The organism is Magnetospirillum sp. LM-5, assembly GCF_902729445.1.
Taxonomy (GTDB): Bacteria; Pseudomonadota; Alphaproteobacteria; order Rhodospirillales; family Magnetospirillaceae; genus Magnetospirillum.
Genome location: NZ_CACVCE010000010.1, coordinates 1 through 57,671, shown reverse-complemented (window position 1 = coordinate 57,671; position 57,671 = coordinate 1). Strand labels below are relative to the sequence as shown.

At 65.7% G+C, this 57,671-nt stretch carries 51 protein-coding genes (1 of these 51 running past the window's edge); 23 read left to right on the top strand and 28 right to left on the bottom strand.

Features of this window, described 5'->3' with window-relative positions; translation table 11 throughout:
- Positions 1-568, bottom strand: the 5' portion of a protein-coding gene (locus MTBLM5_RS05850) for a DUF2189 domain-containing protein (protein WP_173974838.1). It extends 209 nt beyond the left edge of the window; 568 of the gene's 777 nt are visible here — the first part of the coding sequence; it begins with the start codon at positions 566-568; its stop codon lies beyond the left edge, outside the window.
- A gap of 74 nt (positions 569-642) precedes the next feature.
- Entirely contained in the window at positions 643-924 is a 282-nt protein-coding gene (locus MTBLM5_RS05845; protein WP_173974837.1) for a hypothetical protein, read from the bottom strand.
- Between the two features lie 102 nt (positions 925-1,026).
- On the opposite strand from MTBLM5_RS05845, the gene MTBLM5_RS05840 reads away from it, so the two are divergent.
- Positions 1,027-1,677: an HAD family phosphatase gene (locus MTBLM5_RS05840; protein WP_173974836.1), complete on the top strand. Its 651-nt coding sequence runs from the start codon at positions 1,027-1,029 to the stop codon at positions 1,675-1,677.
- A gap of 45 nt (positions 1,678-1,722) precedes the next feature.
- Positions 1,723-2,796 carry a pseudaminic acid synthase gene (gene pseI / locus MTBLM5_RS05835; RefSeq protein ID WP_173974835.1) on the top strand — a complete coding sequence of 358 codons (1,074 nt, stop codon included), beginning with the start codon at positions 1,723-1,725 and terminating at the stop codon, positions 2,794-2,796.
- Here pseI and MTBLM5_RS05830 read toward each other — a convergent pair whose 3' ends face one another.
- A complete protein-coding gene (locus tag MTBLM5_RS05830) occupies positions 2,797-3,486 on the bottom strand; it encodes a hypothetical protein (RefSeq protein WP_173974834.1) in 690 nt (229 codons plus the stop codon).
- Positions 3,487-3,739: 253 nt separating this feature from the next.
- Here MTBLM5_RS05830 and MTBLM5_RS05825 point away from each other — a divergent pair, with 253 nt between their 5' ends.
- The 5 genes from MTBLM5_RS05825 to MTBLM5_RS05805 all read left to right on the top strand — a co-directional run bounded on the left by MTBLM5_RS05825 (position 3,740) and on the right by MTBLM5_RS05805 (position 10,317).
- Positions 3,740-4,738 (top strand): hypothetical protein, encoded by a 999-nt coding sequence (locus MTBLM5_RS05825; protein ID WP_173974833.1) that lies wholly within the window; start codon positions 3,740-3,742, stop codon positions 4,736-4,738.
- A 344-nt stretch (positions 4,739-5,082) separates the two neighbouring features.
- Positions 5,083-6,114 (top strand): UDP-N-acetylglucosamine 4,6-dehydratase (inverting), encoded by a 1,032-nt coding sequence (gene pseB, locus MTBLM5_RS05820; RefSeq protein ID WP_254430925.1) that lies wholly within the window; start codon positions 5,083-5,085, stop codon positions 6,112-6,114.
- Positions 6,111-7,322 (top strand): UDP-4-amino-4,6-dideoxy-N-acetyl-beta-L-altrosamine transaminase, encoded by a 1,212-nt coding sequence (pseC, locus tag MTBLM5_RS05815; protein WP_173974832.1) that lies wholly within the window; start codon positions 6,111-6,113, stop codon positions 7,320-7,322. Before pseB ends, pseC begins: the two co-directional genes overlap by 4 nt.
- On the top strand, positions 7,319-8,275 hold the full coding sequence (locus MTBLM5_RS05810) for a Gfo/Idh/MocA family protein (RefSeq protein ID WP_173974831.1): 957 nt from the start codon (positions 7,319-7,321) through the stop codon (positions 8,273-8,275). The genes pseC and MTBLM5_RS05810 overlap by 4 nt, the downstream gene beginning before the upstream one ends.
- Positions 8,272-10,317 (top strand): aminotransferase class III-fold pyridoxal phosphate-dependent enzyme, encoded by a 2,046-nt coding sequence (locus tag MTBLM5_RS05805; RefSeq protein WP_173974830.1) that lies wholly within the window; start codon positions 8,272-8,274, stop codon positions 10,315-10,317. Before MTBLM5_RS05810 ends, MTBLM5_RS05805 begins: the two co-directional genes overlap by 4 nt.
- Positions 10,318-10,344: 27 nt before the next feature.
- On the opposite strand, the gene MTBLM5_RS05800 is transcribed toward MTBLM5_RS05805, so the two are convergent.
- The 6 genes from MTBLM5_RS05800 to MTBLM5_RS05775 all read right to left on the bottom strand — a co-directional run bounded on the left by MTBLM5_RS05800 (position 10,345) and on the right by MTBLM5_RS05775 (position 18,698).
- Positions 10,345-12,342, bottom strand: a complete 1,998-nt coding sequence (locus MTBLM5_RS05800) for a motility associated factor glycosyltransferase family protein (RefSeq protein WP_173974829.1) — start codon at positions 12,340-12,342, stop codon at positions 10,345-10,347.
- A 21-nt stretch (positions 12,343-12,363) separates the two neighbouring features.
- On the bottom strand, positions 12,364-14,217 hold the full coding sequence (locus MTBLM5_RS05795; protein ID WP_173974828.1) for a hypothetical protein: 1,854 nt from the start codon (positions 14,215-14,217) through the stop codon (positions 12,364-12,366).
- A 27-nt stretch (positions 14,218-14,244) separates the two neighbouring features.
- The gene (locus MTBLM5_RS05790) at positions 14,245-14,676 is read right to left on the bottom strand and encodes a flagellar biosynthesis regulator FlaF (RefSeq protein ID WP_173974827.1); all 432 of its coding nucleotides are present in this window, start codon (positions 14,674-14,676) and stop codon (positions 14,245-14,247) included.
- A 163-nt stretch (positions 14,677-14,839) separates the two neighbouring features.
- Entirely contained in the window at positions 14,840-15,709 is an 870-nt protein-coding gene (locus MTBLM5_RS05785; protein ID WP_173974826.1) for a flagellin, read from the bottom strand.
- Positions 15,710-16,033: 324 nt separating this feature from the next.
- The gene (locus MTBLM5_RS05780) at positions 16,034-17,779 is read right to left on the bottom strand and encodes a tetratricopeptide repeat protein (RefSeq protein ID WP_173974825.1); all 1,746 of its coding nucleotides are present in this window, start codon (positions 17,777-17,779) and stop codon (positions 16,034-16,036) included.
- Between the two features lie 22 nt (positions 17,780-17,801).
- Positions 17,802-18,698, bottom strand: coding sequence for a hypothetical protein (locus MTBLM5_RS05775; RefSeq protein ID WP_173974824.1), 897 nt, complete (start codon positions 18,696-18,698; stop codon positions 17,802-17,804).
- Positions 18,699-18,807: 109 nt separating this feature from the next.
- Between MTBLM5_RS05775 and MTBLM5_RS05770 the strand changes: the two genes are divergently transcribed.
- The 6 genes from MTBLM5_RS05770 (at position 18,808) to MTBLM5_RS05745 (ending at position 24,946) form a co-directional block, all read left to right on the top strand.
- On the top strand, positions 18,808-19,968 hold the full coding sequence (locus MTBLM5_RS05770; RefSeq protein ID WP_173974823.1) for a lipopolysaccharide assembly protein LapB: 1,161 nt from the start codon (positions 18,808-18,810) through the stop codon (positions 19,966-19,968).
- 85 nt (positions 19,969-20,053) lie between these two features.
- Positions 20,054-21,610, top strand: a complete 1,557-nt coding sequence (locus tag MTBLM5_RS05765) for a PfkB family carbohydrate kinase (protein ID WP_173974822.1) — start codon at positions 20,054-20,056, stop codon at positions 21,608-21,610.
- An 88-nt stretch (positions 21,611-21,698) separates the two neighbouring features.
- Entirely contained in the window at positions 21,699-22,259 is a 561-nt protein-coding gene (locus tag MTBLM5_RS05760) for a hypothetical protein (RefSeq protein ID WP_173974821.1), read from the top strand.
- The gene (locus MTBLM5_RS05755; RefSeq protein WP_173974820.1) at positions 22,256-23,227 is read left to right on the top strand and encodes a phosphotransferase family protein; all 972 of its coding nucleotides are present in this window, start codon (positions 22,256-22,258) and stop codon (positions 23,225-23,227) included. The genes MTBLM5_RS05760 and MTBLM5_RS05755 overlap by 4 nt, the downstream gene beginning before the upstream one ends.
- Entirely contained in the window at positions 23,208-24,023 is an 816-nt protein-coding gene (locus MTBLM5_RS05750; RefSeq protein ID WP_173974819.1) for a transketolase, read from the top strand. The genes MTBLM5_RS05755 and MTBLM5_RS05750 overlap by 20 nt, the downstream gene beginning before the upstream one ends.
- Complete coding sequence (locus MTBLM5_RS05745; protein ID WP_173974818.1) at positions 24,023-24,946, top strand: transketolase family protein; 924 nt, start codon at positions 24,023-24,025, stop codon at positions 24,944-24,946. Before MTBLM5_RS05750 ends, MTBLM5_RS05745 begins: the two co-directional genes overlap by 1 nt.
- On the opposite strand, the gene MTBLM5_RS05740 is transcribed toward MTBLM5_RS05745, so the two are convergent.
- The 5 genes from MTBLM5_RS05740 to MTBLM5_RS05720 form a co-directional block, all read right to left on the bottom strand.
- A complete protein-coding gene (locus MTBLM5_RS05740; RefSeq protein WP_173974817.1) occupies positions 24,930-25,595 on the bottom strand; it encodes a class I SAM-dependent methyltransferase in 666 nt (221 codons plus the stop codon). The two genes, MTBLM5_RS05745 and MTBLM5_RS05740, sit on opposite strands and share 17 nt — an antisense overlap.
- Complete coding sequence (locus MTBLM5_RS05735) at positions 25,595-26,656, bottom strand: radical SAM protein (protein ID WP_173974816.1); 1,062 nt, start codon at positions 26,654-26,656, stop codon at positions 25,595-25,597. The genes MTBLM5_RS05740 and MTBLM5_RS05735 overlap by 1 nt, the downstream gene beginning before the upstream one ends.
- A gap of 31 nt (positions 26,657-26,687) precedes the next feature.
- The gene (locus MTBLM5_RS05730; protein WP_173974815.1) at positions 26,688-27,509 is read right to left on the bottom strand and encodes a sugar nucleotide-binding protein; all 822 of its coding nucleotides are present in this window, start codon (positions 27,507-27,509) and stop codon (positions 26,688-26,690) included.
- The gene (locus MTBLM5_RS05725) at positions 27,506-28,777 is read right to left on the bottom strand and encodes a class I SAM-dependent methyltransferase (RefSeq protein ID WP_173974814.1); all 1,272 of its coding nucleotides are present in this window, start codon (positions 28,775-28,777) and stop codon (positions 27,506-27,508) included. Before MTBLM5_RS05725 ends, MTBLM5_RS05730 begins: the two co-directional genes overlap by 4 nt.
- 136 nt (positions 28,778-28,913) lie before the next feature.
- A complete protein-coding gene (locus MTBLM5_RS05720) occupies positions 28,914-30,443 on the bottom strand; it encodes a hypothetical protein (protein WP_173974813.1) in 1,530 nt (509 codons plus the stop codon).
- 337 nt (positions 30,444-30,780) lie between these two features.
- On the opposite strand from MTBLM5_RS05720, the gene MTBLM5_RS05715 reads away from it, so the two are divergent.
- The 8 genes from MTBLM5_RS05715 (at position 30,781) to MTBLM5_RS05680 (ending at position 40,083) form a co-directional block, all read left to right on the top strand.
- Complete coding sequence (locus tag MTBLM5_RS05715; RefSeq protein ID WP_173974812.1) at positions 30,781-31,812, top strand: radical SAM/SPASM domain-containing protein; 1,032 nt, start codon at positions 30,781-30,783, stop codon at positions 31,810-31,812.
- Positions 31,813-31,816: 4 nt separating this feature from the next.
- The gene (locus tag MTBLM5_RS05710; protein WP_173974811.1) at positions 31,817-32,902 is read left to right on the top strand and encodes a DegT/DnrJ/EryC1/StrS aminotransferase family protein; all 1,086 of its coding nucleotides are present in this window, start codon (positions 31,817-31,819) and stop codon (positions 32,900-32,902) included.
- A complete protein-coding gene (locus MTBLM5_RS05705; RefSeq protein WP_173974810.1) occupies positions 32,899-33,870 on the top strand; it encodes a radical SAM/SPASM domain-containing protein in 972 nt (323 codons plus the stop codon). Before MTBLM5_RS05710 ends, MTBLM5_RS05705 begins: the two co-directional genes overlap by 4 nt.
- 224 nt (positions 33,871-34,094) lie before the next feature.
- Positions 34,095-36,104, top strand: a complete 2,010-nt coding sequence (locus tag MTBLM5_RS05700) for a B12-binding domain-containing radical SAM protein (protein WP_173974809.1) — start codon at positions 34,095-34,097, stop codon at positions 36,102-36,104.
- Positions 36,105-36,130: 26 nt separating this feature from the next.
- A complete protein-coding gene (gene rfbF / locus MTBLM5_RS05695) occupies positions 36,131-36,901 on the top strand; it encodes a glucose-1-phosphate cytidylyltransferase (RefSeq protein ID WP_173974808.1) in 771 nt (256 codons plus the stop codon).
- 34 nt (positions 36,902-36,935) lie between these two features.
- On the top strand, positions 36,936-38,111 hold the full coding sequence (locus MTBLM5_RS05690; protein ID WP_173974807.1) for a CDP-glycerol glycerophosphotransferase family protein: 1,176 nt from the start codon (positions 36,936-36,938) through the stop codon (positions 38,109-38,111).
- A complete protein-coding gene (locus tag MTBLM5_RS05685; RefSeq protein ID WP_173974806.1) occupies positions 38,112-38,927 on the top strand; it encodes an NAD-dependent epimerase/dehydratase family protein in 816 nt (271 codons plus the stop codon). It begins immediately after the preceding gene.
- A gap of 52 nt (positions 38,928-38,979) precedes the next feature.
- Entirely contained in the window at positions 38,980-40,083 is a 1,104-nt protein-coding gene (locus tag MTBLM5_RS05680; protein ID WP_173974805.1) for a hypothetical protein, read from the top strand.
- Here MTBLM5_RS05680 and MTBLM5_RS05675 read toward each other — a convergent pair.
- The 14 genes from MTBLM5_RS05675 to MTBLM5_RS05610 form a co-directional block, all read right to left on the bottom strand.
- A complete protein-coding gene (locus MTBLM5_RS05675; protein ID WP_068504173.1) occupies positions 40,052-41,695 on the bottom strand; it encodes a B12-binding domain-containing radical SAM protein in 1,644 nt (547 codons plus the stop codon). The genes MTBLM5_RS05680 and MTBLM5_RS05675 overlap by 32 nt on opposite strands.
- Before the next feature lie 6 nt (positions 41,696-41,701).
- Positions 41,702-42,421, bottom strand: coding sequence for a class I SAM-dependent methyltransferase (locus MTBLM5_RS05670; protein ID WP_173974804.1), 720 nt, complete (start codon positions 42,419-42,421; stop codon positions 41,702-41,704).
- Positions 42,418-43,479: a glycosyltransferase family 2 protein gene (locus MTBLM5_RS05665; RefSeq protein ID WP_068504169.1), complete on the bottom strand. Its 1,062-nt coding sequence runs from the start codon at positions 43,477-43,479 to the stop codon at positions 42,418-42,420. The genes MTBLM5_RS05670 and MTBLM5_RS05665 overlap by 4 nt, the downstream gene beginning before the upstream one ends.
- Positions 43,476-44,540, bottom strand: a complete 1,065-nt coding sequence (rfbG, locus tag MTBLM5_RS05660; protein ID WP_173974803.1) for a CDP-glucose 4,6-dehydratase — start codon at positions 44,538-44,540, stop codon at positions 43,476-43,478. The genes MTBLM5_RS05665 and rfbG overlap by 4 nt, the downstream gene beginning before the upstream one ends.
- 136 nt (positions 44,541-44,676) lie before the next feature.
- On the bottom strand, positions 44,677-46,146 hold the full coding sequence (locus MTBLM5_RS05655; protein WP_173974802.1) for a hypothetical protein: 1,470 nt from the start codon (positions 46,144-46,146) through the stop codon (positions 44,677-44,679).
- A 180-nt stretch (positions 46,147-46,326) separates the two neighbouring features.
- The gene (locus MTBLM5_RS05650) at positions 46,327-46,797 is read right to left on the bottom strand and encodes a hypothetical protein (protein WP_173974801.1); all 471 of its coding nucleotides are present in this window, start codon (positions 46,795-46,797) and stop codon (positions 46,327-46,329) included.
- 27 nt (positions 46,798-46,824) lie between these two features.
- Positions 46,825-47,571 carry a sporadic carbohydrate cluster 2OG-Fe(II) oxygenase gene (locus MTBLM5_RS05645; protein ID WP_256367160.1) on the bottom strand — a complete coding sequence of 249 codons (747 nt, stop codon included), beginning with the start codon at positions 47,569-47,571 and terminating at the stop codon, positions 46,825-46,827.
- Between the two features lie 115 nt (positions 47,572-47,686).
- Positions 47,687-49,372: a TIGR04372 family glycosyltransferase gene (locus MTBLM5_RS05640; RefSeq protein WP_173974799.1), complete on the bottom strand. Its 1,686-nt coding sequence runs from the start codon at positions 49,370-49,372 to the stop codon at positions 47,687-47,689.
- 82 nt (positions 49,373-49,454) lie between these two features.
- Positions 49,455-50,540 (bottom strand): biotin/lipoyl-containing protein, encoded by a 1,086-nt coding sequence (locus MTBLM5_RS05635; protein WP_173974798.1) that lies wholly within the window; start codon positions 50,538-50,540, stop codon positions 49,455-49,457.
- Positions 50,530-52,482, bottom strand: coding sequence for an alpha-ketoacid dehydrogenase subunit alpha/beta (locus tag MTBLM5_RS05630; RefSeq protein ID WP_173974797.1), 1,953 nt, complete (start codon positions 52,480-52,482; stop codon positions 50,530-50,532). Before MTBLM5_RS05630 ends, MTBLM5_RS05635 begins: the two co-directional genes overlap by 11 nt.
- Entirely contained in the window at positions 52,479-53,585 is a 1,107-nt protein-coding gene (locus MTBLM5_RS05625) for a DegT/DnrJ/EryC1/StrS aminotransferase family protein (protein WP_173974796.1), read from the bottom strand. The genes MTBLM5_RS05630 and MTBLM5_RS05625 overlap by 4 nt, the downstream gene beginning before the upstream one ends.
- Positions 53,585-54,697: a DegT/DnrJ/EryC1/StrS aminotransferase family protein gene (locus MTBLM5_RS05620; protein WP_217424978.1), complete on the bottom strand. Its 1,113-nt coding sequence runs from the start codon at positions 54,695-54,697 to the stop codon at positions 53,585-53,587. The genes MTBLM5_RS05625 and MTBLM5_RS05620 overlap by 1 nt, the downstream gene beginning before the upstream one ends.
- Positions 54,698-54,923: 226 nt before the next feature.
- Entirely contained in the window at positions 54,924-55,322 is a 399-nt protein-coding gene (locus MTBLM5_RS05615; RefSeq protein WP_173974794.1) for a HEPN domain-containing protein, read from the bottom strand.
- The gene (locus tag MTBLM5_RS05610; protein ID WP_096701179.1) at positions 55,312-55,647 is read right to left on the bottom strand and encodes a nucleotidyltransferase domain-containing protein; all 336 of its coding nucleotides are present in this window, start codon (positions 55,645-55,647) and stop codon (positions 55,312-55,314) included. The genes MTBLM5_RS05615 and MTBLM5_RS05610 overlap by 11 nt, the downstream gene beginning before the upstream one ends.
- 168 nt (positions 55,648-55,815) lie before the next feature.
- Between MTBLM5_RS05610 and MTBLM5_RS05605 the strand changes: the two genes are divergently transcribed.
- Positions 55,816-56,544 (top strand): Crp/Fnr family transcriptional regulator, encoded by a 729-nt coding sequence (locus MTBLM5_RS05605; RefSeq protein ID WP_173974793.1) that lies wholly within the window; start codon positions 55,816-55,818, stop codon positions 56,542-56,544.
- 112 nt (positions 56,545-56,656) lie between these two features.
- Positions 56,657-57,355 carry an antibiotic acetyltransferase gene (locus tag MTBLM5_RS05600; RefSeq protein WP_173974792.1) on the top strand — a complete coding sequence of 233 codons (699 nt, stop codon included), beginning with the start codon at positions 56,657-56,659 and terminating at the stop codon, positions 57,353-57,355.
- Positions 57,356-57,671 lie beyond the last annotated feature (316 nt).

Sequence of the window (57,671 nt, the reverse complement as noted above, 5' to 3'; positions counted from 1 at the left end):
GCATGGGGATGGCGATGGCGGTCATGGCGAACACCGCCAAGGCCAGCGCGCCGCCGGTCACGGTGCCGACCACCAGGAACGGAACGCTTTGCGGCGACAGCATGATGGCATCGACCAGATGGTCCAGCGAGGGCGGGGCCGAGCCGAAGAACAGCATGAATTCCAGCATCGCCAGCCGCACCCAGGCCAGGAAGGCGATCAGCAGGAACATGCCGACCAGGGCGATCTGACTGCCGTTGCGCCGCAAGGCGCCAATGGCGTCGCCCAGACTGACATTCTGCCCCACCGTCAGGCGGCGGCTGACCTCGTACAGACCGACGGCCGCCACCGGGCCGACCAGGGCGAAGCCGAAGGCCAGCGGCAGGATCAGATAGGCCATCTCGATCTGATCCAGGAAGAACAGCAGCAGGAAGCCGATGGCGGTGAAGACACCGCCGTAAAGATAGCTGACCCCCGGCACGGTGCACATATCCAGCCAGCCGGCGGACAGCCACCGCCATGGATGGTCAAGCGTCACCGCTTTCAGATGAATGCCGTCGGTCGAATGGGTATCGCTGGCGCTGATCATGGCACGTCCTCCCTGCGGGATTTCCCCTTTGCAGAAGAGTTGGGAAGCGCACAGCCGGGATTAAAGGGGTGGCCCTACTTTCCGCAGGTGCACCCGCCGCCGCAATCCTCGTCCTTGTCCTCGGCTTCGGCCTCGGGCTGGTCGTCGGGGCGGAAGATGGCGCCCTGGTAGATGCGGGCGACCCGCTCGTCCAAGGTGGCGGCGATGTAGTTGCGGCCCTGGTCGTCGGCCAGCATCTCCATGCCCAGGCGGCCCTGCTCGATGGCGGTGACCACGTCGATCTCGCTGGTGTCGAACGCCTTGGCGATGGCGCCGATCAGGGCGTTGATCTCGTCGAACATCTCGCGGTTTTCCATCGGAACCTCCTTGGCGGGTGCCGCCTTATAACCGACAGCGCGGGCGAAAGTCACGCGCGGGAAGCGCTTGCGCCCGATTGCCCCGGCTGGTTCAATCGCGACATGAATCACACCCCGCCCCGCGCCCTGCTTCTCGACATGGACGGCACCCTGGCCGACAGTCTGGGCATCATGCGCTTGGTGTTCGCCCGTCTGATGGCCGAACTGGGCCTGCCCGACACCGACCAGGCCTTCGACAGCCTGAACGGTCCGCCCTTGTGGCAATGCGCCAAGATCCTGGTGGCCCGCCACGGGCTGGGGCTCGAGGCCGCCGCCATCCATCGCCGCTGGCTGGACATCCTGGACGAGGAATATCCCAACGTGCGGGCCATGGACGGCGCCCGCGAATTGCTGGACGAGGCCCACGCCCGTCACTGGCGCTGCTGCCTGGTCACCTCGGCCGGGCGCGCCATGGCCCGGGAATGGCTGGCCCGCTCGGGCCTGGCGCCCCTGGTGCCGCTGGTGGTGGGCGGCGACGACGTCGCCCGCGGCAAGCCCCATCCCGACCCCTATCTGGCCGGCCTGGCCCTGACCGGCGCGGCCGCCGGGGACTCGCTGGCGGTCGAGGATTCGCCCGCCGGCGCCATGGCCGCCCTGGCCGCTTCCATCCCCACCTGCCTGGTCGGCAGCCACCAGCCGCTGCCCGATGGGGCGCGGCGCCTGGCCTCGCTGGCCGAGGTGCGGGATTTGCTGGTCAGCCGGTCGCAGCCATGACGATAATCATCCGCGCCGAACGCCCGCCCGCCTGAAAGGAGCCGCATGCTGCCCCATGTTCCCGAGGCCATTGCCATCGCCGGCCGCCTGATCGGCGCGACCCATCCGCCCTATGTCATCGCCGAACTGTCGGCCAACCACATGGGCGACATCAACCGCGCCTTCAAAATGATGGAGGAGGCCAAGGCGGCGGGCGCCGACGCGGTCAAGCTTCAAACCTATACCGCAGACACCATCACCATCGCCCATGACGATCCCAGCTTCGTCATCCAGGGCGGCCTGTGGGACGGGCGCACGCTGCACGACCTTTACCAGGAAGCCCAGACCCCATGGGACTGGCACCCGGCCCTGTTCGCCAAGGGGGCCGAGTTGGGGCTTGCCGTCTTTTCCACGCCCTTCGACCCCACCGCCATCGACCTGTTGGAAAGCCTGAACACCCCGGCCTACAAGGTGGCGTCGTTCGAGCTGGTCGATCTGCCGCTGATCGCCCGCATGGCCGCCACCGGCAAGCCGATGATCATGTCCACCGGCATGGCCGGCCTGGGCGAGATCGAGGAAGCGGTCGCCACCGCCCGCAACAACGGCTGCTACGACCTGATCTTGCTGCATTGCGTGTCGGGATACCCGACGCCGCCGGCCGACGCCAACCTGCGCACCCTGCCCCACCTGGCCGCCGCCTTCGGGGTCCAGGCCGGCCTGTCCGACCACACCATGGGCGTCGCCGTGTCGGTGGCCGCCGTGGCGCTGGGGGCTACCGTGATCGAAAAGCACGTCACCCTGGCCCGCGCCGATGGCGGCCCCGACGCCGCCTTCTCGCTGGAACCGGCCGAACTGGCCGAACTGGTGCGCGGCACGCGGGCCGCCTGGGAAGCGCTGGGCCGCGTCACCTATGACGTCGAGGCGTCGGAAACCGGCCTGCGCCAGTTCCGCCGCTCGCTTTACGCCGTCGCCGACATCGCCGCCGGCGAGGTGCTGACCGAGGCCAAGGTCCGCTCGATCCGGCCGGGCTTCGGCCTCAAGCCCAAATACCTGCCCGACATCCTGGGCCGCACCGCCCGGCGCGCCATCAAGCGCGGCGAGCCGATGGATTGGGACATGGTCAGTTCGAAGGCGGGATGATCAGGCGCGGATGTCCAGCGACGCCCCGGTCTTCAGATAAGTACCGGTGGCCGACCTGGACAATTCGTTGAGCGAGCTGGCCAGCCGGGCGGTGAAGCGCTGGCTGTTGCCCAGTTCGTCGGACACCGCCGCCAGCAGCTCGCGCCGCGAGGTCGCCGTCGTCAGCGCCGCCTGGACCGTCGACAAGGCCGCCTCGATTCCGGACTCGGTGGTCAGATCCAGCTGCGACACCCCCAGTTCGCGGGCGGTCAGCGGCTGCACCGTCACCGCGATGGTGCCGTTGGGCGAACTGATGCGGACATTGGTGGTGGGGGTGCCGATCAGGTTGGTGCCGCCCGCCGACGACAAATCCACCGCCTGATCGATATTGGCGGCCGTCTGGTCGGCCTCGGCCTGCAGGGCGAAAACATTGGTGTCGCCGCGATAGCTGGGCACCGACAGGCCCCGGGCCTTCTCGACGGTGTCCTTCAGGTTGGTCAGTTCGGTAATGACGGTGTCGGCGCCACCGACGGCGGCCGACAAGGCCAGCCGCCCCTCGCCCAGATTAAGCCCGACAGGGGCCTGGGACGAGGTGCCGGACAGGCCGCTGACGCCCTGGTTGAACCGGCGCAGCCCAGCGCTCGCCGCGGCGTCCAACACGCCGACCGGCCGACTGACGAGCCCCTGTCCGTATCCAATCCCGCTGATCATGAGCGTTTCAGCCATGGGGAGGCCGGAATTCTACCGACCCGATGAAGAAAATATTAACACAATCAGGGACCTAGACACAAGGCCACCCCCAAGATTCCCCTGGCGATCGCCCTGCCCCCGTGCTAGGCTTTGGATAGGAGCAATCTTCGACAGAATTGTCGATCTCGTCACCCGCTGCGGGACGAGGAGGTGCAGAATGGCTGGGAACTCGGTACAATTCTCTCTCTACCAGAGCATGGCTGATCGCGCGCGCTTGAATCTCAAGCTCGGCTCGGCGCTGCGTATGGAAGAGGAAATACGCCGCATCAACGAGAAGTACGACGGCTCGAAGGAAAGCGACATCGAGCGGCAAGTCGAGAAGTTGAGCGAAAAGGCGATCAACGTCTCGGACTATCTGTCGCGCGCTCAGACCGCGCTGAAGAAGGTCGACGACATCCGCGACGAATTGATCTACATGCGGACCAACGCCGATTCCGCGGCCTACGAGGCATTCGACCACAATTTCAGCACCCTCAACCAATATGCCGGCGTGCGCTATCACCAGCCCGACAGCCTGATCGCCAATCCGACCAACGGATTGGGGCAATGGTCCGATCGGGTCGATCAGGTCGATGGCGGCCACGGCACGGTGATCTCGGTCGATCGCAAGTTCATCGGCAACGATTACTCGATCGAACTGTCCGACGGCAAACGGCTCAATCCCAGCATCAAGACCTATGCGATGGAAGCCGATGACGGGACCAGCCTGGAATTCTCGAAATTGTCGGTGACCTCGCTCGACACCGGGACCGGGGCCATCACCTTCCATTATGACGATGGCGGAGCCGGCGTCGATTATACCGGCACGCTGACGCGCGGCGGCGGAACCGTGCTGAACGCCTGGCTTTACAACAATTTCGCCACCCAGGCCGACAAGGACCGGGCCGCCACCGACATCTCGGCCGCCCATCTGGTGGTCTCTCGGGCCGAGCGCGCATTCCTGAACGACGAGGCCGGCCTGTCCGCCGCCCGCACCACCATGAAGGCCGAGGTCGATGAACTGAACAAGCAGTTCGCCGCCGTCGCCGAAGAGAACCTTGATGCCAAGCAGGCGGAAATCAAGGCCGCCAAGGCGCGCTTTGGCTTCCTCAACAATTCGCTGGCCCTGACCCAGGGCACCGCCTCGACCTTGATCCAGCAGTTGTTGATGACCGACTGGGGCGTCAAGAAGCAGTCCATGACCGACATCATGTATCAGGCCTATGGCTATTGACGGCCTGGACGCAGGGAAATCTTAATGCTTTGACAGCCAGGATTCGCGGGCGGGAGGATGCGCAGGACGCACCACCGCCCGTTTTCCATGACCCGTAGGGGGAGTCACTCGTGAAAAAGTCCTTCGCTTCGCTCAGTGTACTTTTGCACGTTGATTCAAAAGGAGAAAAATAGGCTTGGGGCGGCCCTGCGCCTATTTTTCATGTTTGACGGCCGCCTAAAGGCGGGAAAAGACCAAAACCCGCGCGGAGAGCTTGCTTGAGCACGGGTTTACCCAACAAAATCGGGGAAAAGTACACCGAGGCGAAGCCGAGGGACTTTTTCACGAACAACAGGGGATGACCGGTGCCGATTCTCAATACCTTCCGCCGTGACCTCGGCGACAAGCTCAAGGGCAAGTCCATCCTGGTGACCGGCGGCACCGGCTCGTTCGGCCACCAATTCGCCCGCACCGTCCTGGAACGCTATGACGTCCGCCGCCTGATCATCTTCTCGCGCGATGAGTTGAAGCAATACGAGATGGCGCGCGAATTCCCGGAAAGCCGCTATCCCGCCATCCGCTATTTCATCGGCGACGTCCGCGACCGCGAACGGCTGATGATGGCGCTGCGCGGCGTCGATATCGTCATCCACGCGGCGGCGCTGAAGCATGTGCCGGTGGCCGAGTACAACCCCACCGAATGCCTGCACACCAATGTCTGGGGCGCCGAGAATTTGGTGTGGGCCGCGCTCAACAACGACATCGAGGCGGTGATCGCGCTGTCCACCGACAAGGCGGTCAACCCGGTCAACCTGTACGGCGCCAGCAAGCTGGCCGCCGAGAAGGTCTTCGTTGCCGCCAACAATCTGCGTGGCACCTCGCGCACCCGCTTCTCGGTGGTGCGCTACGGCAACGTGGTCGGCTCGCGCGGGTCGGTGGTGCCGCTTTATCAAAGCCTGATCAAGCAGGGCACCGACCATCTGCCGATCACCGACGACCGCATGACCCGTTTCTGGATCACCCTGCAGCAGGGCGTCGATTTCGTGCTGTCGTCCTATGATCTGATGACCGGCGGTGAAATCTTCATCCCCAAGATCCCGTCGATGCGCATCACCGACCTGGCCAAGTGCCTGGGTCCGAACCTGCCGCACCGGGTGATCGGCATCCGCCCGGGCGAAAAGCTGCACGAAGTGATGATCGCCGAGGAAGAATCCCGCACCGCCTTCGAATATGACGACCATTTCGTGATCCAGCCGATCATGCGGTTCGTCGAGACCGACGCCCCGGCCGCCGGCGGCAAGCCGGTCGCTGAAGGCTTCCGCTATGCCAGCGATTCCAACGATTGGTGGCTGAGTGAGGGCGAGCTGCTGGGAATGATCAGCCGCATGATGGTATGAGCCCGCCATTCCTGCCCTATGGGCGGCAGCTGATCGAGGATGACGATCTGGCCGCCGTCGCCAGAGTGCTGCAGGGTGATTTCCTGACCACCGGCCCCGAGGTCGCCGCCTTCGAGGCCGATCTGGCGGCCCGCTGCGACGCCCCCCACGCGGTAGCCTGCGCCAACGGCACCGCTGCCCTGCATCTGGCCGCGCTGGCCATGGGGCTGGGGCCGGGCGACGCCGCCATCGTACCCAGCCTGACCTTCCTGGCCACCGCCAATTGCGCCCGCTATGTCGGGGCCGAGGTGGTGTTCGCCGATGTCGATCCCGTCACCGGATTGATGGGGCCGGACCACCTGGAACAGGCCTTGTCGCGGGTGGGCTCGCTGACCCCCCGCGCCGTGCTGCCGGTGCATCTGAACGGACAGTGCGTCGATCTGGAAGCGATGGCGCCCTTGGTCGCACGTCACAATCTGGCGGTGATCGAGGATGGCTGCCACGCCCTGGGCGCCCGTCAGCGCCGCGGCACCGATTGGGATGCGGCGGGCAGCTGCCGGCAATCGACCATGGCGGTGTTTTCGTTCCACCCGGTCAAGACCGTGGCGATGGGCGAAGGCGGCGCCGTCACCACCCGCGACGAGCCATTGGCGGCCCGGCTTAAGCTCTTGCGCAGCCACGGCATGAGCAAGGATGCCGGCGCCTTCCTGTGCCCCGACCAGGCCTTCGATTCCGACGGCCAGGCCAATCCCTGGTATTACGAAATGGCTGCGCCCGGGTTCAATTACCGGGCCAGCGACATCAATTGCGCCCTGGGCCGCAGCCAGTTGGCCAAGTTGGACCGTTTCACGGCCGAACGCGCCCGCCTGCACGGGCTGTACCAGCAGCGCTTGGCCGGCCTCGCCCCACTGGTTCGTTTGCTGCCCGAGGTGCCATGGTCGAAGCCGTCCTGGCACATCCAGGTGGTCCATATCGATTTCGCCGCCGCCGGCACCAGCCGGGCCCAGGTGATGCGGGCCCTGGCCGCCGACGGCATCGGCACCCAGGTCCATTACCTGCCGGTCCACCGCCAGCCCTATTACCGCCAGCGCACCGGCCTGCTGTCCCTGCCCGGGGCCGATGCCTATTATTCCGGCTGCCTGACCCTGCCGCTGTTCGTCGGCATGACCGACGACGACGTCGCGCGGGTGGTTTCGTCGCTGGCGCGCATCCTGGGGGGTACGTCGTGATCGCCGTCCTGGGCCTGGGCTCGATCGGGCTGCGCCATGCCCGCAACCTGCTGTCGCTGGGCGTCCGGGTGATCGGCTATGACCCGTCCGAGGAACGCCGTTCGATGCTGGCGGCCGAAGGCGGCCTGCCGGCGGTTCATCGCGACGAGGCGCTGGCCGCCGCCACCGCCGCGGTGATCGCCTCGCCGTCGGGGCGCCATTTCGAGGACATGCGAGCCGGCCTGGATGCCGGTTGCCATCTGTTCGTCGAAAAACCGCTGGCCCACACCACCGAAGGCCTGGCCGCCCTGCTGGACCAGGCCGAGGAATCCGGCAAGGTGGTCGCCGTCGGCTTCAATTTGCGCCACCATCCGGCGGTGCTGCAGGCCCACCGCGCCATCCGCGAGGGCCATCTGGGCCGACCGCTGTGGGCCAGGCTGGAACTGGCCGACTATTTGCCCCATTGGCGGCCCGGCACCGATTTCCGCCAGGGCTATGCCAACGACCCCAGGACCGGCGGCGTCATCTTCGACATCGTCCACGAATTCGACCTGGCCGCCTTCCTGCTGGGGGTGCCCGAGGTCAAGGCCTGTGTCGCCGCCCATACCGGCACCCTGGGACTGGAATCCGAGGACCTGGCCGACATGGTGCTGGTCCATCCCGGCGGCGCCCAATCGCTGGTCCATGTGGATTTCGTCAGCCGGCCGCGGCGCCGCCACACCCTGGTCTATGGCACCGAGGCGGCGATGCATCTGGACCTTGATGCCCGCAAGATGAGCATCGTCCGTGGCGACGGCGTCGCCCTGGCCGAGCACCAATTCCCCGGCGCCTATGCCGACGATTACCTGGACGAAATGACATCGTTCCTGGCCTGCTGCCGGGGCGAGGCCCAGCCCTCGTGCCCCGGCCGCGAGGCGCTGGACGTCCTTGACCGCTTGATCACCGCCCGCCGCATCGCAGGATTGCCGTCATGAAGACCATCGCCATCATCCAGGCCCGCCAATCCTCGACCCGTCTGCCCGGCAAGGCCCTGATGGACCTGGCCGGCAAGCCGGTCATCGCCCATGTGGTCGCCGCCGCCCAGGCCATCCCCGGCATCGACCGGGCAGTGGTCGCCACCACCGACCAGCCGGCCGACGATGCGCTGGCCGCCTGGTGTACCGCCCATGGCGTGCCCTGCCATCGCGGCTCGGAAGAGGACGTGCTGGACCGCTTCCTGCTGGCCGCCCGCGCCGAGCAGGCCGACATCATCATCCGCCTGACCGGCGATTGCCCGCTGCTCGACCCGTGGGTGGCGGGCTCGGTGGTGGCGCTGCGCGCAGCCCGCAAACTCGATTATGCCAGCAATATCGCGCCCGCCACCTGGCCCGATGGCCTGGATTGCGAAGTGTTCACCCGGGCCGCGCTGGAAGCGGCCGCCGCCGAAGCCAATCGCCCGATGGAGCGCGAACACGTCACGCCGTTCCTGCGCGATAACCGCCACCGTTTCCGCCAGGAATGCGTCATCGCGCCGCTGCCCGGCCTGCAGGCCGAGCGCTGGACCCTGGACGAGGATAAGGATTTCGAGTTCCTTTCCGCCGTCCTGGCCCGCCTGCCGGCCAAGGCCACCCCGCCTTCATGGATGGAGGTGTGGGCGGTGTTGGAAGCCAACCCGGACCTACGCGATATCAACCGCAAGATCGTCCGCAATGCCGGCTTCGCCAAGACGCTGCGGGCCGAGAAGGCTCCGGCCTGGCGGGGCGCCAAGGTCTCGGGCGAGTTGCTGAAGCGGGCGGAAAAGGTCATCCCGCTGGGCAGCCAGACCTTTTCCAAGAGCCACATCCAGTATCCGGCCGGCGCCCCGATGTTCCTGACCCACGGCCAGGGCGGCCGGGTGTGGGACGTGGACGGCAATTGCTATGTCGATCTGGTGTCCGGGCTTTTGCCGGTGGTGCTGGGTTATCAGGACCCCGACGTCGATCAGGCCATCCGCAGCCAATTGAACAACGGCATTTCCTTAAGTCTGGCCACCGAACTGGAAACCGAACTGGCCGAGCGCCTGGTCGAGATCATCCCCTGCGCCGAAGCGGTGCGGTTCGGCAAGAACGGCACCGACGCCACCAGCGCCGCCATCCGCCTGGCCCGCGCCTTCACCGGCCGCGACCGGGTGATCGCCTGCGGCTATCACGGCTGGCAGGATTGGTATATCGGCGCCACCGTCCGCAACAAGGGCGTGCCCGGCGCCGTACGCGAACTGACCCACATGGCGCCCTATGGCGACCTGGACGCCCTGCAGGCCCTGTTCAAGGCCCATCCCGGCGAAATCGCCGCCCTGATCATGGAGCCGATGAACGCGGTCGAGCCCGCGCCTGGCTATCTGCAACAGGTCAAGGACATCGTCCACGCCCACGGCGCGCTGTTGGTCTTCGACGAGGTGATCACGGGCTTCCGCTATGCCCTGGGCGGCGCCCAGGCCTTGTTCGGCGTCACCCCCGACCTTGCCTCGTTCGGCAAGGCCATGGGCAACGGCATGCCCATCTCGGCGGTGGTCGGCCGCGCCGACATTCTGCACGAGATGGAGAACATCTTCTTCTCGGGCACTTTCGGCGGCGAGACCTTGTCGCTGGCCGCGTCGATCGCGGTGATCGACAAGATGAAATCCCAGCCGGTGATCGAGCGTCTGTGGCAGATGGGCGACCTTCTGGCCACCGAGACCGAAGCGCTGGCCGCCAAGCACGGCCTGTCGGACGTGGTGTCGATGGTCGGCAAGGCGCCGTGGAAGATTTTCGCCTTCAAGCCGCATCCCCAGGCGCGGGTCGAGGCCATGAAGACCTTGTTCTCGTACCATGTGATGCAGAACGGCGTGCTGCTGCTGGCCAGCCACAATCTGTGCTTTGCCCACACCGAGGACGATCTGGGCGTGGTGCTGCGCGCCTATGACACGGCCTTCGGCCGCCTCGCCGAGGAATTGGCCACCGGCAAGCTGGAAGAGCGCCTGCCCTGCAAGGCGGTCGAGCCGATCTTCAAGGTGCGGTGACGGCGGGGCTCGTCGCGCTTTCACGCGTCAATAGGTCGTGCCCTCGACGGTCTGCAGGCCCTTGGTCCATTCCGGCTCGGGGCCGCCTTCGACCATGATGCGGGCTTCGTCCATCACCTGACGGCCATCGACCAGCATCTCTTCGTGCAGGGCCTTGAAATCGTCGTAGAATTGCAGCGTGACGGCTTCGCGGGTCGCCGGGTCCTCGACCCGGTTGAGGAAGAAGCAGGCCAGCTTCATCATCGCCATGGTCGAACAGGCGAACATCGAGCCGATACGCCGGTAATCCGGGCTTTTGTGCAGGTCGCGCACCAACGGCCACACCAATCCATGGAAGTCCATGAAGCTCAGCTTCTCGGCCTTGGCGCGGTCGATCAGCGCCAGGATCGCCTCGCTGAACGCGTCCACCTCGGCCACGAAATCGGCCATGTCGAAGCGCTCAAGGAACTCGCCGGCCTTGAAAAGGCGGGAATTGTCCCGAATCGAGGCCAAGATCGCCGCACGATCGAGAACCGGCCCCTTGAGCACCAGCCCCTCGGGCACCAGCGGCAGAGCGCCTTCGATCAGGGCCCCGTCCGAGCAATTGAACGCCTTGATCGAGAAGCCCCTAAGCTTCTGCTCGATCATGTCGCGGCTCCAATCCAGGGTGGTGTCGGTTTCCACCTCGCCGCCGAAATTGCCCGGCACCGTGATGGTGGCCTTCGCTTCCTCGACCTTGTGCTTTTCGGCGGTGTAATAGGCGGTGTCCTTGGAATGGTGCGTCTTGGAATCGCGCCAGCCGCAGTCGAAGCCGAAGAAATACATCTCGCCGAAGCCCAGTCGCGCCGCCACCGCGACCGCGGTGTTCGACACGTTGGGACCCACCGCCGACATGATCGGGATGCCCTCGGCCAGACATTTGGTCGAGACCGAGCTGTCGCGGAAAAAGAAATAAGCCTCGTCGAAAAAGGCCATCACCCGGGGATTGACGGTCACCGAGGCGATCAGCTTGATGCCGTCGAACTTGTCGCCGGGAAACAGGTGCCGGTTCTTTTCCAGGATGTGATCCAGGAAGTCCTTCACCGCAACCACGTTTTCCAGCTCGACATGGTAATCGGGGATGATGCCGTGCTTCAGGCAGATCTGCAGCGACGAGCCGCACGAGAACACCACCGCATGGTCGCGCCATTCCTTGACGGTGGCGATGGCCTCGTCCACCGACGGGCCCGAGGCGATGATGAAGGCCGGAACGTCGGTGCGGGGGCGGAACGAGCCCTCGACCAGGTAATAGTCGCATTTGTGCAGGTTGGTGATGGCGTTGCGGATCATCTTGCGTTCGTCTTCGTAATATCCGCGCGCCATGATGTGGCGGGGAAATTCGTTGACGGTGCGGCGATAGGCTTCGTCCAGCGCCCATAGCGGGTAATGGCGGAAGCAATAGACGCCATCCAGCAAGACGGTTCCGACTTCGGTGATCAGCGCGCCGATCTCGCCGGCCAGACGCCCGGGCTGCTCGGCGACGAATATATGAAGCTTGGTCTTGCGCGCTTCACACAATTGATGAATTTCCTGCCAGTCGATGGCGTGGCAGGACATATCAAGGAACTCGCCGACCACTTCGGCGATGACCACATGCTCGACATCGACCGCCTCGATCAGCGACTTGAGGTGGTAGCCCAGCCCGATGCCGAAGATCAGCATGAAGCCGGTACGGACCACCGGCGCCGCCGGGATGACGTCGAGATTGTGCATGGCCATGGCGCGACGCAAATTGATATAGGACGCGCGCGACACCAGGCTGTCGGAACTGAAGGAATTGGCGTCGTAGCCGACGCGGGCGGGCTTGGCCAGGAAGGACTGGACCTGGGTGACCACGATGTCGCGGGCATCGCCATTATAAAGGCGCTGATCGACGATCTGGATGTCGGTGGGAACGCCATCGGTCAGGATCGGCCGGATCGGCCCGGTGTCTCCGGTCAGCCGGCGGGCGAGATCCGGATAGGTCTCGCCCAGAAAAGCGACATTGGCGGCGTAACGATCACCCACCGGCATTCCTGCCCCCCCCCTTTAGCCGACAGGCTGCTCGGCGAACAGCCCGTCGAGATGGGCCTCGAGACCGCTCACGAAAGCATCGACGTTGAACGGCGCCGAGGCGTCGATGGCCGCCGCCCCGGTGCGGCGATGGTTGGCCAGACGGTCAAGGTCCGACGCCCAGCGGCCCGCCAGGTCCACATACTGGTTGACGTCGCCGGCCACCATGGTTTCGCCATGGCCGGTGGCACGCACCGACGCGGCGAAGCTGGCGGCTCGACCGGTATTCATGATCACCACCGGAATGCCGGCGCCCAGGGCCTCGCCATAGGTGAAGACCGGAAGCGACGGGAACGGCGCCAGGGCGACATCGACCTGGCTCCAGAACTCGGCCGTGCTGGACGAAATGATGTCGATGCGGTGGGCGACACCGAAATTGCCGAACAGTTCGACCAGGTTCGCCGTGTGCTTGGGCTGCGAGAAATGTCCGTCGTCACGCAACGCCAGAAGCGCGTTGGGGTGGGCTTGCAGCACCAGGCTCCAGGCCAAGGCGACGTCGGGATTGAAGTCGGCCAGCGACACGTCGGCGCCGAAGGTCATGGTGCCCTCGTTGGCGGCGGCAGGCAGGCCGGCGGTGATGGCCCGCTCGGCGTTCAGCAGATAAGGCCCCATGGGCAGGCCGGAACCGGCCAGCGTCCCATGCGCTCCGGGCAGCATCGCGCCGGTCGGCATGTTCAGCCACGACAATTGGGCGCGGGCGGCGTTACGAACGTAAAGTCCGTGATGGGCCGGCGCGGCCAAGCCATCGCAATCGATCAGGATATCGACACCTTCGCCGCGCACCAGCGCGGCCAGGGTCAATTCGTCCAACTGGCTGATCTCGCGCCAGCGCAGGAACGAATTGCGGAAGGCCAGGTTGGCATTGTCGGCCAAATCGCCGGACCCGAACCCGATGACGTTGAAACGAGCCCGGTCATGGCGCGCGGCGATCCGTCCGATCATGAAGCGAACCGCTTCGTCGGAGACGTTCGAACACAAATAACCGACGGTCCGCCGCCCGCCGGCGGCCAACGGCGGCAAGGGTCGCACCACCTTGGGGATCTTGGCCATCACCAATTTGCGCCAGGATTCCAGGCAGGCCTGGTGACGGCGGCCTTCGGCATGGGGATGGTGCTCCCACGCTTCCAGCGCGGCCGCGTGAATGGCGATCGATGACGGAGCCCGCGCCATCGCCAAATCGTGACACGCCAGGGCGGCGTCGCGGTCGCCGGTGGCCATCAGGCTGCGCGCCAGTCGCGACAGCAAGGTGGCCGATTGGCCGCCCAGAGTCTGCACGCTCCGCAGGACGCCGATGGCTTCCTCGTGGGCGCCGTCTTCCTCGAGCAGGGCCGACAGGAAATCCAGAGCATCGATGTCGTTGTTGGTGAGCGACAGGTGCTGTTCGACCAGGTTGCGGGCGGCCGGACGCATGCCGTTGCGCAGCGCCAGCTTGGCGCGGCGCAGCAACGGGCGTTCGCCGATATTGGCGAAGGCGTCGGCGAATTTGGGGAATTCCGGACCGAACAGACGCTCGAGAACGTTGCCGACCTTGCGGGTCGAGGCGACCTTGGCATGGAACAAGGCGTCGGTCAGGCGACCGACCAGGCAATTGAGAACCGCCAGCACTTCGTCGATGTCGCTCGGCACATTCGGCTGCTCGGCCACCCGCTCGAGCAGCAGCAGCGAGCGGGCCCAATCATCCTGGCGATAGGCGACGGCGGCCATGACGCAAACCGCGTCCACCTGATGCTCCGGATTTTGCAGATTGCGCTCGGCGATGTTGAGCGCCTCTTCGAGATCAGAATGGTCAAGCGCGGCGCTGGCCTGCGCCAGGATGTCGTGGGCAACCATTAAACTCTCCACTGTCTGGAAGAACGATCAGGCGCTGAAATCGGCGCTTCCCGGAGGCGCGGCGGGCGGTGTCTCGCTCGACGCACCCTGGTCCGAGGGCGTGGTGAACAAGCCGGCGGCGATGTTCCGGTTGATGGTGATCAGGATTTCGGCCTTGGCCGGCACCGGCTCGGCGATGATATCGACGGTGGTCTTATCGACGAAATTGCACAAGGACAGCATGTTCAGGCGCAATTCCATCGGGACCTCGGTGTTGGGCGAGGTCAGTTCGGCCTGAAAAATGGTCCACAGCCGCCAATTCAGACGAATCGCCGCCAGAAAGGCCCCCGGCTCGGCGTCGGGCCGCTGAGAGTCGGCGATCCGGCGCGCCGCTTCGGTCAAAGCCCATGCCTCGGTCAGGCGGGGATTCCCCGGCGCCGGAATATTGGAATAGCGGCCTTGGTTTGGCGGATAGCTCATCATTCCTCCTTGGCGCACGTGCCCAGCGCGTCTTCTGGAATCCGTGATACCACCAATGAATTAACGGTTTGTGAAAGCGCAATAGCGCCAAAAAAGGAAAAGGCGGAAGAAGACAACATGCCTTCTTCCGCCAATCCTAGAACTGACGACTACTTCGGTTAGATTAGCCGAAGAGCCTCAGGATACCTTGGTCCTGCTGACCGGCGAAGGACAGCGCCTGGATGCCGAGCTGCTGACGAGTCTGCAGCGACACCAGGTTGGCACCTTCTTCGTTCAGGTCGGCCAGGGTCAGCTTGTCCGCGCCTTCCTTCAGGGTATTCACATACGCCTTGGTGAAGTCCAGACGGGTCTGGAGCAGGGCGACGTTGGTACCCAGGGTCTTGCCGTTCGAACGCACGGTGGTCACCGCGCTGTCCATCTTTTCGATGATGTTGTCGAACAGCGACACGCTCGCGGAAATCGCCGACCAACCAGAGGTCAGACCGGTCACCGCGGTAGCGATCACCGTGGCACCGGCGGCGGTGAAGCCGACCATCGCCGAGAAGCGGTTGTCGGTACCACCAACGTCCAGAATGGCCGAGGTCTTTTCCGAGAACTGCACCTTCAGGTTGGCGCCGGTCGCGTTGATCAGGTTCAGGCCCTGGAACGAGGTATCGTTCGACAACGCGGTCAGCTGGGTCGCCAGGGTGTTGAACTGCGAGGCCAGATCGACGCGCTCGGCGGCGGTCGAGGACTTCGCGCTGAGCAGCACACCCTTCATCTGCACCAGCAGCTTTTCAACCGCTTCGAGACCGCCGATGGCGGACTTGAGGCTGCTGATGCCCTGGTCGATGCCTTCCTTGCGGGACGTCAAGTCGGCCGCGCGGTCGGACAGGGACTTGGCCTGGAAGTAGTTGACGGCGTCATCAACGGCCGAGCCAACGCGCAGGCCGGTGGACAGACGGCTGTTGGTCCTGTTGACCAGATCACCGGTCTTTTGCAGGGTCAGCAGGTTGGTACGGATGGAGCCGGAGAGTGTTACGTTTTCAGCCATGGCACAATCCTTTCTGGATTAGCTATTTGCCTTGAGAGCTCGGGCCCAGCTTTGCCGGGTCACTCGAGCAGAGAACCGCAGCAGGTCTCTGCTCGGTTACTTAAAACTATACCCCAACGCCCTTCCGTCCGCAATGGGTTTTCGACAGAATTTCAAGCAGCCCGCGAAGCCCCGCCAAGGCGCAAAAACCTTAACAATTCATAAACCACCCTGCAGCATGGCCACGGACAGTGTTTTGCCACAAACATATCCAGCCTGGACCCACGGTTACTGCTGAGCCCGCTAAAAACCCCAAGTCATCGGGACGACCCATGCGGAGATATACTATGGATTCATCGACATGATCTCTTTGCCGACCTGCGATATCAGTTCCGACCAATCGCCGCTTTGCGTTTGACGGAACAGACGAGCCGACGGATACCAGGGGGAATCACTCCGCTCCTGCATCCACAGAAAGCCGTTACTGGGCTTCGACAGCAGGACCCACACCGGCTTGGCCATGGCGCCGGCCAGGTGCACGACGCCGGTATCGACCGAAATCACCAGATCCAGCGCGGCGATGGCGGCGGCGGTATCGGCAAAATCGGCCAGCCGCGGGGAAAGGTCGGTGACGGCGTCTCCCAGTTGGGCGACCTGCCCCGACTGGGGTCCGACTTGCAGCGAAAACAGGCGACATCCGGCGATGGCGGCCAACGGCGCCATGTCGACCGCCCGGCACGAGCGGACCCGGTTATCGCGCCGGCTTTCGCCGCCGGCCCAGACGATGCCGACCTTCAGCCCAGCCTGACCGGCGACGTCGGAGAAATCGGCGGCACCGGCCGGGGCCGACAGATAGGGGCCGGCCCGGCCCACCTGATCGATCGAGAGCCCCAGGGCATGCACCAGGCTCATCATCGGAAGAGCGTAATCGGTCTGCGGCAGGGGATGGCCCAGGGCCACCACCTCGATCCGGGAATCCAGGGTCGACATCAGACGGGTCAGCCCGGCCCGGCATTCGAACACCACCCGGGCGCCGCGATCGGCCAGAAGGGGCAGGAAACGACAGAACTCGATGGCGTCGCCGAAGCCTTGCTCGGCATGCACCAGGATCGAGCGGCCGGCCAGATCCTCGCCTTGCCACACCGGGCGGCCCAGATCGCGCACGAACGGCGCGAAGGTCGGCATCTTCCAGCGCCACTCATATTCCCGCCAGCCGTCGGCCCATTGGCCGGCCTGCAGCGACACCAGCGCCAGGTTCCAATGCAGGTCGGGCGCGTCGGGGGCGCGGACCTGATATTCGCGCAAGATCGCAGCGGCCTCGTCCAGGCGCTCAAGATCCTTGTAGGCGCTGGACAGGTTGACGGCAGCGGCGACGAAGCCGGGATCAAGCTCCAGCACGGTGCGGAAGGCCTCGACCGCCTCGGCCGGCCGGCCGGCCGCCAGCAATGCGTTGCCGAGATTGTAATATTTTACCGGGGCCGGGCTGAGCTCGATGGCCCGCCGGTAAAGCTTGACCGCCTCGTCCAGCTCGCCGGCGGCCATCTGGGCGTTGGCCAGATTGTACCAGGCGTCGGAATAGTCGGGCTTGAGGGCGATGGCCTTGAAATAGGCCTCGGCCGCCTCGGACGGGCTGCCCAGCGCGGCCAGGGCGTTGCCGAAATTGTTGTGCGCCTCGGCCATGGCGCCGTCGATGACGATGGCGTTGACCGCCGCGTCGGCGGCCTGGTCGGCACGCCCCAGCGCGCACAGGCAACTGGACAGGTTGCTGTAGGCTTCGGCGCTTTGCGGATGCAGGGTCACGGCCGCCTGAAAACAGGCGGCGGCTTCTTCCAGCCGGCCCTGGGCCTGAAGCGCGTTGCCCAGGCCGACATGGGGCGCGAACCAATCGGGCGCCGCCGCGATGGCCTGGCGGGCCAGGCTTTCGGCAAAGGCCGCCTCGCCGCCCATCAGGGACAGCACCCCCATCAGGTGCAGAGCGTCGGCATTGTTGGAATCGGCCTCGAGCACCCGGCGATAGCACCGTGCGGCATCGCCCAGCCGCCCCTCGGAATGGGCTAATATCCCGGCCTGCAGTTCCGCTTCCAAATTCATCGCCCGCCATCCGTCCGTTCGGTTACGCCGGTATCGTCGGCAGCAACGCTTCAAGGTTGGCCCGCATCGAGGTCTCCGCCTTGAAGCGAGCGAAAAGTTCGTCTGTCCGCGTCCGCCGGGCCGAATCGTCGGCCATCAGGGCAAGGCACGTCGCCGCCAGGTCGCCATAATCGGCGGGAACCACGTAGCGGTAAAGGCTGGACAATGGGCTGACGTCGAAGGTCTCCGCCACCACCAGGGTCCGGCACTGCAAGGCGGCGCAGATGCGCGACGGCGACATGTAGCGCACGACGTCGCCCCTGCGCATGTCCAGCACCATCTTCGACCGTCCCAGCATATTGCGGCGGATGAATTCCGGCATGTCGCCGAAGGTCGCCTGCACCCGGGCACCCGCCTCCAGCAGGGTCTGCACCACCGGCGCCCGCCAGCCGTTCAGCTTGCCGTACAGCATGACGTCGATGCCCTGGTGCAGGACGGGCCTTAGCTCCAGCGACGGGCAATGGCCGAAGGGCAGGAAATGGGCGGGCCGGCAATCGGGGAACAGCCGGGCGTAATCATCGACCGGCACGATCGACCAGATGAAGTCGAACACCCCCATGACCCGACGCATGTTGTCCAGCCGGCGCTGATCACCCTTGGCGCCCATCGAGATGGTGTCGGACAGGTCCTCGGTGCCGATCAGGCCGACGATCAGGTCGCGACCATACTCGGCGCGCGCCGCCGCCAGTTCGTCGATCAGGCCGGTATCGGGAAAATACTCGAACATCACGTTGACCCACGGCCGGGGCAGCAGCTGCGTGTATTCGAACTGCACCTGATGACCGCCCTCGACCAGGCCGGCGGAAATCGGCCCGATGATGTCTTCCAGGCTGGCCAGCCCGGTGACGTGGTGATTCTTCAGGTAGAAATTGAACTGCATCCCGGCGCCATCCCATGGTGACGGGCTCGATTGTGGCGCCCCTTCCTTAACAACTTGTCTACCAATTGCCATCTACCCTTGCCTCCCGCGCTGGGAGAGACTTCCGCCGATGCCCACCGACACGCAGCCCCTGTTCGAGTCCGCGCTGGCCGCCTGGAAGGACGGCCGCCCGGCCGAGGCGCGGGCGTTGCTGGCGGAACTGGCCGACGAGAGCCCTGATTCTCCCGATGTCTGGCTGGCTCTGGGCCGGGTGTGCCTGCACCTGGGCGACGGCATGGCGGCCTTCGCGGCACTGTCCGAAGCCGCCATGCTTGATCCCGCCAGCCCATCCATCGCGCTGGCCCTGGCCGAGGCGCGATGGCGGACCGGCGACGCCCCGGGCGCGCTGAGCGCTCTGGCCGGCCTGCCGCCCACCGACGAGGTCGCCGCCGCCGCCGCCGCGGTGCTGATCGGCCATGACATCGCCACGCCCGAACTGGCCGACCTGCTGCGGCTGGCGGCCGACCTGCTGGCCCGCCGGCAGGATTGGACCAACGCCGCCACCGTCTTTCGCCGATTGACCGAAGCGACCCCCGACGATTCCGCCGCCCATTGCGACCTGCTGGCGGCCGAGCTGACCGCGTCGGGCCTGGTCTTGGCCGAGGTGGCGGTGATGTCGCCGTCGCAATTGGTCAGGCTGCGCCGCGCCATCGCCGCCTTTCGGGCCAGTTGCCGGCTCGCCCCCGAGCGGCCGGCGCTGTGGAACAATATCGGCACCATGCTGGCGCACCTGGAATCGCGCAGCCTGGGCTTGATCGGCGCCAAGGCGGCGGCGGCCCATTGCCTGACCCGCTGGCTGGCGCTGGAACCGGACAACCGCACGGCCCGGGCGGCGGTCGCCGATATCTTCTATTCCCGGCGCCGCATGGATCAGGCCGCCGCCGTTCATTTCGGCCGCCTGATCCCGTCGGGCCCCGGCTGGGAGGAACAGCCGCTGGACGACTTCCTGGAACGGCTCGACGCCACGCTGGCCGACATCGAGCGTCATCTGGCGGCGCCCCCCAGCGCCCAGGCGATTTCGGCCATCGGTCACGCCCTGGCCGGACTGGGATTGTCGAAGGAAGCGTCGGCGATGTTCCATCGCGCCCACCAGGCCGAGCCCCTTGATCCCGGCCACCGCGTCGCCCTGGCCGACATGCTGGTCCGCCACCGCCTGCTCAACGACGCCGCCGCCTTTTATGCCGGCCGGCCGGCGGTGGCCTATCCGCCATTGGTCGCGTCGGCGCCATAAGCGAAGCCTTAACCATTGTGCGGGAATCCTGATTGGCAGAAAGCGGCGCCAGGCCGCACCCAAGAAAGGGATAAGAACGCGCGCCATGACTGAAACCGTCACCCCCTCGCACCGTCACCCCGACGGCGGCAAGATTCACAGCCTGGCCCAGTTGGCGACCGTCGCCGAGCAGCTGCGCCGCGACGGTCGTACGGTGGTGTTGTGCCACGGCGTGTTCGACCTTTTGCATCTGGGCCATGTCCGCCACCTGGAAGCGGCCCGACGCGAGGGCGACGTGCTGATGGTCACCATCACCGCCGATGCCTTCGTCAACAAGGGCCCCGGCCGGCCGGTGTTCGGCGAGCACCAGCGCGCCGAGATGCTGGCGGCACTGGCCCATGTCGATTATGTCGGCATCAATGACGCCGCCTCGGCCGAGACGGTGATCCACGCCATCAAGCCCGGCGTCTACGTCAAGGGCTCGGACTACAAGGATTCCGAGACCGACGTCACCGGCAAGATCGTCTCGGAACGCCGGGCGGTCGAGGATCATGGCGGCCGGGTGGTGTTCACCAACGAGCTGGTGTTCTCGTCCTCGTCGCTGATCAACAATTACCTGGATGTCTATGACCCGGCGCTCAAGGATTACCTGGCGGGGCTGCGCCAGCGCGACGGCCTGGCCCAGGTCCGTCAGATGCTGGACCGCGCCCAAGGCTTGAAGGTCCTGGTGGTCGGCGACGCCATCATCGACGATTACCAATATGTCAACGCCCTGGGCAAGTCGCCCAAGGAAAACATGATCGCCACGCTTCACCGCGACAGCGAGCAATTCGCCGGCGGCTCGATCGCGGCGGCCAACCATGTCGCCAATTTCTGCGCCGAGGTCGAGGTGGTCACCGTGCTGGGCCGCGCCGACAGCCACGAACAACTGATCCGCGATTCGCTGCTGCCCAACGTCACCCTGACCGCCCTTCATCGCGACGGCGCGCCGACCACCCGCAAATGCCGATTCATCGACAACGGCATGCGCAAGCTGTTCGAGGTCTATTACATGGACGACACCCCGTCGTCCGGGCGCCAGGAAGCCGAGTTGGTGCGAGTCATCGCCAACCGCGCGCCCAAATACGATCTGGTCATCGTCACCGATTTCGGCCACGGCATGATCACCGCTCCGGTCATCAAGGCCCTGGTGGACAATGCCCGCTTCCTGGCGGTCAATACCCAGACCAACAGCGCCAATACCGGCTTCAATCTGGTCACCCGCTATCCCAAGGCCAATTACGTCTGCATCGACGCCCCCGAGGCCAAGCTGGCCACCGGCGACCGGTACAGCGATATCGCCACCATCCTCAGCAAGCACCTGCCGGCCCGCATCGATTGCAACCGCATCACCGTGACCATGGGTCACGAAGGCGCCGCCACCTGGGCCAAGGGCAAGAAGATCAACCGCGTCCCCGCCTTCACCAAGCGCGCCCTGGACACCGTGGGCGCCGGCGATGCCTTCCTGGCGGTGACCTCGCCGCTGGTGGCGGTGGGCGGGCCGATGGAACTGGTCGGCTTCGTCGGCAATGCCGTCGGCGCCATCAAGGTCGGCATCGTCGGCCACCGCCGCTCGGTCGGCCGCATCGAATTGATCAAGTTCGTCGAACGTCTGTTGAAGTAAGGAAGCAATCAATGGCACGTCCGCGACATGGCCTGGTCACCGGCGGCGCCAGCTCTGTCGGCAGCGCGCTGGCCTAGAAGGAAAGACGGTGCTGATCGGCCTGGACCTCGACAACACCCTGATCGGCTACGACCACGCCTTCCTGGCCGTCGCGGCCGAAATGGGGCTGGTCGGGGCCGATTTCACCGGGACCAAGGCGGACATCCGCGCCGCCCTGCGCGCCAGACCGGGCGGCGAGACCGACTGGCAGCGCCTGCAGGGCCAGGTCTACGGCCCACGCATCGACCTGGCCGAAGCGATGCCGGGGTCTTGCGATTTCATCATCCGCGCGCGCGCCCTGGGCCACGATCTGGTGATCGTCAGCCACAAGACCCGCACCGGCCATTTCGACCCGACCGGCACCGATCTGCGCCAGGCGGCACTGGGTTGGCTGGAGCGGCAGGGCTATTTCTCGCGGCTGGGCTTCGTCCGTGACGACATCCATTTCGAGAATGACCGCGCCGCCAAGCTGGCGCGCATCCGCGCACTCGCCCCGGCGATCTTCGTCGATGACCTGGCCGAACTGCTGGAGGATCCCGACTTCCCCGCCGCCACCCGCGCCATCTTGCTGGACGATTGGGCCAGCGTCAGCGCACGGGTGCTGGCATGAACGTTACCCAAGCGCGGGACCTGGCGGCTGGCCTGCTGGGCCGGCCGGTCGATGCGGCTCAAGCGGTGGGCCGCGGCGGCAACAACCGCATCTTCGCCATCGATGCCGGGACCGAACGGCTGGCGCTCAAATCCTATCCCCCCCAGGCCGAGGACCCGCGCGACCGCCTGGGCCAGGAATGGCAGGCGCTTTCCTTCCTGGCCGGCCACGGCTTGCCGGTGCCCCAGCCGGTCGCGGCCGATCCGGCCCGTCATGCGGCCCTGTACACCTGGATCGACGGCCGCCCGCTGGAACCGGCCGACGATGCCGTGGCCGCCATGGGCGCCTTCTTCGCCCGCCTGCAGGCCTTGCGGGGCGCGGCGGCGGACATGCGCGAGGGCTCGACCCCGGTCTTCGCCGCCGAACAGGCCGAACGACAATTCGCCGAGCGGCTGGCCCCGCTGGCCGGCACCCCCGCGCTGGCCGCCCATCTGGCCGACATCCGGGGAAGTGCCGAGCGCGCCTTTGCCCGCGCCAGGGCATGGCTGGGCGCGGGCTTCGCCACACCGTCGGCCCGCGTGCTCAGCCCGTCGGATTTCGGCCGGCACAATATGCTGGCTGCGCCATCGGGCCTGGCCTTCCTGGATTTCGAATATTTCGGCTGGGACGGCCCGGAAAAAGCCATCGCCGACGCCATGCTGCATCCCGGATCGGCCTTTTCGGCACCCGAGCGCGACCGCCTGAAGGTCCTGATGCTGGCGGCCTTGCCCGACGATCCCGGCCTGGCCCCGCGACTGGAGGCGATGATTCCGCTGTTCGGGCTGATCTGGTGCCTGATCTTGTTGAACGAGTTCCGCCCCGATCGCCGCGCCCGCCGTGGCCTGGTCGAAGGCTCGGCCGAGGCCCGCCTGGCCGAAAGCCGGCAATTGGAAAAGTCCCGATCCCTGCTCTCATGGTTGGAAGATGCCCATGACCTCGCCCCCGCTTGACGACCGCTCGCGCCATCTGCGCCGCCTGGCCATCAGCGCCATCAAATCGGCCGGCATCCATTTCGGCGCCACCATGTCGCTGATCGAGATCCTGCGCGTGCTGTATGACGACATCCTGCGCATCGACCCGAAACATCCCTCGGACCCCGACCGCGACCGCTGCATCCTGTCCAAGGGCCACGGCGTGCTGGCCCTGTACGCCATCCTGGCCGACAAGGGATTCTTCCCCCCGTCCGAGATCGCCACCTTCTGCGCCGTCGATTCCCGCCTGCCCGGCCATCCCGAACATGGCCGCCTGCCGGGCATCGAGGCCTCGACCGGGGCCTTGGGCCACGGTCTGTCGATCGGCCTGGGCATGGCGCTGGCGGCGCGCATCCAAAAGCGGCCCAGCCGGGTCTTCGTGGTGATGGGCGACGGCGAGACCAACGAGGGGTCGGTATGGGAAGCGGCGATGAGTGCCGCCAAGCACGGCCTGGACAATCTGGTGGCCATCATCGACTACAACAAGCTGCAATCCTATGGCCCGGTCGAGCAGGTGCAGCCGCTGGAACCCCTGGCCGACAAATGGCGGGCGTTCGGCTTCTCGGTCACCGAGGCCGATGGCCACGACCCCGCCGACCTGAAGCGGGTGCTGGGCGCCCTGCCGGTGGCGGCGGGCAAGCCCAGCCTGGTGATCGCCCACACCGTCAAGGGCAAGGGCCTGAGTCTGGCCGAAGGCGTGGCCGACTGGCACCACAAGCGCAAGCTGACCGAGGCCGAGACCGCCGCCATTATCGCCGAGCTGGGAGGAATGTGATGCGCAAGACCTGTCTGGACATGATCCACCGGCTGGCGCTGACCGATTCCCGGGTGGTCTATATCGGCTCGGACCCGTCGGCCGGCACCTTGAAGCAGATGGCCAAGGACGTGCCCGACCGCTTCATCATCGAAGGCATCGCCGAGGCCAACCTGATCGGCATGGCCGCCGGCATGGCGATGGACGGGCTGATGCCCTTCGTCCACACCATCGCCACCTTCCTGACCCGGCGGTGCCTGGAACAGGTGTCGATCGACGTCTGCCTGCACGATCTTCCGGTGCGGCTGGTCGGCAATGGCGGCGGGCTGGTCTATGCGCCGCTGGGGCCGACCCACACCGCCATCGACGATCTGGCGCTGATGTCCGCCCTGCCCGGCATGGCGGTGGTGGCGTGCGCCGATGCCGACGAGATGACCCGCCTGATGCAGGCCAGCCTGTCGTGGCCCGGCCCCCTTTACATCCGCCTGGGCAAGGGCGGCGACCCGGTGATCTCGAAGCCAGGGAACGGCTTCGAGATCGGTCGCGCCATCCCCATGCGCGAGGGTTCGGATGTGTTGCTGGTCTCGACCGGGGTGATGACCGGGCGCGCCCTGGCGGCGGCCGAGATGCTGGCGGCCGACGGCATCGGCTGCGCCGTGCTGCACGCCCACACCGTCAAACCGTTCGACGCGGCCCAGACGGTGGCGCTGGCCCAGGGCAAGCGATTGGTGGCGAGCGTCGAGGAACATTCCCGCATCGGCGGGCTAGGCGCAATGGTGCTGGATGCGCTGGCCCAGGCCGGCCCGGTGCCGCCGACCTTGCGCCTGGCCCTGCCCGATTCCTTCGTCCACCAATACGGCTCGCAGGACGCACTGCTGGAACGGTTCGGGCTGCAGCCGGCGGGCATCGCCGCCAGCATCGCCCAGGCTATTCGAAAAAGATGAAGCCCCAATCGCCGCGATAGCCGGCCTGGCCGAACAGCCAGGCCCATGATTGCGGGTCGTGGAACGACCGGCAGGTCAGCTGCCAGTACAGCAGATTGGCCTTCTCGCGCTCGTCGCGGAAGGATTCGACCATGACGTATTTGGCGGTTCCCGGGCACACCCGCTGCAATTCGCCCACAGCCCGCCACAGATCGGGCAGGTTCAGATTGTGCAGGCAGCCCAGCGAGACCACCGCGTCGAATTCACCGTCGCCGTAAGGCAGGCTGGCCGCGTCGCCGACGGTCAGGAACGGCTTGATCTCCGGCTTGGCGTTGTCGATGGCATAGGCGCTGATATCCAGCCCGGCAACCACCAGCCCCGGCACGACCTGGGTGAATTCGTACAACAAAAAGCCCTTGCCGCAGCCGACATCCAACAACCGCATGCCCGGCTTCAGGTTCAGATGGCGGGCCAGTTCCTCGGCCACCGGGCGCCAGCGTCCGTCATAGCGATAGCCGCCATAGCCGAAGCGGCGCTCGCCATCCCAGTAATCCTGGCCCCATTGCTGTGCCTTCGCCGCGCATTCGGCCTTGTCGGCCTCGACCACCCGGGCGACGTAATCGCGCTTGGTGCTGCTGTGCAGCGTCTGGATGAAGTTGAATTCGGCCATCAGACGAACACCGTGTGACCCAGGTCCTGCGACATGTAATCGACCAGCGCCAAATTCTTGCCGTGGGCGACGCAATGATGGCGGCAATGGACCGACGGATCGACGGCCTCCAGCGCCCGCTTATTGTCGTCCGAGAACCAGAAATCCTTGAAGCTGCGGTCCTTGATGGACCCCAGCTTGCCCGACTGGGTATAGGCCTTGTCCTGGCACAGATAGACCGTCTGGTCGGCGCCGATCACCGTCAGGAAACGGGCGAACGGGCAGGAATGATAGGGCTTGTCGAAGCTTTCGGCCATGCGGTGGACATGGTTCAGCACCTGGAAGCGATCGTCGGCCAGTTGCTGCGCCAGGGCGATCTGGCGGGCGGTCTCGGCGGCGAAGCGTTCGTGATAGGCATTATGTTCGGCAGCGTCGTTGGCGGTGACGGCCCCGGCCAGCTTGACGTGGTCGGCGCCCAATTCCTTGAAGCGGGCCGCCAGTTCGGCGACATGGGTGTGGTTGACCTGATCGATGATCAGGCTGACGCCCAGCACGCATTCGGTGCCCGAGGCCTTGAAGGCCCGCATATTGTCCATCACCCGGTCGAAATCGCCCGGCCGGGCCGAGCGCGAGGCGGTATAGGATTCGTTGTCCCAGGCATCGATGGACACCCGGACCCAGGTGGCGTGGCGGGCCAGCGCCTCGGCCACCCGTCCCTTCAGGTTGACCCCGTTGGTCAAGGTCGCCACCGACACCCCGCCTTGGGCCAGACGGTCGATGGTCTCGGGCAGGGCCTTGTGCAAAAGCGGCTCGCCGCCGCCCGAGAAGGTCACCGCCTTCACCCCCATGGCGACGATGTCATCGGCGATCTCGAACAGCTTGGGCGTCGGGATGGTATCCTTCTCGTCCATGTCTTCGCCCAGATGCAGGTTCGAATTGCGATAGGCGCAATACCAGCAATCATGGTTGCAGCGATTGATCGGCTTGATGCGGACATGAACCGGCGCCGGCACCCGGCCTTCAGAAACCGCGTCCAGGCGGTCGCGAAAGCGCAGGAACTTCAGTTGGGAATAGACTTCCATGACGACTTCTCCGCACCAGACCCATATGGGATCATTCGCCCGGTAAAGAAAGGGTTTGCGCCAGCACCATGCGCACCGCCTCGACCGAGGACGGCGCGGTCCGCCCGCCGGTCGCGGCCAGGGTCGCGTGGGCCTGGATGAAGTGGGCCGGCACCCGCTCAGAGGCGGAAGTTTCGCGAACCTGGCCGCTGCCGACACTTTCGGCCATCAGCCGGGCCATGTCGGCATAGGTGATGTCCTGATCGCCCGACAATTGATGGATCCCGGACAGGCGCCCGACCAGGATGTCGGCGGCCAGGGCGGCCACCTGGTCCAGGGTGACCGGGGCCAGCACCATGTCGGCGAAGGCCTCGACCGTGCCGCCGGCCCGCAAGGTGGCGACGAAATCTTGGACCAGCGGCAGATGGGGCGACAGGACCTTGCCCAGCCGCAGAACCGCGCCGCCGGCCGCCAGCGCCACCCTCTCGGCCTCGGCCTTGACGCGGCCATAGGCGTTGGCCGGACAGACCGGGGCGTCGGCCGGATAATGGGGCCGGTCGCCCGCGAATACCTGGGTCGTCGACAGCACCAGCACGAAGGGCACCCGCCGGGCCAGCGCCGCAACCGCCGTGACATTGACGGCGCGGGCCAGGGCCTCGTCGGCCTCGCACCCCGCCAGCGAGCCGATGCCGGCCGCCACCAGGGCCGCCGACGCGTCGGGCACCTCCCAGGTCGTGGGCGGCTTGGCCAGGTCCAGCGACGGATGGCGGCCGGCCCGGCGCGAGGTGGCCGCCACCGCGCAGCCGCGCCGTTCCAGCTCGGCCGCCACCGCCCGCCCGATGGCGCTGTCGCCGCCCGCGACCAGGATGGTCATGACGCGCCCGTGATCAGGCGGGGTTCGGGCAGGCACACCAGAAAGGCGCCGCCCGCTTCCAGATAGGCCTGGTTGGCCACCACGATCGGATCGGCGTAGCGCCAGGCGAACACCAATGTCAGGCCGGGTCGCCGCTCGATCAGCGCCGTGGGCGGCAGAACCGCCAGGCGATAGCCGGGGCCGACCAGTTCCGGGTCCTTGTTGGCATCATCGTCCACCAGGAAGTCGATCTTGCCGGCCAGGTCGAACTGGGCCAGCAGGGTGCAGGTGCCGACCGAAACGCCATAGCCGGCCACCCCGCCCCCCATCGCCCGCACCCGGTCGATTTCGGCGTGCAAGGCGGCGGCGGTCGCCTTGATCCGATGGTTGAAGGCGGTGAAGAAGGCCGGGCTTTTGATGCCGCGCCGCGCCTCGTCGGCCAGCATCGCCGGCACCGAGGCCTCCATCCGCCGCGGCCCGCCCTGGCGCTGGACGGTGACGCGGATCGATCCGCCCTTGGTCCAGATGGCGGCGACGTCGATCACCTCCAGCCCATGGCGGGCGAACAGCACCGATAACGGTGTCAGCGCGAAATAGGATTGGTGCTCGTGATAGACGGTGTCCAGCAGCAGCCGCTCGATCACGTCGGGGCCGTACTGGGTTTCGAACACGAACACCCCGTCGGGGGCCAGAATGGTGGCGATTCCACGGGCGACGTCGTGCAGGTCGTCGATATTGGCGATGACGTTGTTGGCCAGCAAGATCGCCGCCGGGCCATGGCTGTCCAGCAGCTTGACGGCCAGCGCCTCGCCGAAGAAATCGGCCAGGGTCGGCACGCCGCGCGCGGTCGCCTGCTCGGCGATGGCGCGGGCCGGGTCGATGCCCAGCACCGGGTGGCCCTGTTCGGCGAAGGCGGCCAGCAAGGTGCCGTCGTTCGAACCGAATTCCATCACCAGCGAGCCGGGGCGCGGGCGAATGCGGTCGATGGTTTCCCGCGCATGGGCGCGGAAATGCTCGGGCAGGCCCAGCGAGTTGGTGGTGCGATAGGCGTAGTTGCGATAATTGAGGTCGGCGCTGACGATGGCCGGAACCTGGACCATGCCGCATTGGCGGCACAAGGCCAGGGCCAGCGGCACCGGCCTTGTGAAGGCCGGGTGGGTCTTGTCGGTGCCGGGCAGGCAGAAGGTGGGGGTGGCGGCGGCCATCGGCGCCAAGGGCGCCACGATCACCGGGTCGGGGGCGTCGCAGACCCGGCAACTGGTGCGCAGGCGATAGAGCTGTTCATCCACGGGCGGCAACCTTTTCTGGGTTCATCGATAACACCGGACTTTGTCCGGCGCGGATCAGCCACTATGTCACAGGTGGGACAGGGGATGCAAAGCGGCGCCTTCGACGATCACGCCATCCGCCATCTCGGTTGCGCGATTAGCGCAGCTCCAGCGAGCCGACATGCCGGCGATGGAAGTCAATCATGTCGCCGTAGCGATCGAGGAAACGCGAGCGGCAAGCGTGAAAGAATTCTCGATCGTGTTCGGTGATCTTTTCGATCCGGCGCACGATCGCGGGATCAAGGTCCCCCAGCTTCGGCGGTGAGCCCGACGCGGCGCGGCCCCATTTGGGAACGCGCTCGGCCCCCAGCAGGGACGCGAGAATGAAAAGCGATTCGTCGAAGAACTCGGTGATCCCCAGGAAATCGACATGGCGGTCGGCAGCCGCCAGCAGATCGGCCACGCTCCACGGTTCTGGGCGCGCCGGTTCCAGCGCGGTGATCCAGTGGCTCAGCGTGTCCATCTCGCGATCGGCCAGCCGGTCCACCCAGTCGCGGAGCGAGATTCCGGCCTCGATCTCATCCGACACCCAGGGCAAACCCTGGCCGCGATGCTTGGCCTGCCAATAGTAGTTGCTGACCACCCGTTGCACCGGATCGCGCACCATGGCGGCGATGCGAGCGGATGGCGAAACCAGCGGGCGGATCGGCATGGGAACGTGCCAGTGGACCAGGGCAATGTCGTGACGCTGCGCTTCGTCCAAGGCCGCGAAGGATTCGCACGCGTCCCTGGTGATGCACGCGAGATAGGTGCCGGCCTGCAACTTGTCGAGGGCGCCGACCAGGCTTGTGCCCCCCGACTCGCTGACGTGATAAACGACGACCTGCCTGGCCGCCCGCCAGCCCGAGGCCTCGCGGGCCCGCCCCGCCAAAAGCTCCGACGGTGGCAACGCCACGAAGTGGCCATCGGCGAACGAATCGCCCCCAGAATCGCGCCCGTCCCACGCCGAGCGTTCGTGCAAGCGATGCAACTTGGCGGGAAGACGGGGATCATCGGCCAGGTCGGGGCGATGGCGACGAAGCTGGCCCATGGCGTTCGCCGCCGCGTCCAGATCGCCGGTCAGAGCATGGATCCCCGCCCGCACCGCCACCGCTTCGAAATGCCGGTCCGGGCCGACCAACTTGCGACAGGCGACGGACTCGGCGCTATCGCCGTCGCCCAACGCCACCAGGCGGACAGCGACGGCGAAGGCGTTCGCCGGGTCGTCCAGCCACGGATCATCCCGTTCCCCGACGACGCGCAACACCCCAAGGGCTTCGATCCGGCGTCCCTCGCGCAGAAGGTTGTCGGCGACGTCAAACAGCGACTTGGCAGTCTCGTGCGGGGGGGAGTCCGCAAGAATCTCGTGCGCCTTGGGTCCCAAATCGAGCGCCGCCAGCGCCGCCGCGTAATAAAGCGCGACTTGTCCCGGCGCAGCCGCCAGCCCATTGAAGGCGAAGGCAAGGCGTTGCGCCGCTTCGGATACCCGGCCTTGCAGCAAACTGACGATTCCGCCCAGAGCGTTGGCGTCGGGATGATCGGGGACCAGGGCCAGAACTGGGTCGAGGATAGCGGCGGCCGAGCGATGGTCACCCGATTTCAGGGCGGTGCTGGCCTCGCCGACAAGCTCTAAAACCGCGTCGCGCATTCTGCGCCTTCATGTGAAGTTTTCAAACCGAGCGGTGATGATACTGACATCGATAAGCGCAGTACAATTTGTTTTCCGGCCCCTTCCCAGGCTGAACCATCTTGAAAGGATGAGGACCGGGATGGTCACGATTCCCCTTGTGCGGACGCGATAGAGCTGTTCATCCACGGGCGGCAACCTTTTCTGGGTTCGCGGGTGACACCGGACTTTGTCCGGGGCGGATCAGCCACTATGTCAAAGGCGGGACCGAGGATGCATAGCGGTGAAATTTTTAACCATCGCCTGCTAGACTGATCTCCCCTCAGAAGGGGGCGACCTGATTCAGGAGAAGCCTGAGATGCAGCTGGAAAGCGTTGAACACCCGACGATCGTTCGCATCGAGCTGACCAACCAGTGCAATCTCAGCTGCCCCCATTGCCGGCATCATGCGCTCGAGAAGAAGCAGACCGGCAATTACCACGAATACTATAGATCCGAGATTCAGATGACCCACGAGCAGGTGGACAGTCTGGTCGACGAAATTGCCGAATGGCGCCCCTCGGTGACACTGAACGTCGCCAACGAGCCGCTGGTCGCCACCACCTTCCGCCACGCCGCCGAACGGGTGAAACAGAAGGGCCTGGCCGGCACCTTCAACACCAACGGCCTGTTGATCGACGAGGATCTGGCCCGTTTCCTGGTCGATATCGGCTTCGATTCGGTCAATGTCAGCGTCGATGCCGCCACCCCCGAGACGCTGAAAAAGGCGCGCGGCTTCGCGCGGCTGGACAAGCTGGTGGAAAAGGTCGAACTGCTGCTGAAGGTCCGGGGCGCCAAGCCGTTGCCGCGCGTCGGCGTCACCTTCGTCGAGACCGACTACAATTACCAGGAAATCCCCGCCTTCCTGGAATTCTGGAAATCGCGCGTCGACCTGATCCGCGTCACCGGCTACATCCAGGACCTGCGCCCCGACATCGAGCGGATCAATCCGACATTGCATCGCGACATGCTGCCCGAGCGCATTCCCTGCAAGCAATTGTTCCGCGACATCGTCATCCGTGCCAACGGCGACGTCACGCCCTGCGTGGTGACCTCGGAACAGCCCGACATCGTGGTGGGCAATATCTTCCGGGACGGTGGCGTCCGGGCGGTGTGGAACTCACCCCGCTTCCGCGAACTGCGCGAGTTGCACAATGCCGGTCGCTGGGACGAAACCGGCTTTTGCAAGAACTGCGACTATTGGGTGGAAACGCAAGGGTACACCGAGGCCGTCAAGGATGGCTTCCTGATCCGCACGCCGTCACCCTACACCACCTTCTACAACGTGCTGGACCGACTGGGCAGTTGGAACCGCGACCTGCACGACCGCCAGGGCATGGGCAAAGGCTAGGACCATGGAGTACCGCATCAACGTGTGGGCAACCCGCCTGGGCGAGAAGGAAGTCGCCAACTTCGCCCAAGCGGTGACCGACCGTCATGTCGGTGAAGGCCCGCTGACCGCCCGGTTCGAGCGCCAATTCGCCAATCTGGTCGGTACCCGCCATGCCGTGGCGACGCCGTCCGGATCGGCGGCGCTGATGCTGGCGATGCTGGCCATCGACATCGGCCACGGCGACGAAGTCATCGTGCCGGCCGCCACCTGGATCGCCACCGCCCATGCCGCCTCGTTGCTGGGCGCCAAGGTGGTGCTGGCCGACACCGAACCGGGCCGCCCGGTGATGAACCCGGACGCCCTCGAGCGGCTACTGACCCCCAGAACCCGCGCCATCTTGCCTGTTCACCTGGGCGGGCGCGGCGCCGATATGGCGGCCATCCTGCGACTAGCGGAACCACGCGGCATCGCCGTGATCGAGGATGCCTGCCAGGCTCTTCTGTCACGCCAGGGAGCCAAGGCCCTGGGTACCTTCGGCGGCATGGGCTGCTTTTCGCTGGGAGTGGCCAAGCTGCTGACCACCGGCCAGGGCGGCATGGTGGTCACCGACGACGACGACATGCTGGCCCGGATGAAACTTGCCAAACTGCATGGCGTGCGGGCCGACGGTAACTGGGAGACCTATACCAGGCCAGGCATGAATTTCAAGTTCACCGACCTGGCAGCCGCCGTCGGGCTGGCGCAGTTGCAGGTGGCCGAGGAACGGGTCGCCCATGTCACCGCCATCCACCGCCGCTATGCCGACGGCTTGACCGGCCACCCCCACATCCAGGTCTGCCAGGTCCATCTGGAGGACGGCGAGGTCCCGTTGTGGACCGAGGCCGAAACCACAGATCCGGCCGGGGTGATCGCCCACCTGGCCGCCGACGGCATCCAGAGCCGACGGGTCCACCCGCCGCTGAACCGGGCGGCGCATCTGGATTGCCCGGCCCCGGTCCCGCATGCCACCCGGCAGGCCGAGACTATTCTGGTCCTGCCGTCGGGACCGGCCCAGCCGCTGGCCAATGTCGATATCGTGATCGAGCGTCTGTGGGAGTACCGCCGGTGACAGCCCACGCCATCGAGAACTATCTGGTTGGCCGCATCAGCCCCGGCGAGACGCTGGAGGATTTGCTGCGCTTCCCGCGCTTTTTCGAGATCGAGACGGTCAACGCCTGCAACGCCCGCTGCCCGATGTGCACCATCGACGATTGGAACCGCCATTCGCCGACCATGACGGACGATCTGTTCGCCAAGATCGCCGCCGAGATCGGCGAACACGCCGCCACGGTCCGGAAGGTCAGCCTGTACCGCGACGGCGAGCCGCTGTTGGACAAGAAGCTGGCACCGCGCATCGCCCTACTGAAAGACAAGGGGGTACGCCAGGTCGAGATCAGCACCAACGCCAGCCTGCTGAACGAGAAACGCGGCCGGGCGATCCTGGAAGCCGGCCTGGATTCCGTGCTGCTGTCCATCGACAGCCTGAACAAGGAGGTCTACGAATCGATCCGCCGCGGCCTGGTGTTCGAGGAGGTCCTGGAAAACGCGCGGTCCTTCATCGCACTGCGCGACCGCATTCGGCCGGCCACCCGCATCTGGGTGCGCATGGTCCGCCAACACGGCAATGCCGACGAATGGCCGTCCTTCGAACGCTATTGGCGCGACCACCTGGCCGCGACCGACCGGGTCAGCTTCCACAATTACCACAATTGGGGCGGCCAGCTTCCCGGCTTCACGCCGATCGCCGCCACCCACGAGCCTCACTTGCCCTGTATCGCCCTATGGTCGCTGATGCCCATCTTTGCCGATGGCAGGGTATCGCTGTGCAACGTCGATTATAACGGCAAGTATCCCGGTGGCTCCGTCGCGACCCAGTCCATCGCCGAATGCTGGCAGTCCGAGGTGATGCAGGCCCGCCGCGCCCTGCATGCCGGGGGACGCAAGGCCGAAATGGATATCTGCGCCGATTGCAACGTCTGGGACGCGCCGTCCGACCGCGACGATCTCGCCAAACTATCGGCCGAGCAATCCGCCTGACAATCCGAACCGGGCCGGATCGGCCTGATAGAGAGCCGGAAAGGCCGGCGCCCCCTTGCGGGCAAGTCGGTGCCGGTTTCCTGTGATTGCCACCATATCCCATTCGGGTTTCCAACGCTCTGGTCGTTCACGAAGCTGACACCATTGTCGCGCTAGACTTGGCGACCGATCCGTCGAAGCCGACGGTCGGCGTCACCACCACGGAGCCAGAAGGGCGATATTCCATGAAGATCACCTTCGTCGACCTGACCCATACAGGCCGTTACGTCCATGCCATCAACTTCTCGCTGGGCATCGGCTATGTGGCGGCGCATGCGATCCGGGAACTGGGCGACGTCGAGACGGCCTTGTTCAAGTATCCGAATGACCTCGCCGCCCATCTTCAGGACCACACGCCCGACATCCTGGCCTTCTCGAACTACATGTGGAACGAGTCCCTGCACCGGGCCTTCGCCGAGCGGGTTAAGGCGGCGCATCCGTCGGTGGTCACCATCTTCGGCGGGCCGAGCTTTCCGTCTTCCGCCGCCGAGCAGCGGGCATTCCTGGCCGAACGGCCCGACATCGATTTCTACATCGAGGGCGAGGGGGAACTGGCCTTCACCGCCTTGTGTCAGCGCCTGCGCGAGGTGGATTTCGACGCCCGGGGACTAAAGCGGGCGCGGTCCGACCTGCCGAACGCCCGTTATCTGGTGGACGGCGAACTGGTCGCCGGGCCGATGGCGCCACGCATCCTTGACCTCGACGACACGCTGCCGTCGCCCTATCTGACCGGCCTGCTCGACCCGTTCTTCGACGGCAAGCTGACGCCCATGGTCCAGACCTCGCGCGGCTGCCCCTATTCCTGCACCTACTGCCACGACGGCGTCGCCTACATGAACAAGACACGTCGTTTTTCCCAGGGCCGCATCGAGCAGGAGCTGGATTACGTCTTCGCCCGAACCAGCGTCCCCTCGATCACCCTGGCCGATCTCAATTGGGGGATATTCCCCGAGGATGTCGATACCGCCCGCTGGATGGCGGCAAAGAAGGCCAGCCATGGCTGGCCGCGCAACATCGGCTCGGCCACCGCCAAGAACCAGAAGTCGCGCATGCTGGAAATGGCCAGGGTGCTGGGCGACAGCCTGGCGGTCGGCGCCTCGGTCCAATCGACCGACCCCGAGGTCCTGCGCAACATCAAGCGCGCCAACATCAGCGTCGACAGCATCGTCGAGACCGCCATGGAAGTCCGCCGCACCGGCAGCCGGACCTTCAGCGAGGTCATCTTGTGCCTGCCCGGCGACACCAAGGACAAGCACCTGACCTCGATCCACGACATGATGGATGCCGGTATCCAGGACATCCAGACCTTCCAGTTCATCCTGCTGCCCGGCACCGAGGCCGCCGACGCGGCAAGCCAGGAGAAATATCGCTATGTGACACGTCACCGCGTCCTGCCCGGCTGCATCGGCCGCTACGATATCCTGGGCGAGACAATTTTCGTGGCCGAGACCCACCAGGTCTGCGTCGCCAACGCCACCATGAGCCACGACGATTACCTGGAATGCCGGGACTATCACCTGACCATCGCCATCTTCAACAATGGCGGTCTGTTCGACGAGGTCCTGGGCCTGGCCGAAAGCATCGGTATCAAGCGCTCGGCGATCATGCGGCGCATCCACCGGGCGGCATCCGCCGCCACCAGCCCGCTGGCCGAGTTGTACCGCCAATACCGCGACGACGAGGCGCGCAACTTCCATCCCGACCGCGAGACGATCCAGGCCTTCCTGCGCACGCCCGAGGCGGCCGACGGCTATATGAGCGGCCATTACGGCAACAACCAGATCTTCTGGTGCAAGACGGCGGCGGTGTTCGACAAGTTCGACGAGCTTGCCGCCATCTGCTTCGACGCCATCCGCGAGATGGCCGCCGATCATGACGGACTGGTCGCCCAATTCATTGCGGACTTGTGGAATGTGGTCATGGCGCGAAAGTCGAACCTTTTGGATGTCGACCGCGTCTATGAATTCGAGGTGACGTTCGATTTCCAAAAGGCGGCGGCGAGGAACTATCTGTGCCACCCGAAGGACACGCGCCTTGACCGGCCGCGCACCTGCACGATCCGCCATTCCGAGGAAAACCGGCGCATCATCACCAGCTATTATAACCAATATGGGCGAAGCGCCGACGGGCTCAGCTATTTCCTGCATCGCGACCGCATGCACGCTTTGTTTCGCCAGATCGCCGACATCGCGTAAGGCGACCTAATGGGGGGGAAGACATCATGAAATGCGTCATCGTCGCCGGCGGACGCGGCACCCGACTGGGCGGGGAAACCGAATACCGCCCCAAGCCGATGGTCGAGATCGGCGGGCGGCCGATCCTGTGGCACATCATGAAGACCTACAGCCATTACGGCATCGACGATTTCGTCATCTGCCTGGGCTACAAGGGCGAGGTCATCAAGGATTACTTCCTGAACTACCGCCAGCACGAGGCCGATCTGACCATCGACCTTGGCCGCGACGAGGTCCGCGCCCTGGCCGAGACGAGCGAGCCCTGGCGGGTGTCGCTGCTGGAAACCGGCCTGGACACCCAGACGGCCGGGCGGCTGGCGCGGATCGCCCGGCATCTGGAGGGCGAGACCTTCTGCTTCACCTATGGTGACGGCTTGGCCGACGTGCCCATCGACCAACTGCTGAGCTTCCATCGCCAGCATGGCCGCAAGGCCACGGTGACGGCGGTGCGCCCGCCGGGCCGGTTCGGCCGGCTGGACGTCGATGGCGACCGGGTGCGGGGCATGGCGGAAAAGCCGCCCGGCGACGGAGACTGGATCAATGGCGGCTTCTTCGTGCTCGAGCCGTCGACCCTGGGCGGCATCGAAGGCGACGAGGTGGCGTGGGAACAAGGCCCCATGCAGGACCTGGCCGCACAAGGCGAGATGATGGCCTTCAAGCACCGGGGCTTCTGGCAGCCGATGGACACCATGCGCGACAAATTGATGCTCGAGGATTTGTGGGCGACCGGCCGGGCCCCTTGGAAGGTCTGGGTTTGAATTCTTACCAACCGTGAACTCTGGATGTCACCCCATGCGCGAAGCCGATCTCAGCCTGTTCACCGAGGAAACGCTGACCCAAGGGTGGAACCGCGCCCGCATCTACGAACAGCAGATGCGCCTGGCCGTCGCCCGCGCCGACGAACGCGTCGCCCAAGGTGAGAAGCCGCAGCCCATCGCCAAGATCGGCTTCCTGGTCCATCGGCGCACCTGCGCCATGCATTTCATGACCACCTGGCAGCACTTGCCCAAGGACAGTTTCGACATCGTCCTGTTCGACGATGGCTACGAACCCGACCTGTTCGAGTTCATCGCCGAGCTTGGCCTGTCGGTCGCCTTCTGCGAGGACCTCGCCAACGGATTGTTCCAGTACGTCTCGGGCATCTCGCACCGCGACCTGCCGGTGTGCAAGCGACAGGGCTATAGCATGGTCGGCGACCTGACCCGGCTGTTGAGCTATGGCTTCTCGAAAAGCCGGGCCTGCCCGTTCAACGACACCGCCGCCCAGTTCATCGTCCAAGGCGACGAACAGGTAGCGCAATATCGGGGCGATTACCCCGACACGCCGCAATTGGTGGCCGGCTATGCCCGGCTCGACGGACTGGCCGCCTGCCAGGCCGACAAGGAAGCCATCAAGGCCAAGTACCGGCTGGACCCGGCAAAGCCGGTGGTGGTGTGGATGCCGACCCATTCCGGCCCGCTGACCGGGGCCATCACCCTTTATTCCCGCGCCCTGATGGCGATGACGCCGCATATCAACATCTTGCTCAAGCCCCATCCGGAATCCTTCCACGAGCCGCCCGACTGCCATTATCTGCGGGCCCTGGTCGAGGATGGAAACCTGCGGGTCATCCGCGATCCCGACGACGAGGCCGAAATCTTCGCCATCGCCGACATCGTCCTGACCGACCTGGGCGGCACCTTGTTCGGAGCGATCTATGCCGGCAACGACGTGGTGGTCACCGATGTCGGCCGCCCCGACGAGATCTCGGCCTTGGAGCGCGAAATCTGGCCACATACGCCGATCTTGACCCCCGACACCATCGGCGAGCTGGTGCGGCTGGCCTCGGATCCCGGCGCCTTCGCCGCCCAGCGCCCGGTCATGGACAGCCTTCGCCAGCGGCTGTTCGCCGCCGGCACCGAGGGCCAGGGCGGCCGACTGATCGCCGAGATGCTGCAAAGGCGCTTCGCCGCCGCCATGGGGCGCTAGGTGCCGCGCCCGGTCCTGCTGTTTGGTGCCGGCGGCAATCTGGGGTCCGCCCTGCATCGCCGCCTGACCTCCGAGGCCGCCAGCGTGACCGCCTTGCCCTGGTCGATGCTGAAGGACTCGCCCCCCCTGCCGCTTGCGGGCGTCGAAGCCTGCGACATCGTGTTCGCCAACGGCCTGACAGATTCCGGGGCCCCGCCCGAGGCACTGGACGAGGCCAACCATGCCGGCCCCTGCCGGCTGGTCGAGGCGACCATGGGCAACCCGGCCATCCGCTATCTGACCATCGGGACGGTGATGGAACATGCCGAGCGCATGGAAGCGACCAATGCCTATGTCGCCTCGAAGACGCGTCTGGCACAGCGGTTGCGCGCAATGCTGCCGCCCCAGCGCCACCTGCATGTGCGCCTGCACACGCTGTATGGCGGTCGGCCGGCGCCCCACATGTTCCTGGGCCAGATGATCGCCGCGCTGGCGACGGGCCAAAGCTTTCGCATGTCGGCGGGCACGCAGTGGCGGGAATATCACCATGTCGATGACATCGCCGCCGCCCTGGCGCATTTGCTGGCGATGGAGTGGAGCTTCCCCGCTGGATTGGACCTCAGCAGCGGCGACGCGATCCGGCTGCGCGAGCTGGCCCAGGCCGCCTTTGCCCGCTTCGCCATCCTGGACCGCCTGCAGATCGGCGCCCTGCTCCACCCCGAGGCCGAGGAGAACCGCGCCAGCTTGCCGCGCTCGCCCGAAGCGCTGCTGGGCGGGTCGCGCAAGGCGCTGGACGGGGTGCTGGACTGGATCGGGTCGGTGCTGAAGGCTTCTTGACGGGCGGACCAGGGATGCTATTCCTGGCGAACAGCGAACGGGGACGCGGGACATGCGAAAAGTCATTTTCACGACGGCGGTGTGGGGCAAGGAATACACCTTCCACTTCGTCAACTTCACCCTGCCCTCGTTGATGGCGCCCGGCAACATCCCGGCCATGGCCGCGCTGGCTCCGGTCGAGTTCCACATCTATTCGCCCCGCGCCGACAGCGACCGCATCGAGCGCTCGCCGGCCTATCGGCGCCTGTGCGAGGTCGCGATTCCCAAGTTCATCGTCATCGACGACGACAGCATCCGGCAGGCCGCCGGCGACCAGAACCTGTCCTACAAGATCATGGTGCAGACCCATCACCATCTGATCGCCCACGCCTGGGAACAAGACGCCGCCATCTGCAGCGTCTATCCCGACACCATCCTGGCCGACGGCTCGTTTCGGACGGTGGCCAGGCTGGCCCAGGCCGGCAAGCGATCGATCCACAGCGCAGGAATCTCGCTCAACATGCACAGTTTCGTGCCGGCCCTGATCCGCGCCGAAATCGCCGCCGGCCGGGACCAGGACCTGCTGGCCGGCCGGCTGGACCTGGCGCCTCGGGACACGATCCGCCTGGCCATGGGCCATATCCACGACCATTCCGCCGCCCACATCCTGGGCCAGGACGGCTTCACCCAATGGCCGTCGCAGATGTATTGGCCGCTGGACGGCCATGGCCTGCTGCTGCGCTCGTGGCACCCGACGCCTTATTTCGTCCATCCCCGGCGGGACGGGTCGAACTTCACCTTCGGCATCGACGGCGATTTCGTCCGTCTGGCCGTCGATTACGAGGATTGCGCGGTGGTCGAGGATTCCGACGACTTCCTGATGCTGGAACCGATGCCGTTCAAGCGCCGCCGCAACGACAAGCCCTGCGTCAACCACGCCAAGCCGTTCGACATCGCCAATTGGGCCATCAACAATGCCGACGACTTCCACCGCCGCTTTGTCCACAGCCCCATCTGGCTGCATGACGGCGCCGTACCCGATGCGGTGCGCGCCCGGGCCTGGACCGAGTCGCAGGAATTCCTGGCCCAAGTCTTCTCGACCATCACCGCCATCGAGCAATTTTCCGCCGATGTCGGGACCGGGTTCAAGGACCTGCTTGGCGCCCCTCTGGCCTGACCTGGGAATTCAGGCGGCGGCGGACCACGAAATCGTGGATGCGCTGCTCGAACAGATTGTGGGCGTGGAACTTCTCGGCCCGCATGCTGGCCACCAGCCGCACCAGCCGGCGCGGCCGGGTCAGATAGGCCAGTGAATAGAACAGCGACTGCCCGACCAGCCGAACCAGGGCCAGGAACCAGCCGGGGACATGATCGGCGTAGCAGGCGGTCGAGGTCATGTCGAACTGGATCAAAAGATTGTGGAAAAAGGTGTCGTCGATGCGGGCGATGATGCCGCGCCGGCGCAGGTCGTGGAAGATTTCCGAGCCGGGATAGGGGGTGAAGATGGCGATGTTGCAATCATCCGCCCCGATCAAGGCGCAGCGTATGGCATAAAGGAACGTCTTCACCACGTCGGACAAGCGCTCGTCGGGGAAGCCGATCACCAGATTGACCTTCACCGTGTGGCCGATCCTGACCGCCTGGCGGATGCTGTCGGTGACACGCGCCAGGCTGACCTTCTTCTTGATGGTCTTCAGCGTGCGTTCCGACCCGCTTTCCGGGGCCAGCACCACCAACCGGCAGCCGGCCTCGAAGATGGCCTGCAGGACCTCGTGGTCCATGGCCTCGGATCGGGTGCCCGACGGCAATTGCCAGGTGAAGCGCATGCCCCGCGCCTTCATCTGCCGGCAAAATTCCAGCACCCAATCCTTCTTGACGATGGCGGTCAGGTCGCAGAAATCGATGCTGGTGGCCTGGTAGGTGTCGATCAGCCACTGAATCTCGTCCAGCACGCCGGCCGGGTCGCGCATCTGATAGCGCGTCGTCCACATGCCGGGATTCGAGCAGAAGGTGCACTGATAGGGGCAGCCCCTGGTGGCCATGATGATCATGTTGCGGCCGGTGGCGATGCCGCCGGTCCAATTGTCGATGAAATAGTTGGTCACCGGCAAAAGGTGCCAGGCCGGATAGGGCAATTGATCGACATTGGCGATGCGCGCGCCCAGGCCGTTATTGACCACGGTGCCGTCGGGCCGGCGAAAGACCAGGCCGGGGATGTCATCCACCGGCTGGCCATCCAGCAGGTTGTGGACCAGGGCCAGCAAGGTGACGTCGCCCTCGCCGGCCACCAGATAGTCGATCTCGGGGCAATCGGTCAGCAGATAGTCCGCCAGGGCGGTGACGTGCTCGCCGCCGGCGACGATGATCAGCTTGGGAAAGGCACGGCGGATGCGGCGGATCAAGTCCCGCTGCTGCAGCCATTCCAGCGAGAACATCAACGACACGCCCAGGATGGCGGTGTCGGGCGCGATGCGGGCCAAGATGGCCTCGGTCGGCAATCCTTGCAGATTGCAGCTGCCGTCGGCCGAAGGCTCGATGCGCAAGATGTCCTCGCCGATGGCGTCGATGATGCCGACCGGATAGCCGGCCCGCTCGACCAGCGCCGCCAGATAGGCAACGCCGATCGGCGGCTGCACCGGCGCGCTGTAGGTGTTCTTGGACAGAACGGCAAAGGGCCGCAGCAATTGGACGCGGCGGGTCTCGCCCGGCGCGGCGGCATGGCGGGCCAGCACGTCGGACAGGGCGCGCTTGTCGGCCTTGACGGGCTGGGGATGGCTGTCCTTGTCCATGGCGCCCTATGATAGGCCGTTGGCCGGCGAACGCCAGCATTGCGGCTTGGCCGCCCGGCAAAGATACTGCGCCCCCAACGGCAGGCGGGCCAGCAATCCTTCCCACCGGTCCACCATCGGGCCGCGCCAGGGCACGAAGCCGAAATATCGGGTCGAGACCCCGGCCAACCCGGCCCCGGAAAGCAAGGCCCGGCTTTCGGCGGCCTTCAGCAGGATCGCCCCATCGTCCAGCGGGCAGGAAACGACGATGTGCCGGGTCACCGGGTTGGCCGGATTGTGTTCGACGATCAGCACGAATCCATCGACGGCGGCGACGCGGGCCATCTCGGCAGCCATGGCGGGGCGGGCCGCCACCGGGATATGGTGAAAGACGTTGACCGCGAAGACCAGATCGAAGGTTGCGTCGGGATAAGGAAAGGTGACGCCGTCATAGGCCTGGAAATGGCCGCGCGGGCACGCCTTGGCCGCCTGCTCCAGGCTGGCGGCGCTGATATCGGTCCCGTGCATCTGGGCCACCCGATCGATCAGGCGGCGGCAGATCAGCCCGATACCGCAGCCGACATCCAGCACCCTGGCGCGCGCCAGGCGATCGCCCCCCAGCACCTCGCCGATCAAGGCCGCCTTGCTGTCGGCCAACCGGTCGATGTCGGTGCCGAACCCGCTCAGGCTTTCGTTGACCTCGTGCCGGTAGTCGCCGGCATGACGGTCGAAGTCGGTCCCGGTCATTCGCCGCCGCCCGGCGAAGGCTTGGGCGCTTCGGGGTGAGGCACGATGACCATGGCGTTGCGGAAATCGCTGCCGGCCGGCCGGACCGTCTCGGCATGGGGGTCGATGCAGGTTTCGACGATGCTTAACGGGCGCTTGCGCAATTGCATAAAGATGCGGCCGACATATTCGCCCAGGATGCCGAAGAAGATGGCGTTCATCGCCGTGCTGACCAGGATCATCACCATGATGGTGGCGAAGCCGCTGGGCCATTGGCCGGGACCCGAGGTCAGCTTCAGCAGCAAATAGATTCCGGCCCCCAGGGTCGCCAACACCGAACAGACCGCACCGGCCAGGCTGGCCAGCCGCAGCGGAACGATGGAGTTGGTGACGATGGCATCGACCGCCAGTCCGGTCAGTCGGTTCAGCGGGAACTTGCTTTGCCCGCGTTCGCGCGCGTCGCGGTCATAGGCCACCCCCACCTGCTCCAGCCCGAGCGAGGCGATGAATCCCCGGATATAGGGCGAGTGATCGTCATATTGGCTCAACAGGTCGATGACCACCCGGTCGATCAGGCGGAAATCGCCGGCCTGGACCGGAATGGGATGCTCGGCCAGCCAGTTGAGCAGGCGATAGAACACCTCGCGGGCATAGCGTAGCGAGACAATTTCCTGGCGCTTGCGGCGTATCCCGTACACCACCTTGTAGCCCGCCTTCCACAGACACAGGAAGGTGGGGATCATGTCGGGCGGATCTTGCAGGTCGCAATCGAGCTGGACCGCGGCATCGCCCCGGGCCAGGCGGTAGCCCGACAGGATCGATCGCTGGAAACCGAAATTGCGCGAGAAGCGATAGGCCCGAATGCGGGAGTCCTGGGCCGCCATGTCCGCCAGCCGGGTAAAGGTGCCGTCTTCCGAATGGTTGTCGGTGAAGATCAGCTCGTAATCCCACTCGTTGGCCAGGTCGGCCATCACCCGGGCGACCTCGGCGCACAAGGGACCGACATTGTCGATCTCGTTATAGACCGGCACGATGACCGACAGCAGCTTCCGCCTGGGCGCCGCATCCGAAGGGGTCATGGATTGTCTCCCGTCATATAGGCGTCGATTTGCCGCAAGGTCATGTCGATGGCCGGCCGACCGTCGCGCAACACCGCACCATACCATGCCGCCGTGGCCTCGACCGACCGGGCCAGATTCAGGCGCGGCGAAAATCCGAAGGCTGCCCGCAGCTTGCTGCTGTCCAGGCACAATTGGCCGGCCTCGGCCGGCCCGCCATCGCCCTGCACCGTCAGCGCCGCCCCCGGCCAGCTTTCCTGCAGGCGGCGCGCCAGCTCGAGGACGGTCACATGGCCGTCGGGGTCGGGGCCGACATTCCATGCCGCCGACGCTTGCCCGTCGCCCGCCAGCAGCCGCTGGCCCAGCCGCAGATAGGCCTGCAACGCGTCCAGCACATGCTGCCAGGGCCGCGTCGCCGTCGGGTTGCGCAATATTGCCGGCTGCCCGGCCAGGAAGGCCTTGACCAGATCGGGAACCAGACGGTCGGCGGCCCAGTCGCCACCGCCGATGACATTGCCGGCGCGAACCACCGCGACGCCGATCCCTTGGGCGCGAAGAAACGAGTCCCGCCACGTCTCGGCCACCATTTCGGTGCAGACCTTGCTGGCGTTATAGGGCGCGCCGTCGCCCAGCGGGTCGGTCTCGGTGAATGGCCGTCCCCGCTCGTCGTTGCGATAGACCTTGTCGGTGGTGGCGACCACCACCCCCTTGAGGCCCGAAACCGAGCGAGCCGCTTCCAGCAGGTTGGCGGTGGCCATCACGTTGACGGCGAAGGTTTCCAACGGCACCGCGTGCGAGCGGCGGACCAGCGATTGCGCGGCGAAATGAAAGATCAGGTGGGGCCGCTCGGTGGCCAGCACCCGCCGGGTGGCGTCGGCATCGCGCAGATCAATGGCATGGGCGCACGCCACCGGCGGCGCGAACAGCGCTTCCTGGGCCAAATCCGAATCGGGGGGCAGGCTGACCCCCACCACCTTGGCGCCCAGCCGCCCCAGCCAGCCGCACAGCCATGCCCCCTTGAAGCCGGTATGGCCGGTGACCAGGACGGTAGTGTCCTTGTAGCTTTCGGCCAGGTGGCGCATCGAAGACAAGGCTCCCGCTAGTGTTGTGATTCTGAAATTCGCATGACATTGAGAATTACAGAATCACAACACAATTCAACAAATGAGTGTCCTGCTTATCCCCGGAATTCGCCATGCGAATTTCGGGGGCAGGACACTAGGTCATGGCCACGATGATCGCCAGGCTGACGATAAGCGGAAAGGCAAACAAGGTGGTCCAGACATTGTCGACCAGGCCGTGAGCGATGGAATAGGCCCAGATTTGCGGCAGCGGCATGCAGGCCAGCATCGCCACCGCCATCAGGCCGACCAGCGGCACCATGGCGGCCGGCAAGGTGGCGACCACGCCGATCACCGCCACCACCAAGGCGGCCAGCACGATCAGATGGCGCGGGGCCGGCATCGCCCATAATGGCTTCAACACCTCGCCCATGACCTGGATGAAGGATCGCGGCTTCAAGATCAGATAAAGCCGCAACAAGGTGTGGCGGTTCTTGCGCATGTATTCCAGGCAGACCTCTTTGATCAGGCGGCCGTAAAGGCCCCAGCGGGCCCCCAGCTGGAACGGACAGAACATCTTGTCGGGCTCTTGCAGGTCGCACGCGCGGGCGGGATCGGCCTCGACCCAGGCGCGGACGGCGAACACCCCGTTCTCGTCGTTGCGAACCGGGGCCTGGTTGGGCAGCCGGTTGGCGTTCCAGGTTCCCTCGTCCAGGGTGAAGCCCAGATAGGCGCCGTGCCAGCGCATATAGGTATTGGTGGCATAATCCGAGTAATAGACCCGGTGCATGCGGTCGCGGCGGCGCCATTCGACGGCGATGACCACGGCGATCATCAGGGGAATGGCCCAGCCGCCGCCGTTCCACAGGGCGTCCGGCAAGGGCAGCGGCGACGAGTACAGGCCGGCGGCCCAGACCATCACGGCCGGCAGCACCATCCAATTGCTGGTCGGGCGCGACGACACCGCCAGATGCAGGATCAAGGCCTGGACCACCACCAGACCGATCTGCAGCGGCGTGGCGGCCATGTCGATCATCGAAATGGCCATGCCGTGCAACGAGGGGATCATGGCGAAGGTCGACAGGAAGCGCTGGTTATTCTCGGACACGATTTCCGTGCCGCCCATGATGGTGGTCTTGTCCAGCATCAAGACGAAGCCGACCAAAGCGGTGACCATGACCCACAACACCCAGGGGGTGTCGAAGAAGGCCACGCAGCCGGCGACGACGGCGGCCGAAAAGATCAGGTAATAGCCCAGATACAAGGACAGGATGTTCTTGCCGAACAGCCGAAACGAGAACTTGATGTAGTCGATAATGCCGTTGTCGTGCTGGGTGAAGGAATGACGGCTGACGATGGCCTTTTCGATGGGAAGGGTCGCCGCGACCTTCAGCGCCTGGTCCACCAGCTCGGGCTCGGGATGATAGCCTTCCTTCCATTTCAGGAAGTCGAGCCCCGATTGATAAAGCGAATCGCGCACCTCGGTCAGGGCCACGTAGTTGTTGCCGCCGCGATAGACCATGTCGGACAGCACGATGGCGAAAGCCTCGATGATCCAGCCGACCGCACCGCCATCGAGCAGGCGGTGACGCTTCTGCTGGATGCCGCGCCAGAAGGCGTAGGTCACCAAAATACTTGCGATGACGATGGGAAGCCAAGGGGAGACGGGAAATCGCTCGATCATTACTCGCTCACGATGTGCGGGCGCCGCGAAATGCTTGCAGAAATTCGAGAAATTCTGCATGGCAAATCTTAAGATTTGATTTTTGGCCAGGTCTGGCGGCCCGGCACGGCCCAAACATAAGACCTAGCGCGGCGGCTGGGCGTCCCAATGATCGGCGCGCGGCAAGGCCATGCGGAAATCGGTGCCGAACAGGCTTTGCAGGGCCGCGCCGATGTCTGATGTCTGCAGCAATTCGGTGGTGTGGATCACCGGAAAGGCCGTCTCGAGATCGGCAGGGGTGTAAAGCGAGAATCCCTCGCGGGCGAAATGGACCTCGATCCCCCGGTCCAGGATTTCCCCGAGAAAGGCATAGTCGAAGCCGCCGCCATACAGAAACTGCTGCATCCGAAAGAAGATCAGGCCGTCGATCGGCATCATCTCTTTCAGCTTCAGGCGCAGGAAGGTCTGGTGCACCAGGGTCTCGAGGCTTTCCGTCAGGTAATAGGTCACCCGGCCGCCCTTCTGGGTGGCGGTGGCGCCGATAGCCATGTGCTGCAATTGCTGGGTCACCAGACTGGAGCAGCCAAGATCGAGCGAAGCATAGAAGGCCTTCATGGCACCATCCCTTGCGCGGCGAAAACCCTATTTCTTCGGCTTTTGCCAGTCATAGGCCAGTTCGGTCAGCGGCGACATTTCCAGAATCTTGAAATATTCCGGGTAGCCCTTGGTCCCATAGGGGGCGAAGGTGTTCTTGTAGCGGATGTTGAACGACCAGCGGGTCTGGCCCTCGGTGTTGGTGGGAACGGCGTGCAACAGCCCGGCCCAGAACATCACCGCCGAGCCATAGGGGACCGGAATCGGCTGGAAGCGGTCCCACACGAAGTTCTCGATCCGCTCGGGCGTCTCGGGCGAGGCCTGCAGCAGATCCATGCCCTCGCGGCTTTGGTTCTTGTCGAGAATGCACATCCCCTTGGTGCCGAAGCAATCCACCAGCGGCACCCACACCACCACCTCGAACGGCGAATTGGGTGGCGCGTCGCGATGGATCGGGGCGTTGTTGCCGTCCTCGGGCAGGTGAATGACCAGATTGGCCGATTTCTGCACGACGACGTCGGGGCCGATGATACAGGTCAAGGGATCGCGGAACGCCTGCCAGATCAGACGGCCGATATCGGCTTCGTCGTTGATTCGACGGATCAAGGCCAGGCGGAAGGAGTTCATTTCCACCGCCGACAAGCCGCGCCGATGGAAATCGTTCATGAAGGCCACCGGGTCGCCGTCATCGGCCAGACCCAACTCGTCCCGGGCAGCGGCGACCACCGTCGCGCGGACTCGATCCAACGATTCCTGGTCGGTGACCGGAACCAACATCATTCCCGTTCGGCGCATTTCTTGCGCGGATGCAGCAGCGTTCACCGCTTACCTCGTAAAGCCAGGGGTTCTTCCTGTCCGGAAACGACTATCCTCCAGCCGCACCGAATCGTCAACGGACACCCGCGCCCACTCACAAATCCTCGATGCCCTCGAACAGGTCGGCATACTTGTTCAGAAAGGATTGCGGCAGGAAGCTGTTGGCCCCGAAACCGCCGTCGGGAATGCCCAGGCGCTCGGGCAGGCTGTTGTAAAGCTGGCGGCGCCGCGCCTCTTCGGGGGTGTCGGGGCGGCCTTTGCCGGCCAGGCGGTCGATCATCTCGGCCACCGCGTCGGCGATGTCCTGGGAATCGTTGTTGACCAGTTCCATGCCCAGGGTGTTGTAGACCTCGGGGCGGAAACACTGGCCGTGTGGCTTTCGCCAGGATTCGGCGAAAGTCATCGGCCGGTCCTGGCCCTGCCATCGCATCAGCTTGGGCAGGAACAGATTGTTGTAGACCGGCCGGGCATAGGGCGGCGTCCAGTTGGTCAGCACGCCCTTGACTCCGAAACAGGGCGGCACATGCGCCAATCCGGACGAGGTGCCGATATAGAACCGGCAGGTGCCGCACAGGAAGACATCCATGAACTGGCTGCGCACCGGGCTTTTGGCGTAATCGACCAGACGATCGACCTGGAAGGGGATCGGCGCCGATTCCGGCGCGCCCATGCGCAGCACCCAGCCGCCCAGCGAGGTGATGTGCTCGATGGCTTGGCGATAGGTGGCGATGTCGGCATTGTTGGTGTTGGTCAGCCCCTTGTTCAACGGGTCGGCGGTTTCGCGCTTGAAGCCGTCGTCGCGGACATGCAGGCAGACATACCAGTCGCCGGGCTTCGGCCCCAAGGTCTGCAACTGGCGCCAGCCCTCGGCCAGGTCCTCGTCGGGCAGCGTCAACAAGGGTTTGCGCCCCTCGTCCTCCCAGCAGCGCAGGATCTGCGCGAAGGCGTGGTTGTTCCACACATGCTTGCCGTTGACCCGCATGGTGGCGGTCAGGAAATCCTCGAGCGGCGGCGACAGCGGCGTCAGGCGGGCGATTTCGTCCTTGTCGGTGATGATGTCGATGAAGGGCGCGAAGCGATCCAGCCAATAGCGGTTGACCACCTCGCTTTTGTCCAGCAGCATCACCGCCCGGCCCGGCGGCAGCATGCCCAGCTCGCGGCCCTTGATGTAGATGTCCAGCGTGCCGATGATCCCGATGCTGGTCAGCAGGTTGGGAACGTTGTAGATGCCCGAACTGATCGAACTGTCGCCCATGATGAAGCGCAGGCCGACATTCTCCAGCCCCTCGTCCTTGACCCGCTGGTCGCGGATGTTCTCGCCGATGATGAACATCTCGTGGCCTTCGTCGCTGAGGCCCAGTTCCATCAAGGTAACACCGGCCAGATAGGCCAGATCCAGCCGCCCACTTTGGGCCGCCCAGCGCCAGTATCTGGCGCACCGCTCGCGCAGGGCGCCGGCCAGGGGGCTGGCCAGGGCATCGACGTAAAGATGGCGATAGCGCAGGCCCAGCCGATAAAGCCGGTCGGGATCGCTGTCGGGCGCCGGTTCCCCGTCGTCGAACAGGCCGATCCGCGAGCCCGCCTCGATATGCTCCAACGCCTCGTCATAGGCCTGGTTCTGGATCAGGAAATTGATCAGGACCGTTCGCAGATTGGCGTTGGCGGGGACCTGCACCACCGCTTGGCGCAGCGCCTCGATGGCCGGGGCAAGCCGTCCGGCGTTCAGATGGGCCTGGGCCTGGTCGATCAGTTGGGCGACCGGGGCCGGAAAGTTGGTCATTGCTGCACGCTCGCCTTGGCTGTTGCGGGGCGCTGGCTTCAGCGTCCGCACAGATGGTGGCGAACCAGGCGTTTCAACATGGTTAACCGGGCCGGGCCAGACTGCCGTCGTGACGCAGCACCGTACCGGCCGGCACGTCGTCGAACGCCGCCGCCCCCGACACCACCAAGGCGCCGTCGCCGATCGTCACCCGTTTGTTGACGGCCGCGCAGATACCGACCACCGCACCGTCGCCGACGGTGACGTTGCCGCCCAGATGGGCGCCGTCGGAAATGGCGCAATGGCAGCCGACCCGGCTGTGGTGGGCGACACTGGCGCCGGCCAACACGCTGGTCCCGTCACCGATCTCGGCCAAGGGGCCGATCTTGGCCCCGGCGCCGACGAAGCAGCCCGCCCCCAGGCGAGCCGCCGCCGACACCACCGCCGAGGGATGAACCACAGTCGCCGCCTCGAGCCCCAGGCGGGCCAGTTCGGCCAGTTGCACCGCACGCGCGGCGCGGCCGGCGGAACAGGCAAAGACCTTGCGCAAGCCGGCCCGCTTCATCTCGTCCCACTGCCCGACCGTCAGCACCGGCAGGTCGAACAAGGCGCCACCGCCCTGGTCGGGCAGATAGGCGGCGGCGCGCCCCCCGCCACCGGCCTGCAGGGCGTCCCAGGCCAGGGTCGCCAGGTTGGTCTCGCCCCACAGCACGATGTCGTCCGGGCCGAAATCGGGCATTACCCCGGGCGTCAGCGCCGGGCCGTCCAGCGGGTGCAGTCCGCGCTCGCGGATCATTGCCAATACGGTGTCGGAGCCGATGGCGGTGTGGCGGGGAAAATCGGCGTGACTCAGCCCGAAGCGGGCCATCAGGTCGCGGGCCTTGCGCGACACCACGACGTCACCCTCCCCGGCCGATGCGACAGTCAGTTCCGCCGCCTGCCGTGGGTCGGCCGTCGGGAAGACATAGGCCAACGGCTCGCCCACCCGGACGGATTGTCCTGCCTGGACCGCCGGCAAGACGAAGCCTGCGCGGTCGGCGGTGAACTCGACCGCCGCCTTGGTGGTTTCCAACTCGCACAGCAAGGTGCCGGCCTTGATCGGCTGCCACGGCGCCACCGCCCAGCGCACCAGCTTGAGCGTCAGATCGTTGACGTTGACATGCGGCGCCCGCAGAATCTCAAACGGCATCGATCACCTCCATCACCGCGGCCACGCACCGTTCGAGTGAGGGCAATGCCCAGGCCTCGCCTTGGGCAGCGGCGGGAATGACCGCGTCCCTGGCCGCGACGCGCGCCAATCGCAGGCCGCCGCCCAACCGTTCGACCAAGGCGGCTGCGATTTCGGCGCCCCAGCCGCCCCGCCGTGTGCCTTCCTCCAGGGTCACCACCCGCCGGCAGGCGCCCAGGGCATCGACCAGTCCGTCAAGCGGAACCGGAGCCAGCTGCGTCACCACCACCACCCGCAGCCGCAGCTCCTCGGCCTCGAACAGGTGGCGGGCGGCCTGCAACGCCAACGGCACCATGCCGCCATAGGTCAGCAGCACCGCGTCGGCCTCGCCCTCGGTCAGGGCCAGCGCGGTGAGCGGAAGGGCTGACGGCACCGACCGGGCTAGGAAGCCGCCGATCCGGCCGTCGATGGCCGGCATCATCGCCGTTCCGTAAAGGGCCTTGTTCTCGACATAGAGCTTGGGGCCGGGCAGGTCCAGCATGCGCCGCCACAGGCGGACCTGGTCGTGCAGATTATCGCAGGCCACCACGGTCAGGCCGGGAATGCCCAGGAACAATTTCTCGAGCGACTGGCTGTGGGTCGGGCCATAGCCGCGATAGCCGCCCATCGGCACCCGCACCACCACCGGGCAGGACGGACAGCCGCCATACATGCGATCGAACTTGCCCAGATGGTTCAGCATCTGATCGACGATCAGGCTGGAAAAATCGCCGAACATGATCTCGACCACCGGCTTGAAACCGCCGGCCGCCATGCCGCCGGCCAGACCGACGATGCCGGCCTCGGAGATCGGCGTCGAGCGGACCCGGCAGGGAAAGCGGCTCGATAGGCCGCGGGTGACCTTGAAGGCGCCGCCGTAAGGGTCCTCGACATCCTCGCCCAGCAGCAGCACGGCCGGGTCGGACTCCAGGAGCGCGCCCAGGGCGTCGCGCAGATGGGCCAAAAAGTTGGACGGGGGGCCGCCGTACCAAGTGGCGTCGTTTCGAGGCGCCGGGTCCTGGTCCTCGTCCACCGGCGGCGCGGCCGGCGGCACGGATTGTTCCTGCAGGGCGAAGGCCTGGTCGACCAGATCGGCGGCCTGGGTCTCGGCCTGGGCGGCGTCGGCTTCGGAAAAAAGCGGTCGGGCCAGGACCAGCGGGTCGCGCCGGCGGGCCTGGGCCAACTCGGCTTCGTCGCGATCGTCGTCGCCCTTGCTGTGCGGCCCCAGCCGGGTGGTGTTGGCCACCAGGCAGGCCGGCCGGCCCGAGGCCCGCACATAGCTGGCCAGACGGTCGGCCATGGTCAGCATCTGGGCCAGATCGTTGCCATCGACACTTTCGGTGGGAATGCCGAAGGCGGCCGGGCGATCCGCGATCCGGCCGGCCAGCGAGCGGGCGATGGGGGTCGATTGGGCCACGCCGTTGGCCTCGATCACGAACAGAACCGGGGCCGGCCACAAGGCGGCCAGATTGAAGGCCTCGTAGACGATGCCCTCGCCCAGCATGCCGTCGCCCAGGAAACAGACGGCGATGGCGTCGCTGCCTTGTGCCCGGGCGGCGGCGGCCAGGCCGACGCCATGGGGTACCATGCCGCCCAACACGCCGCTCGAGCAAAATCCTGACTTCTGAATGTGCTGCGAGCCGCCGATCCCTTGCGAGATTCCATCGGGCCGGCCAGCAATCTCGGCGACCAGACCGGCCAAATCGCCGGTTCGCGCGATGTAATGGCCGTGACAGCGATGGTTCGACACCACCCGGTCGGCCGGCCGCAATGCCGCCATCACCCCCACCGCCACCGCTTCCTGGCCCAGGCTGGTATGGGTGGTGCCGCGAAAGCGTGCCTTGGCGAAATCGTCCAACAGCCGCTGCTCGAACCGGCGGATGGTGCAAAGCTGGCGGTAATGGTCCAGCGTCGGAGTGGTCATGACGCCCCCCGGGCAGCCATGAACCGGATGATCCCGTCACACACGAAATCGATGTCTTCGGGGGTCAGGAACTGGTGGATCGGCAGCGACAGGATCCGTGCCGCCTGGCGCTCGCATTCCGCGAAGGCGCCGGGGCCGTAACCCAGGCCGGCCGCCGCCGGCTGCAGGTGGATCGGCACCGGATAATGGATCGCCGTCGAAATCCCCCGTTCGGCCAAGAATGCCCTGAGCCCGTCGCGATCCTCGACCTGGATCACGAACAGGTGGAAGGTGTTGAACTCGTGGTCGCGGCAGGCCGCGTTGAAGGCGGCCAGATGCTGGCGGTAAAGGGCCGCGTTGGCCCGCCGCCGCGCGATCACGCCGTCCAACCGGGTCAGGCGGAACGACAAGATCGCCGCCTGCAGCGCATCCATGCGCGACACCAATCCCCATTCCGGCGCGCTGTTGCGGTCGGCCAGTCCGTGGCTGCGCAAGCGGCGCATCCGCTCGGCCAGCGCGGCATCGTCGGTGACGGCGAAGCCGGCATCGCCGGCGGCGTTCAGGTTCTTCAGCGGATGGGCCGAAAAGCAGCCGACATGGCCGAACGAACCGGCCGGCCGGCCGCGATAGCGGGCGCCGAAGGATTGCGCGGCATCCTCGACCACCGCCAGATGGTGGCGCACCGCGATGGCCATCACCGCATCCATGTCGGCGACCCTTCCGGTCAGATGGACCGGCATGATGGCCCGGGTGCGGGGCGTGATTGCGGCGGCCACCGCCTCGGGGTCGATGTTCTGGTCGGGGCCGACATCGGCGAAGACCGGCACCGCGCCGACGGCAATGATGGCGCCGGCGCTGGCGATGAAGGAATTGGGCGCGGTGATCACCTCGTCGCCGGGGCCGATTCCCAGCGCCTTCAAACCCAGGATCAGCGCGTCGGTGCCGGAATTGAGCGCCACCGCATGGGCGCGGCCGCAGCGGGCGGCCAGGTCCGCCTCAAGCCGCTCGACCGCTTCGCCGCCGACCCAGGCGCCGGTGGCCAGGCAGGATTCGAGCACGGGCATCAGGGCTTCGCGTTCCTCGGCGAACTGCGCCTTCAGATCGACGAAGGGAATGCGGCGCATCAGCCCCTGCCGTAGAACTGGCGAATGGCGGCAACGGCGGTGTCCTGCATGGCCGGCGTCAGATAGGGGTCGATCGGCAGCGACAACACGCTGGCCGCCTGGGCGTCGGAATGGGGGAAGTCCCCGGCCGCATAACCCAGATGGGCCAGCCCGGGCTGGCGATAAAGCGGAACCGGGTAATGGATCTTGGCCGATATTCCCTGGTCGTTCAGATGGCGGACCAGGGCGTCGCGCTCCTCGGCGAAGACCATGTACAGGTGATAATTCTGGCGGGTGTCGGCGCGGCGGCGCGGCAGGCGAATCTGGCCAATGTCGGCCAGGGCGGCATCATAGCGCGCGGCGTTGGCGATGCGCCCGTCGACGCTGGCCGGCACGTCATCGACCATCAACAGGCCGATGGCCGCCTGAATGGTGTCCAGCCGCGAGTTGCAGCCCAACGTCACCACTTCGTCGCGATGGGCCAGGCCATGGTTGCGCAACAGCCTGAGCCGCGCCGCCAGATCGTCGTCGTCGGTGACGATCACCCCGCCATCGCCCCACACGTTCAGATTCTTCAAGGGATGCAGCGAGAAGGTCCCGGCCGCCCCCCAGGTCCCGGCCGGGCGGCCGTTCTGGGCTGCGTGGATGGCCTGGCAGGAATCCTCTACCACCGCCAGGCCGTGGCGTTGGGCGATGTCCATGATGGCGGCCATGTCCACCATGTCGCCGGTCAATTGCACCGGCACGATGGCCTTGGTCCGGGGCGTGACGGCGGCTTCGGTTGCCTTGACGTCCATGACGTAGCGGTCGGATTCGCAATCGACCAGGACGGGGGTCGCCCCGGTCTCGGCGATGGCGCCCACCGTGGCGATGAAGGTGTTGGCGGCGGTGACGACCTCGTCACCGGGACCGATGCCGACCGCCTTCAGGGCCAGCTTGATGGCGTCGGTGCCGGAATTGACGCCGATGGCGTGGCGGCTGCCGATCAGGGCGGCGAAGCGGGCCTCGAACCGGCCCACCGCCTCGCCCAGGGTGAAGTCGCCCCGCTGGACCACGGCCTTGATGGCGTCGAGGAAGGCAGTGGGATCGGCGAATTGTTCCGCCAGATAGGAATACCGCACCTTGCTCGTCAACGAGGCCCCCTGTTCTTGGAGTGATCCGCCCCGGCAGAGTAGCGTCCGCCGCCCCCACCGTCCAGGTGTAGGTTGGCCATAAGCCGGGAAAGCCCTCCCGATTTCGGCACAAGTTGGGAAGCCCCAGGAGCGCCACATGATGTGTTTGGCTATTGGTTACGCATGCCGCATATAGTGTATCCGGGCAAGCTGCCGATTTCCCACCGAGTGAATTTGTCCACCGACTTCAGGGGAGATTCAGTCCGAGATATGTGCGGATGCAAGAAACAAGTTCCCGAACCTCGGCGGCACTCTTCTTCATCTCCTCGACCGAGGGGAGATCGAAGGGCGTTCCCTCGGTCGTCGGGTATCCTGCGGAAACTGCCGCAATTGATATGTTCTCGAGGTCTCCAATGGGCTTTCGCCACTTGTGATCAGGTGGCAGAAACGACGCCAGCGCATCAAGGCTGTGTGTTTTTGGCGGACGGATGCCTTCGTGGCACAGAACGGCCTTGGCGGCCTTTTCGGCAGCGCGAGCCAGAAGGCAATAGGCCGAATGGGGAGCGGCTTCCATCGAAAGCTCGGCAGCCCGAAGATCCTCTTCCGCCAATGCGAAGAACGTCTTGGTCGTCGGGCTATCGGGCATAAAGGCGCCGGCCTTCGTGCTTGACGATGTTACAGAGCGTGCCGACCATGTTCGCGGCCTCATCAAAGCCGCCGGCCGAGCACGGAAACACGTCGCAAGAAACGCCGAGCCCGAGGACCGGCTTCTTGATCCGGTAGGGATCCTTCGCCAGTTTGGCGTCATCGACAACGACAAGCAGGTCAAAATCGCTATCGGGCTCCGCGTCTCCACGGGCGCGACTACCGAAAAGCCACACGGATGTCGGAGAATGAGCGGCCACCAGCCTCTCGACCAATCCGTCAAGAGCTTCTTGTTCCGAACCGAAGATGCCGATGTTGGCGGTCATACCTCTCTCCTTCCCGCAATTATATGAGCGGGAGCGGCCTTTCGGCAATGGGGTGGCCCCTTACGGCACACTCTCCACTCCTTCCGGGCAAGTCCAGGGCCGCCCTGCCGTGAGGGCTTGCAATTCCGCTCTTGTGCGCAAAATATGGAGGGGTACGGAGGACTGCTCATGGACCAAGTGGACATCAAGGATCGTGGGGACGATCTGGGCAGGGCGGATCTGGCACATATTCTGTTGTTCGAAAACCTGCCCCCCGAAGCGGTGGCCGATTTCGAAAAAGCCGCCAACTGGCGCCAGTATGGCGAGAACGAGCTGGTATTCGACCAGGCCAGCGACACGCTGGAAGTCTATTTCGTCGTCGAGGGCTGCGTCCGCATCCTGGGCACCGTCGCCGGCGGCATCGAGATCACCCTGGCCGAGGTCCCGGCCGGCAACTTCTTCGGCGAATTGTCGGCCATCGACGGCAAGGGACGGTCCGCCAAGGTGGTGGCCGCCCGCCCCAGCCGCCTGGCCTCGGTCGATGGCCCGGCCTTCGTTGCGCTGATGCAGCGCCACCCCACGGTGGCCTTGCGGGTGATGGAACGCCTGGCCCGCATCATCCGCGGGCTGGATACCAAGGTGGTCAACCTGTCGTCGCTGACCCCCGAACAGCGGGTGATGATCGAGCTGATCCGCCTGGCCGAGCCCGACCTGAAGCTGCCCGGCTTCTGGTCGATCGCCTGCCTGCCGCCCCATTCCGAACTGGCCGAGTGGGCCGGCTCGGACCGCGACGTGGTGGCCAAGACCATCGGCGAGCTGGCCCGCGACGGAATCGTCAAGCGCCGCGGGCTGGGGCTGGAAATCGCCCAGTGGGAACGGTTGCAGCAATTGGCCAAGCCGGCGCGCGCCCGCAGCTGACGCCAGCCGGCCAGTTTGGACGTGCATTCGCGCGGACGAGCGCCTAACCTGCTCGTATCGTTCGTATTCTTGTGGCTTGGTCACCGGCCCCAGACATCCTGGAAAGAGCAGCATGACGGAAGAAAAGCGTCTGCAATGGATCAGGTCCGCCTGCGACTGGTCCGATTTTTCCGAAGCCCCCGAGATCGTCTATTCCAGCCCCGACCGGATCGTCTATATCGAGAACAACGTCTCGGCCGATCAGCATGTCAGTTTCTTCCAAAGCGGCAGCGCCATCTATTTCGGCCGATATTCCAGCATGCTGGGCGGCGGCATGATCTCGCCGATGCTGACCGTCGGCCGCCATTGCTCGATCTCGCAAAACGTCGTGCTGGGCGGCGGGCGCCATCCGATGGAGCATCTCAGCACCGGCCTGCTGCCCGGCCAGAGCACGGAATCGGATTATTACGCCGAGGCCAACCAGCATTTCGCCGATAACGACGTCAGCGCCTTCACCCGGATCGGCTGCGACGTGTGGATCGGCGCCAACGCCATGGTGCTGCGCGGCCGCACGGTCGGGACCGGCGCGGTGGTCGGCGGCGGCGCGGTCGTCGCCCATGACGTGCCCCCCTATGCGGTGGTGGTCGGCAACCCGGCCCGCATCATCCGTTACCGCTTCCCGGAAGCGATCATCGAAAGCCTGCTGAAGACCCGGTGGTGGACGCTTCCGGAGCACGTCATCGCCACCTTGCCCCACACCAATGTCGAGCTGTGCGCCGAATTGCTGGAAGACATCCGGGCCGAGTGGGACGAAACCGGCCGTCCCACTTAGACCATCGAGCCTTTAATCTGGTTCATACCCTCTGCCGTCACCCCCGGACTTGATCCACGGCTGTCCGGTTAAATTTTCGCGGCACCATCCACACCCCTCGTCGTCATGGCCGGGCTTGACCCGGCCATCCACGTGCATCCGCATAATGCGCTGTTTCCATTCTATTTTTGCGCGGCGCCACATGGATGCCCGTGTCAAGCACGGGCATGACGGAGTGTGGGGCGACGACTCGCGTCCATTCCGGGCTCGAGGCTCTGAAAGGCTCGCGCCACAAGCGTTTGCGGCGGGACGCCAAAATTTAAACCGGACAGCAGTG

Bases quoted from the DNA above. Each gene is read 5' to 3' on its own strand.
- MTBLM5_RS05845 (WP_173974837.1), bottom strand. From the start codon at position 924: ATGGAAAACCGCGAGATGTTCGACGAGATCAACGCCCTGATCGGCGCC.
- rfbF (WP_173974808.1), top strand. From the start codon at position 36,131: ATGAAATGCGTCATCGTCGCCGGCGGACGCGGCACCCGACTGGGCGGG.
- MTBLM5_RS05715 (WP_173974812.1), top strand. From the start codon at position 30,781: ATGCAGCTGGAAAGCGTTGAACACCCGACGATCGTTCGCATCGAGCTG.
- MTBLM5_RS05805 (WP_173974830.1), top strand. From the start codon at position 8,272: ATGAAGACCATCGCCATCATCCAGGCCCGCCAATCCTCGACCCGTCTG.
- MTBLM5_RS05740 (WP_173974817.1), bottom strand. From the start codon at position 25,595: ATGGCCGAATTCAACTTCATCCAGACGCTGCACAGCAGCACCAAGCGC.
- MTBLM5_RS05730 (WP_173974815.1), bottom strand. From the start codon at position 27,509: ATGACCATCCTGGTCGCGGGCGGCGACAGCGCCATCGGGCGGGCGGTG.
- MTBLM5_RS05670 (WP_173974804.1), bottom strand. From the start codon at position 42,421: ATGACCGGGACCGACTTCGACCGTCATGCCGGCGACTACCGGCACGAG.
- pseC (WP_173974832.1), top strand. From the start codon at position 6,111: ATGAGCCCGCCATTCCTGCCCTATGGGCGGCAGCTGATCGAGGATGAC.
- MTBLM5_RS05690 (WP_173974807.1), top strand. From the start codon at position 36,936: ATGCGCGAAGCCGATCTCAGCCTGTTCACCGAGGAAACGCTGACCCAA.
- MTBLM5_RS05755 (WP_173974820.1), top strand. From the start codon at position 22,256: ATGAACGTTACCCAAGCGCGGGACCTGGCGGCTGGCCTGCTGGGCCGG.
- MTBLM5_RS05795 (WP_173974828.1), bottom strand. From the start codon at position 14,217: ATGGTTGCCCACGACATCCTGGCGCAGGCCAGCGCCGCGCTTGACCAT.
- MTBLM5_RS05720 (WP_173974813.1), bottom strand. From the start codon at position 30,443: ATGCGCGACGCGGTTTTAGAGCTTGTCGGCGAGGCCAGCACCGCCCTG.
- MTBLM5_RS05840 (WP_173974836.1), top strand. From the start codon at position 1,027: ATGAATCACACCCCGCCCCGCGCCCTGCTTCTCGACATGGACGGCACC.
- MTBLM5_RS05650 (WP_173974801.1), bottom strand. From the start codon at position 46,797: ATGAAGGCCTTCTATGCTTCGCTCGATCTTGGCTGCTCCAGTCTGGTG.
- MTBLM5_RS05790 (WP_173974827.1), bottom strand. From the start codon at position 14,676: ATGAGCTATCCGCCAAACCAAGGCCGCTATTCCAATATTCCGGCGCCG.
- MTBLM5_RS05830 (WP_173974834.1), bottom strand. From the start codon at position 3,486: ATGATCAGCGGGATTGGATACGGACAGGGGCTCGTCAGTCGGCCGGTC.
- MTBLM5_RS05775 (WP_173974824.1), bottom strand. From the start codon at position 18,698: ATGCAGTTCAATTTCTACCTGAAGAATCACCACGTCACCGGGCTGGCC.
- MTBLM5_RS05610 (WP_096701179.1), bottom strand. From the start codon at position 55,647: ATGACCGCCAACATCGGCATCTTCGGTTCGGAACAAGAAGCTCTTGAC.
- MTBLM5_RS05600 (WP_173974792.1), top strand. From the start codon at position 56,657: ATGACGGAAGAAAAGCGTCTGCAATGGATCAGGTCCGCCTGCGACTGG.
- MTBLM5_RS05630 (WP_173974797.1), bottom strand. From the start codon at position 52,482: ATGACCACTCCGACGCTGGACCATTACCGCCAGCTTTGCACCATCCGC.
- MTBLM5_RS05665 (WP_068504169.1), bottom strand. From the start codon at position 43,479: ATGACCCCTTCGGATGCGGCGCCCAGGCGGAAGCTGCTGTCGGTCATC.
- MTBLM5_RS05680 (WP_173974805.1), top strand. From the start codon at position 38,980: ATGCGAAAAGTCATTTTCACGACGGCGGTGTGGGGCAAGGAATACACC.
- MTBLM5_RS05615 (WP_173974794.1), bottom strand. From the start codon at position 55,322: ATGCCCGATAGCCCGACGACCAAGACGTTCTTCGCATTGGCGGAAGAG.
- MTBLM5_RS05765 (WP_173974822.1), top strand. From the start codon at position 20,054: ATGACTGAAACCGTCACCCCCTCGCACCGTCACCCCGACGGCGGCAAG.
- MTBLM5_RS05625 (WP_173974796.1), bottom strand. From the start codon at position 53,585: ATGCGCCGCATTCCCTTCGTCGATCTGAAGGCGCAGTTCGCCGAGGAA.
- MTBLM5_RS05735 (WP_173974816.1), bottom strand. From the start codon at position 26,656: ATGGAAGTCTATTCCCAACTGAAGTTCCTGCGCTTTCGCGACCGCCTG.
- MTBLM5_RS05605 (WP_173974793.1), top strand. From the start codon at position 55,816: ATGGACCAAGTGGACATCAAGGATCGTGGGGACGATCTGGGCAGGGCG.
- MTBLM5_RS05710 (WP_173974811.1), top strand. From the start codon at position 31,817: ATGGAGTACCGCATCAACGTGTGGGCAACCCGCCTGGGCGAGAAGGAA.
- MTBLM5_RS05635 (WP_173974798.1), bottom strand. From the start codon at position 50,540: ATGCCGTTTGAGATTCTGCGGGCGCCGCATGTCAACGTCAACGATCTG.
- MTBLM5_RS05745 (WP_173974818.1), top strand. From the start codon at position 24,023: ATGCGCAAGACCTGTCTGGACATGATCCACCGGCTGGCGCTGACCGAT.
- MTBLM5_RS05640 (WP_173974799.1), bottom strand. From the start codon at position 49,372: ATGACCAACTTTCCGGCCCCGGTCGCCCAACTGATCGACCAGGCCCAG.
- MTBLM5_RS05675 (WP_068504173.1), bottom strand. From the start codon at position 41,695: ATGGACAAGGACAGCCATCCCCAGCCCGTCAAGGCCGACAAGCGCGCC.
- MTBLM5_RS05780 (WP_173974825.1), bottom strand. From the start codon at position 17,779: ATGAATTTGGAAGCGGAACTGCAGGCCGGGATATTAGCCCATTCCGAG.
- MTBLM5_RS05770 (WP_173974823.1), top strand. From the start codon at position 18,808: ATGCCCACCGACACGCAGCCCCTGTTCGAGTCCGCGCTGGCCGCCTGG.
- pseI (WP_173974835.1), top strand. From the start codon at position 1,723: ATGCTGCCCCATGTTCCCGAGGCCATTGCCATCGCCGGCCGCCTGATC.
- MTBLM5_RS05785 (WP_173974826.1), bottom strand. From the start codon at position 15,709: ATGGCTGAAAACGTAACACTCTCCGGCTCCATCCGTACCAACCTGCTG.
- MTBLM5_RS05750 (WP_173974819.1), top strand. From the start codon at position 23,208: ATGACCTCGCCCCCGCTTGACGACCGCTCGCGCCATCTGCGCCGCCTG.
- MTBLM5_RS05645 (WP_256367160.1), bottom strand. From the start codon at position 47,571: ATGCGCCGAACGGGAATGATGTTGGTTCCGGTCACCGACCAGGAATCG.
- MTBLM5_RS05700 (WP_173974809.1), top strand. From the start codon at position 34,095: ATGAAGATCACCTTCGTCGACCTGACCCATACAGGCCGTTACGTCCAT.
- rfbG (WP_173974803.1), bottom strand. From the start codon at position 44,540: ATGCGCCACCTGGCCGAAAGCTACAAGGACACTACCGTCCTGGTCACC.